This is a genomic window from Hyalangium versicolor (assembly GCF_020103695.1).
Classification (GTDB): Bacteria; Myxococcota; Myxococcia; order Myxococcales; family Myxococcaceae; genus Hyalangium; species Hyalangium versicolor.
Window position 1 is genome coordinate 115,343 of sequence record NZ_JAHXBF010000012.1, and the last position, 57,671, is coordinate 173,013.

The 57,671-nt window shown below is 66.0% G+C and carries 44 protein-coding genes and 1 CRISPR repeat array (2 of these 45 running past the window's edge); of the genes, 20 read left to right on the top strand and 24 right to left on the bottom strand.

Annotated elements, in window-relative coordinates; all coding sequences use genetic code 11:
• Positions 1–7,502: direct repeats of the CRISPR family, unit length 36 nt; unit sequence GTGCTCAACGCCTTCCGGCATCACGGCGAGCGGGAC (it extends 12,097 nt beyond the left edge of the window).
• A gap of 241 nt (positions 7,503–7,743) precedes the next feature.
• Together cas2 and KY501_RS24875 are read right to left on the bottom strand one after the other, a co-directional pair.
• Positions 7,744–8,037: a CRISPR-associated endonuclease Cas2 gene (cas2, locus tag KY501_RS24870; RefSeq protein WP_224365802.1), complete on the bottom strand. Its 294-nt coding sequence runs from the start codon at positions 8,035–8,037 to the stop codon at positions 7,744–7,746.
• 3 nt (positions 8,038–8,040) lie between these two features.
• Positions 8,041–9,690 carry a type I-MYXAN CRISPR-associated endonuclease Cas4/Cas1 gene (locus tag KY501_RS24875; RefSeq protein ID WP_224365804.1) on the bottom strand — a complete coding sequence of 550 codons (1,650 nt, stop codon included), beginning with the start codon at positions 9,688–9,690 and terminating at the stop codon, positions 8,041–8,043.
• 142 nt (positions 9,691–9,832) lie between these two features.
• Between KY501_RS24875 and cas3 the strand changes: the two genes are divergently transcribed.
• Genes cas3 through cas5 form a run of 4 tightly spaced genes read left to right on the top strand, consistent with a single transcriptional unit; the run spans position 9,833 to position 15,423 of the window.
• Positions 9,833–12,154, top strand: coding sequence for a CRISPR-associated helicase Cas3' (gene cas3, locus KY501_RS24880; protein ID WP_224365806.1), 2,322 nt, complete (start codon positions 9,833–9,835; stop codon positions 12,152–12,154).
• A gap of 2 nt (positions 12,155–12,156) precedes the next feature.
• Complete coding sequence (gene cmx8 / locus KY501_RS24885) at positions 12,157–13,812, top strand: type I-MYXAN CRISPR-associated protein Cmx8 (protein ID WP_224365808.1); 1,656 nt, start codon at positions 12,157–12,159, stop codon at positions 13,810–13,812.
• Between the two features lie 20 nt (positions 13,813–13,832).
• Positions 13,833–14,732, top strand: coding sequence for a type I-B CRISPR-associated protein Cas7/Cst2/DevR (locus KY501_RS24890; RefSeq protein ID WP_224365810.1), 900 nt, complete (start codon positions 13,833–13,835; stop codon positions 14,730–14,732).
• A 1-nt stretch (position 14,733) separates the two neighbouring features.
• Entirely contained in the window at positions 14,734–15,423 is a 690-nt protein-coding gene (cas5, locus tag KY501_RS24895) for a type I-MYXAN CRISPR-associated protein Cas5/Cmx5/DevS (protein ID WP_224365812.1), read from the top strand.
• Between the two features lie 27 nt (positions 15,424–15,450).
• Here the strand turns inward: cas5 and cas6 are convergent, their stop codons facing one another.
• The 7 genes from cas6 to rplU form a co-directional block, all read right to left on the bottom strand.
• A complete protein-coding gene (cas6, locus tag KY501_RS24900) occupies positions 15,451–16,065 on the bottom strand; it encodes a type I-MYXAN CRISPR-associated protein Cas6/Cmx6 (protein ID WP_224365814.1) in 615 nt (204 codons plus the stop codon).
• Positions 16,066–16,138: 73 nt separating this feature from the next.
• Positions 16,139–17,551 (bottom strand): hypothetical protein, encoded by a 1,413-nt coding sequence (locus tag KY501_RS24905; protein ID WP_224365816.1) that lies wholly within the window; start codon positions 17,549–17,551, stop codon positions 16,139–16,141.
• Positions 17,552–17,557: 6 nt separating this feature from the next.
• Positions 17,558–18,295, bottom strand: a complete 738-nt coding sequence (gene lolA / locus KY501_RS24910) for an outer membrane lipoprotein periplasmic chaperone LolA (protein WP_224365818.1) — start codon at positions 18,293–18,295, stop codon at positions 17,558–17,560.
• Between the two features lie 78 nt (positions 18,296–18,373).
• Positions 18,374–19,054, bottom strand: coding sequence for a TrmH family RNA methyltransferase (locus KY501_RS24915; protein WP_224365820.1), 681 nt, complete (start codon positions 19,052–19,054; stop codon positions 18,374–18,376).
• Between the two features lie 4 nt (positions 19,055–19,058).
• Positions 19,059–20,417, bottom strand: coding sequence for a GTPase ObgE (gene obgE, locus KY501_RS24920; protein WP_224365822.1), 1,359 nt, complete (start codon positions 20,415–20,417; stop codon positions 19,059–19,061).
• Between the two features lie 150 nt (positions 20,418–20,567).
• A complete protein-coding gene (rpmA, locus tag KY501_RS24925) occupies positions 20,568–20,834 on the bottom strand; it encodes a 50S ribosomal protein L27 (RefSeq protein ID WP_224365823.1) in 267 nt (88 codons plus the stop codon).
• A 59-nt stretch (positions 20,835–20,893) separates the two neighbouring features.
• The gene (rplU, locus tag KY501_RS24930; protein ID WP_224365825.1) at positions 20,894–21,202 is read right to left on the bottom strand and encodes a 50S ribosomal protein L21; all 309 of its coding nucleotides are present in this window, start codon (positions 21,200–21,202) and stop codon (positions 20,894–20,896) included.
• Between the two features lie 257 nt (positions 21,203–21,459).
• On the opposite strand from rplU, the gene KY501_RS24935 reads away from it, so the two are divergent.
• Positions 21,460–21,873 carry a hypothetical protein gene (locus KY501_RS24935; RefSeq protein ID WP_224365827.1) on the top strand — a complete coding sequence of 138 codons (414 nt, stop codon included), beginning with the start codon at positions 21,460–21,462 and terminating at the stop codon, positions 21,871–21,873.
• 75 nt (positions 21,874–21,948) lie between these two features.
• On the opposite strand, the gene KY501_RS24940 is transcribed toward KY501_RS24935, so the two are convergent.
• Positions 21,949–23,883 carry a protein kinase domain-containing protein gene (locus KY501_RS24940; RefSeq protein ID WP_224365829.1) on the bottom strand — a complete coding sequence of 645 codons (1,935 nt, stop codon included), beginning with the start codon at positions 23,881–23,883 and terminating at the stop codon, positions 21,949–21,951.
• A gap of 222 nt (positions 23,884–24,105) precedes the next feature.
• Between KY501_RS24940 and KY501_RS24945 the strand changes: the two genes are divergently transcribed.
• A complete protein-coding gene (locus tag KY501_RS24945) occupies positions 24,106–25,062 on the top strand; it encodes an isopenicillin N synthase family dioxygenase (protein WP_224365831.1) in 957 nt (318 codons plus the stop codon).
• A gap of 166 nt (positions 25,063–25,228) precedes the next feature.
• Here the strand turns inward: KY501_RS24945 and KY501_RS24950 are convergent, their stop codons facing one another.
• Positions 25,229–28,087, bottom strand: coding sequence for an Ig-like domain-containing protein (locus KY501_RS24950; protein ID WP_224365833.1), 2,859 nt, complete (start codon positions 28,085–28,087; stop codon positions 25,229–25,231).
• Positions 28,088–28,283: 196 nt separating this feature from the next.
• On the opposite strand from KY501_RS24950, the gene KY501_RS24955 reads away from it, so the two are divergent.
• Positions 28,284–29,690 (top strand): chitosanase, encoded by a 1,407-nt coding sequence (locus KY501_RS24955; RefSeq protein ID WP_224365834.1) that lies wholly within the window; start codon positions 28,284–28,286, stop codon positions 29,688–29,690.
• A gap of 17 nt (positions 29,691–29,707) precedes the next feature.
• On the opposite strand, the gene KY501_RS24960 is transcribed toward KY501_RS24955, so the two are convergent.
• The 6 genes from KY501_RS24960 to KY501_RS24985 are packed head-to-tail and all read right to left on the bottom strand — an operon-like array spanning position 29,708 to position 35,342.
• Positions 29,708–30,208, bottom strand: coding sequence for a hypothetical protein (locus tag KY501_RS24960; protein ID WP_224365835.1), 501 nt, complete (start codon positions 30,206–30,208; stop codon positions 29,708–29,710).
• 7 nt (positions 30,209–30,215) lie between these two features.
• Entirely contained in the window at positions 30,216–31,661 is a 1,446-nt protein-coding gene (gene gatB, locus KY501_RS24965; RefSeq protein ID WP_224365836.1) for an Asp-tRNA(Asn)/Glu-tRNA(Gln) amidotransferase subunit GatB, read from the bottom strand.
• Between the two features lie 21 nt (positions 31,662–31,682).
• Positions 31,683–33,143: an Asp-tRNA(Asn)/Glu-tRNA(Gln) amidotransferase subunit GatA gene (gene gatA / locus KY501_RS24970; protein WP_224365838.1), complete on the bottom strand. Its 1,461-nt coding sequence runs from the start codon at positions 33,141–33,143 to the stop codon at positions 31,683–31,685.
• 4 nt (positions 33,144–33,147) lie between these two features.
• Positions 33,148–33,435 carry an Asp-tRNA(Asn)/Glu-tRNA(Gln) amidotransferase subunit GatC gene (gatC, locus tag KY501_RS24975; RefSeq protein WP_224365840.1) on the bottom strand — a complete coding sequence of 96 codons (288 nt, stop codon included), beginning with the start codon at positions 33,433–33,435 and terminating at the stop codon, positions 33,148–33,150.
• Between the two features lie 15 nt (positions 33,436–33,450).
• Positions 33,451–33,777: a TFIIB-type zinc ribbon-containing protein gene (locus KY501_RS24980; protein ID WP_224365842.1), complete on the bottom strand. Its 327-nt coding sequence runs from the start codon at positions 33,775–33,777 to the stop codon at positions 33,451–33,453.
• Positions 33,778–33,788: 11 nt separating this feature from the next.
• A complete protein-coding gene (locus KY501_RS24985) occupies positions 33,789–35,342 on the bottom strand; it encodes a zinc-ribbon domain-containing protein (RefSeq protein ID WP_224365844.1) in 1,554 nt (517 codons plus the stop codon).
• 175 nt (positions 35,343–35,517) lie between these two features.
• Here KY501_RS24985 and KY501_RS24990 point away from each other — a divergent pair, with 175 nt between their 5' ends.
• From KY501_RS24990 to KY501_RS25000, 3 genes are read left to right on the top strand one after another with little or no spacing between them, the layout of a single operon-like run.
• Positions 35,518–38,664, top strand: a complete 3,147-nt coding sequence (locus KY501_RS24990) for an FtsK/SpoIIIE family DNA translocase (protein WP_224365846.1) — start codon at positions 35,518–35,520, stop codon at positions 38,662–38,664.
• A gap of 15 nt (positions 38,665–38,679) precedes the next feature.
• Positions 38,680–38,961 carry an antibiotic biosynthesis monooxygenase family protein gene (locus KY501_RS24995; RefSeq protein WP_224365848.1) on the top strand — a complete coding sequence of 94 codons (282 nt, stop codon included), beginning with the start codon at positions 38,680–38,682 and terminating at the stop codon, positions 38,959–38,961.
• Between the two features lie 48 nt (positions 38,962–39,009).
• Positions 39,010–40,263: a THUMP domain-containing class I SAM-dependent RNA methyltransferase gene (locus tag KY501_RS25000; RefSeq protein ID WP_224365850.1), complete on the top strand. Its 1,254-nt coding sequence runs from the start codon at positions 39,010–39,012 to the stop codon at positions 40,261–40,263.
• On the opposite strand, the gene plsY is transcribed toward KY501_RS25000, so the two are convergent.
• Together plsY and KY501_RS25010 are read right to left on the bottom strand one after the other, a co-directional pair.
• Entirely contained in the window at positions 40,180–40,758 is a 579-nt protein-coding gene (plsY, locus tag KY501_RS25005; protein WP_224365852.1) for a glycerol-3-phosphate 1-O-acyltransferase PlsY, read from the bottom strand. The genes KY501_RS25000 and plsY overlap by 84 nt on opposite strands.
• Positions 40,759–40,765: 7 nt before the next feature.
• Positions 40,766–41,197: a DUF2752 domain-containing protein gene (locus KY501_RS25010; RefSeq protein WP_224365854.1), complete on the bottom strand. Its 432-nt coding sequence runs from the start codon at positions 41,195–41,197 to the stop codon at positions 40,766–40,768.
• 137 nt (positions 41,198–41,334) lie between these two features.
• Between KY501_RS25010 and KY501_RS25015 the strand changes: the two genes are divergently transcribed.
• Both KY501_RS25015 and KY501_RS25020 read left to right on the top strand, forming a co-directional pair.
• Positions 41,335–41,856: a DUF4920 domain-containing protein gene (locus KY501_RS25015; RefSeq protein WP_309242991.1), complete on the top strand. Its 522-nt coding sequence runs from the start codon at positions 41,335–41,337 to the stop codon at positions 41,854–41,856.
• A 3-nt stretch (positions 41,857–41,859) separates the two neighbouring features.
• On the top strand, positions 41,860–42,489 hold the full coding sequence (locus KY501_RS25020; RefSeq protein ID WP_224365858.1) for a hypothetical protein: 630 nt from the start codon (positions 41,860–41,862) through the stop codon (positions 42,487–42,489).
• Positions 42,490–42,543: 54 nt separating this feature from the next.
• Here KY501_RS25020 and KY501_RS25025 read toward each other — a convergent pair whose 3' ends face one another.
• From KY501_RS25025 to KY501_RS25040, 4 genes are all read right to left on the bottom strand, one after another.
• Positions 42,544–43,452: a hypothetical protein gene (locus tag KY501_RS25025; RefSeq protein ID WP_224365860.1), complete on the bottom strand. Its 909-nt coding sequence runs from the start codon at positions 43,450–43,452 to the stop codon at positions 42,544–42,546.
• A gap of 105 nt (positions 43,453–43,557) precedes the next feature.
• Entirely contained in the window at positions 43,558–45,129 is a 1,572-nt protein-coding gene (locus tag KY501_RS25030) for a radical SAM protein (RefSeq protein WP_224365862.1), read from the bottom strand.
• A gap of 106 nt (positions 45,130–45,235) precedes the next feature.
• Entirely contained in the window at positions 45,236–45,976 is a 741-nt protein-coding gene (locus KY501_RS25035; RefSeq protein WP_224365864.1) for a hypothetical protein, read from the bottom strand.
• A 28-nt stretch (positions 45,977–46,004) separates the two neighbouring features.
• Positions 46,005–49,205, bottom strand: coding sequence for a TonB-dependent receptor (locus KY501_RS25040; protein WP_224365866.1), 3,201 nt, complete (start codon positions 49,203–49,205; stop codon positions 46,005–46,007).
• A 235-nt stretch (positions 49,206–49,440) separates the two neighbouring features.
• On the opposite strand from KY501_RS25040, the gene KY501_RS25045 reads away from it, so the two are divergent.
• The 6 genes from KY501_RS25045 to KY501_RS25070 all read left to right on the top strand — a co-directional run bounded on the left by KY501_RS25045 (position 49,441) and on the right by KY501_RS25070 (position 54,438).
• Positions 49,441–50,169, top strand: a complete 729-nt coding sequence (locus tag KY501_RS25045; protein WP_224365868.1) for an energy transducer TonB — start codon at positions 49,441–49,443, stop codon at positions 50,167–50,169.
• Between the two features lie 74 nt (positions 50,170–50,243).
• Positions 50,244–50,933: a MotA/TolQ/ExbB proton channel family protein gene (locus KY501_RS25050; protein WP_224365870.1), complete on the top strand. Its 690-nt coding sequence runs from the start codon at positions 50,244–50,246 to the stop codon at positions 50,931–50,933.
• A 131-nt stretch (positions 50,934–51,064) separates the two neighbouring features.
• Entirely contained in the window at positions 51,065–51,478 is a 414-nt protein-coding gene (locus KY501_RS25055; RefSeq protein ID WP_224365872.1) for an ExbD/TolR family protein, read from the top strand.
• A 2-nt stretch (positions 51,479–51,480) separates the two neighbouring features.
• Complete coding sequence (locus KY501_RS25060; RefSeq protein WP_224365874.1) at positions 51,481–51,990, top strand: biopolymer transporter ExbD; 510 nt, start codon at positions 51,481–51,483, stop codon at positions 51,988–51,990.
• Positions 51,991–52,038: 48 nt separating this feature from the next.
• Entirely contained in the window at positions 52,039–52,662 is a 624-nt protein-coding gene (locus tag KY501_RS25065) for a DUF2378 family protein (RefSeq protein ID WP_224365876.1), read from the top strand.
• Positions 52,663–52,815: 153 nt separating this feature from the next.
• A complete protein-coding gene (locus tag KY501_RS25070; RefSeq protein ID WP_224365878.1) occupies positions 52,816–54,438 on the top strand; it encodes a YifB family Mg chelatase-like AAA ATPase in 1,623 nt (540 codons plus the stop codon).
• Positions 54,439–54,456: 18 nt separating this feature from the next.
• On the opposite strand, the gene KY501_RS25075 is transcribed toward KY501_RS25070, so the two are convergent.
• Positions 54,457–55,749, bottom strand: a complete 1,293-nt coding sequence (locus KY501_RS25075) for an NAD(P)/FAD-dependent oxidoreductase (protein WP_373691640.1) — start codon at positions 55,747–55,749, stop codon at positions 54,457–54,459.
• Positions 55,750–55,964: 215 nt separating this feature from the next.
• Here KY501_RS25075 and KY501_RS25080 point away from each other — a divergent pair, with 215 nt between their 5' ends.
• Positions 55,965–56,762, top strand: coding sequence for a lysophospholipid acyltransferase family protein (locus KY501_RS25080; RefSeq protein WP_224365880.1), 798 nt, complete (start codon positions 55,965–55,967; stop codon positions 56,760–56,762).
• A 201-nt stretch (positions 56,763–56,963) separates the two neighbouring features.
• Positions 56,964–57,671, top strand: partial view of a hypothetical protein gene (locus tag KY501_RS25085; protein WP_224365882.1) — the 5' portion only. It continues 222 nt past the right edge of the window; the window shows 708 of its 930 coding nt (coding positions 1–708); its start codon is at positions 56,964–56,966; the stop codon falls past the right edge of the window.

Below are 57,671 nucleotides of genomic sequence, written 5' to 3' on the forward strand. Positions count from 1 at the left end.
ACCAAACTCCGCTCCCGTGTCGTCATCCCCGGTATCGTGTGCTCAACGCCTTCCGGCATCACGGCGAGCGGGACCTTCCGCATAGATGCGGGCGACTTCGTCACACTCAGGTGCTCAACGCCTTCCGGCATCACGGCGAGCGGGACTGCTTGAACTGGGCTGCCTCCGCGCGCGCCGTATCGTGCTCAACGCCTTCCGGCATCACGGCGAGCGGGACTGGCGAGGAGTCCTGGTTAGACGATCACGATGGCCTGTGCTCAACGCCTTCCGGCATCACGGCGAGCGGGACCGACATCTGGAACGTCCACGATGTTCGATGCTCCAGCGGTGCTCAACGCCTTCCGGCATCACGGCGAGCGGGACTAATGGACCCCCGGTCAATTGGGTCTTGATATTGTGCTCAACGCCTTCCGGCATCACGGCGAGCGGGACGGCATCCGCAGCGGCATGGGCTACGTGGGCTGCGCCGTGCTCAACGCCTTCCGGCATCACGGCGAGCGGGACCGCGGGCCGCGCGCATAACTCCCGCGAGCAACCGACCAAGTGCTCAACGCCTTCCGGCATCACGGCGAGCGGGACCGCAGCACCTTGTCGAGTTCCGCCGACGCCTTTCGTGCTCAACGCCTTCCGGCATCACGGCGAGCGGGACCGAATCGACCGTCGGTGATCACGGCGAGAGGGTGCCCGCGTGCTCAACGCCTTCCGGCATCACGGCGAGCGGGACATCATGTTCACGGGCGTTATCGCGGGCGCGATGCAGTGCTCAACGCCTTCCGGCATCACGGCGAGCGGGACTTCTGTCGCATGGCCGCTGTCATGTTGAACCAGACAGGTGCTCAACGCCTTCCGGCATCACGGCGAGCGGGACCTGCCGACTGGTGCAAGGTCGGCATGCAGGGATAGTGCTCAACGCCTTCCGGCATCACGGCGAGCGGGACGAACCGATCTCAAGACGTGCGAGATCTGTTTGCGAGTGCTCAACGCCTTCCGGCATCACGGCGAGCGGGACCTTCACCACCACGTCGATCACCGATGACGATCGGTGCTCAACGCCTTCCGGCATCACGGCGAGCGGGACCAGCGGAGCCAGCTCTTCTGCGAGGAGCCGCGCGAGTGCTCAACGCCTTCCGGCATCACGGCGAGCGGGACCGCACTGCTCCCCCTCGCTGTCTCCATGCGAGGGCGGTGCTCAACGCCTTCCGGCATCACGGCGAGCGGGACGACCGGAGTCCGTCCGGGTGGAGGAGCGCGAGTTTTCGGTGCTCAACGCCTTCCGGCATCACGGCGAGCGGGACATCGGCCGGTGACCTGATCTTCCCACTGTCCTCAGGTGCTCAACGCCTTCCGGCATCACGGCGAGCGGGACGGGGACTCCTGGAATACCTCCCGTGCCCACCAGGTGCTCAACGCCTTCCGGCATCACGGCGAGCGGGACCAGCAACGCCCGCCACAGGGCGCGCTCGTATTGGGGTGCTCAACGCCTTCCGGCATCACGGCGAGCGGGACATGCGGGCCGACATGGGGTACCAGGCGGCCTCAACGTGCTCAACGCCTTCCGGCATCACGGCGAGCGGGACGACCACCACCCCCGTACTCCTCCCAGGGAGGGTCCATGTGCTCAACGCCTTCCGGCATCACGGCGAGCGGGACTCGTTCAGCAGGTGGGCAAGGTCGGATTCAACGGGTGCTCAACGCCTTCCGGCATCACGGCGAGCGGGACCCTACGAACCCGAACGCGAGCACCTTGTCACCCTTGAAGTGCTCAACGCCTTCCGGCATCACGGCGAGCGGGACTAGAGAGGGCTGGGGGGGCTACATGCGACGCGAGGAGTGCTCAACGCCTTCCGGCATCACGGCGAGCGGGACCCCAGCTTCGCGGTTTTGGCATCAGCCAGTCCAAGGTGCTCAACGCCTTCCGGCATCACGGCGAGCGGGACCATGCACGTCGCCTCGCTCACTTCCTCTGCTGTCGTGTGCTCAACGCCTTCCGGCATCACGGCGAGCGGGACGCAAGCCCATGTTCGACGAGAAGGATTTCAATCTGTGCTCAACGCCTTCCGGCATCACGGCGAGCGGGACGGTACAGGGCGGCGAAGGCAATAAGGTAGCGTGAGGAGTGCTCAACGCCTTCCGGCATCACGGCGAGCGGGACCGCGGTGAGCGACGACAACGCCAGCCGGGTGGGCCCGTGCTCAACGCCTTCCGGCATCACGGCGAGCGGGACACTCCAGTAGGCACCTACCCGGACGGCACCGGTTACTAGTGCTCAACGCCTTCCGGCATCACGGCGAGCGGGACCAGACAGGGAATCACTGATGTTGATGTCATCAGGTGCTCAACGCCTTCCGGCATCACGGCGAGCGGGACGGGAGAGGTGAAGGGCCCCTTCGGTGCCGTGGATCTGTGCTCAACGCCTTCCGGCATCACGGCGAGCGGGACGCTGCCAGCCAGTGCGTGGGACGCACACGCTCGAGGTGCTCAACGCCTTCCGGCATCACGGCGAGCGGGACCTTGGTTGTGTTGGTGCATTGGTTTGACATGGCAACGGTGCTCAACGCCTTCCGGCATCACGGCGAGCGGGACTCGCCTGGCGAGGGTCGAAGTCAGCCACCTTCACCGTGCTCAACGCCTTCCGGCATCACGGCGAGCGGGACCCAGGGCTCCTACGAGAAACCTGTATGCGCGCTCATTGTGCTCAACGCCTTCCGGCATCACGGCGAGCGGGACAGTCGAGCACGAACTGCTCACGGACCTTCGCGTGTGCTCAACGCCTTCCGGCATCACGGCGAGCGGGACTTCCTCGCCCATGAACGCTTCCTTCGCGACCTCGAAGTGCTCAACGCCTTCCGGCATCACGGCGAGCGGGACTGCTACCCGATCTTTCGATACAATATGGAATACCCGTGCTCAACGCCTTCCGGCATCACGGCGAGCGGGACCTCGCCTGAGAGGATGGAGATCGTCGCGGCGGCCTCGTGCTCAACGCCTTCCGGCATCACGGCGAGCGGGACAACTCGGGGTGGGGGAGATCCCGCCTCGAGACATGGGTGCTCAACGCCTTCCGGCATCACGGCGAGCGGGACAACTACCACAGCATCATCGCGAACCTGCACCGTGTGCTCAACGCCTTCCGGCATCACGGCGAGCGGGACGGGGTGGGGTCTGAAAGGGCGATCTCGGCGCATTGTGCTCAACGCCTTCCGGCATCACGGCGAGCGGGACCAGGTCGATCCCGGTGTAGCGCCGACCGAGCTGGTGCTCAACGCCTTCCGGCATCACGGCGAGCGGGACCGGCGATCTCCACGCTCTGGAAAAAGGGCCTGGGAAGGTGCTCAACGCCTTCCGGCATCACGGCGAGCGGGACCTGTCTCCCCGCTCCTCCATGTGATCACGACACCGTGCTCAACGCCTTCCGGCATCACGGCGAGCGGGACATGCGAAGGGCTGATGGGCCACTGCACCACCACACCGTGCTCAACGCCTTCCGGCATCACGGCGAGCGGGACTGGTGAGTTCCTTCAGCCCGTCCACGTCCGCCTGTGCTCAACGCCTTCCGGCATCACGGCGAGCGGGACGCGACAGGTCGGTGAAGCTCAGCGACAAGTTCGCGTGCTCAACGCCTTCCGGCATCACGGCGAGCGGGACTACGGTGACACCGGATTGCAAGCTCAGATGTCCTTCATGTGCTCAACGCCTTCCGGCATCACGGCGAGCGGGACACCAACAGGTTCAATCGCGAGGCAACGGTCTCGAAGTGCTCAACGCCTTCCGGCATCACGGCGAGCGGGACCTCTCCACGGACAAGTAGACCGAGAAGCAGTCAAGTGCTCAACGCCTTCCGGCATCACGGCGAGCGGGACTGCCGAGAAGCCGGACCAGCATCCCGTTGCTGTGTGCTCAACGCCTTCCGGCATCACGGCGAGCGGGACCGTCCTCGTACCACTTCGTGGGGAAGCGGTACCGTGCTCAACGCCTTCCGGCATCACGGCGAGCGGGACCCCACCACGTGGCCGGCGCTGTCCAGGCGGAGTGCAGTGCTCAACGCCTTCCGGCATCACGGCGAGCGGGACAGCGAGCCACCGTTGACGTCCGTCAGTGTGAACGTGTGCTCAACGCCTTCCGGCATCACGGCGAGCGGGACCCACCTGGGTGACGTTCTACAGCGCCCAGGAGTTCGTGCTCAACGCCTTCCGGCATCACGGCGAGCGGGACATCAGCACGAACGCAACTTCGCCAAGCTGATCGCGTGCTCAACGCCTTCCGGCATCACGGCGAGCGGGACCCTCATGGCCCGGTTGAGCAGACGCCGAGCTGGCTGTGCTCAACGCCTTCCGGCATCACGGCGAGCGGGACGAAACGTCATCCGAGACAGCGTCACACAGGGGTAGTGCTCAACGCCTTCCGGCATCACGGCGAGCGGGACTCGACCAGTCGGCGTGTACCGACTGCGTCGCTCTCGTGCTCAACGCCTTCCGGCATCACGGCGAGCGGGACGAATGGTGAGCTCGGAGCCACCGTGGGCCTCTGCTCGTGCTCAACGCCTTCCGGCATCACGGCGAGCGGGACTAGAACATGACGTGTGCTCGATGTACCCATCCAGACTTGGTGCTCAACGCCTTCCGGCATCACGGCGAGCGGGACGGCGAGTTAGAGCCGTACGTCTCTTCCAGGTCCTTGTGCTCAACGCCTTCCGGCATCACGGCGAGCGGGACACTCTCCTTCGTCTGTGGATCACCGACGCACAAGAGTGCTCAACGCCTTCCGGCATCACGGCGAGCGGGACCAGGAGCGTTGGTGATCTTCGCGAGGACAGAGCCCGGTGCTCAACGCCTTCCGGCATCACGGCGAGCGGGACTAGGACACCCGCCGTCACCATCAACCGACCCCTTGAGTGCTCAACGCCTTCCGGCATCACGGCGAGCGGGACGAAAAGTGCCGATTGAGTATTTCTCGCAACAGGCTCCGTGCTCAACGCCTTCCGGCATCACGGCGAGCGGGACCTTCCCCACTCGGGATACTCCGAGTACCAAACCGGTGCTCAACGCCTTCCGGCATCACGGCGAGCGGGACGAAGGAGGCGGCGGAGACGTTCGCGCCACGCACCTGTGCTCAACGCCTTCCGGCATCACGGCGAGCGGGACAGGACAGCCTTTCAGGGCTTGAGCGGTGGATGGAGAAGTGCTCAACGCCTTCCGGCATCACGGCGAGCGGGACTGCTCTGCGTACACAGAGCGCCTGCGTTTTGCATCGTGCTCAACGCCTTCCGGCATCACGGCGAGCGGGACTATGCCTTGCCGTGCTGGGATGTGATCCAGAACTGTGCTCAACGCCTTCCGGCATCACGGCGAGCGGGACTACAAACTCACCTTGTGGGTGTTCCTCGACTGAAGGTGCTCAACGCCTTCCGGCATCACGGCGAGCGGGACACCTCACCATCACCGCCACCGCGCACGGGAAGACTGGGTGCTCAACGCCTTCCGGCATCACGGCGAGCGGGACTCAACGGGAGAGGAGCCTACCTACTGGCTGGAGGGTGCTCAACGCCTTCCGGCATCACGGCGAGCGGGACCAGGGGGCGAGGAGTCATAGCTTCACCTTGGGCTTGTGCTCAACGCCTTCCGGCATCACGGCGAGCGGGACCGTAGGTGGCTGCGGTTTCAATCTTCGAGTCTTTGTGCTCAACGCCTTCCGGCATCACGGCGAGCGGGACGCCGTCCGCCGCATTGCGCGCATTCTCCACTTCCTGTGCTCAACGCCTTCCGGCATCACGGCGAGCGGGACCCTTGCAGGACTCAACGCCCACAGCGGACGCGGGAGGTGCTCAACGCCTTCCGGCATCACGGCGAGCGGGACATGGCGGACACGTCTCGTTTCAGCGGGCGGATAGGTGCTCAACGCCTTCCGGCATCACGGCGAGCGGGACCAGCTTGCCTCCGTCTCGGATGGCAACCTGAAGAAGTGCTCAACGCCTTCCGGCATCACGGCGAGCGGGACCGGTGTCTCCTTGTGCGTCAGCGAGATTGCGTCGTGCTCAACGCCTTCCGGCATCACGGCGAGCGGGACTCCGAATGCCGTCGGACAAGACCGGCAAGCTCAAGAATCGTGCTCAACGCCTTCCGGCATCACGGCGAGCGGGACTGCACCATCTGCTGCTGCTGCGGCTGGGCGTACTGGTGCTCAACGCCTTCCGGCATCACGGCGAGCGGGACCGACGTTCGACGCAGTGCAGGCGTTCGGGAACGAGTGCTCAACGCCTTCCGGCATCACGGCGAGCGGGACGACCATTCAGCGTGGTTGGCAAGGAATGCGACAGGTGCTCAACGCCTTCCGGCATCACGGCGAGCGGGACTCCCACTGCTTCCGGTTCTTCTCCGGGGCAATGCTGAGTGCTCAACGCCTTCCGGCATCACGGCGAGCGGGACCTCCTCCTCGCTCTCGGGAGCCTCGCCCTCATCCGGCTGTGCTCAACGCCTTCCGGCATCACGGCGAGCGGGACCATGCCCGCTGCCGGAGGTTCCACGTCACCCGCGAGTGCTCAACGCCTTCCGGCATCACGGCGAGCGGGACAGTGGGCGCAGGAGAATCCGATCGAGCGCGGCCAGTAGTGCTCAACGCCTTCCGGCATCACGGCGAGCGGGACCCTGCCGCGCCTTGGGAAAGTTGCGCAGCAGCAGCCGGTGCTCAACGCCTTCCGGCATCACGGCGAGCGGGACGGCGCCTCCCTCTCGCTGGAGTACGTGACGGGCGTGTGCTCAACGCCTTCCGGCATCACGGCGAGCGGGACTTTGGGGTCCGGGGAGCCTGCCGAACCATGTAATGTGCTCAACGCCTTCCGGCATCACGGCGAGCGGGACAGGCCCAGATCATGCTTCAGTCTCTCCAGGAGTGGTGCTCAACGCCTTCCGGCATCACGGCGAGCGGGACTCTGGAGCGCGGTCTTGCGCACGATGGGCGCGTAGTGCTCAACGCCTTCCGGCATCACGGCGAGCGGGACCTCGACGCGGCCCCTGATCGCAAGCCCCAGTACGGGTGCTCAACGCCTTCCGGCATCACGGCGAGCGGGACGCGTCCCTCCCTCGGCGCGCGTCCTTGGGACCGGCGTGTGCTCAACGCCTTCCGGCATCACGGCGAGCGGGACATCAGAGATGGACGACTGGGGATCGAACCCCTTGGTGTGTGCTCAACGCCTTCCGGCATCACGGCGAGCGGGACGTGCTGGTGCCTGCGCAAAGAGTTCGCCGATCACGTGCTCAACGCCTTCCGGCATCACGGCGAGCGGGACAAGTCCCCAGGCAGCTCGATCTGGAAGCTGGGGGATCCGTGCTCAACGCCTTCCGGCATCACGGCGAGCGGGACCCCATCTGTTTCACGAAGACGGGGATCCCGGCGTACCGGGGTGCTCAACGCCTTCCGGCATCACGGCGAGCGGGACAGCGTGGAAAGTTCAGTCCGCGCCTTGCCTGGGGGTGCTCAACGCCTTCCGGCATCACGGCGAGCGGGACAGCCCGTGTCAAATCCCTCGTTATTCTGCGGACTTAGACCTCCACCTTTCATGAACCACATCGCGCCATCAGAGTTCATCCCAGTTGCACGGGCTGGCACCTCCCAACCCATCATCATCATTGAGGAACCTCCTTTCAAGCATCTATTCACGTGCCAAAGAACCCCAACCCCTCGACCTTCCATGCTTTTTTCCTTGATGGCGCCTGTCCCTGCTTCGCCATGCCTGGGTGCATGAATGCTTCATAGTACACGAAACGGCGCGGGATCCTCGGGCCACCCTTCCTTCGGGTTGATGGCCCTCACCCGCTCCACACAGCTGCCGCACAAGCCGAGGACCAGCAGCGTGTCTTCTTCGGCCATCACCTGGGCCAGTTCCCAGCGCAACTTCTCCCGATCCCGATCGTTCAACGAGCACCGAAACACCGACAACTGAAGCCGCTCCCCATACCCCCTCATGAGCTCGTACACCTTGCGCCACCGCTTCGGGTTGCGGATATCGTAGGTGAAGAGGTACCAACGTCTGGGCTCCGCCATGGCTCACCTCAACCTGAATGTCGCGAAGAGCCCCGGGCGGCCTGTCCACTCCTTCTCCAGCAACCGCACTTCCAGTTCCACCAGCCGTGAGTAGCTCAGAGAGTAGCCCAGGACGTTGTGCTTCCACGTCTCGCGCTTGCGCCGCTCATACAACTCGATGGCCTTGGCCCTCCCCACACGGCTCAACCAGACGTGCTCGGGTGTGACCTCGAAGTCCTCTTCCGGGTTCCAAGCCCGCCGGTTGATCGAGGCAATCAGCGGCATATCGACCAGCGGCACACGAAACTGCTCCATCAGATCCAACCCCAACGGGCCCGCCGCACTGCGGGGCTGGTGGTAGAACCCGAACGCAGGATCCAGCCCCACGGAGATGACGGCTGCCTCCACCTCGCGGTGTACCAGTCCGTACAGAAAACCGAGTACCGCGTTGAACCTGTCCTTGGGAGGGCGGCGGTTGCGTCCTTCGAAGCGCAGCCGAGCATCGACCTCGTCGCTGAGCAGTGAGGGCAACGCCCCGAAGTAGCGAGCAGCTCCAGCCCCCTCCAGCCCCCTCAGTGAATCCAACGAGCCGGCCTCGAGGCACTGGGGGAGCAATGCGCGAAGATCTCTCACGGCCGTAGCCACATCGGCGCGAGCCTCGGGTTCGCCGCGCGAGGCCCGCAGCAGGAAGCGAAGTTGTCCTTCCAACTTCGCGAGCACCAACCGCCTGGCGAGTCCCAGGCAGACCTGCTCTTGCCGCAGGGCCTCATATTGCCGCAATCTCCTCTGCACATTCCCGGCGCCTCCTCCCAGACCTCCCAGGTAACGCCCCCCAGCGGTGAACCAGTGCACTCCAATGGCCTGGTGCACACACAGAGCGAGCGCCTGTGCGCTCACCTGCACGGCACCATGAGAGATGAGTGCGGCCACCGTGCGGACCGGCACTCGCACCTCCTCCCCTTCCCCTTGGGGAGGAACAATGACGAGTTGCTCCGCCTCGCGCCCTACCCGTGTCCCGGGCACCGTGACATGCAGCACCTGCCGGACATCGTCCTCGGGAAAGAGCCGTGGGAGGGCCTCGCCCTCGGCGTGGACGCGCTCCTCCTCTGGGAGACACACCGGAGCCAGGGAGCACTTTGCGCACTTGCGCTCTTCCTTCGTCACGGGAGGGCGCTCGGTTCGAGCGCGAAGGTCCCGAGCACGCGCCACCGCTTCTCTCACCAATTGACGCAGCGCCTCGTCCAGGGGGAAACGCACCGTGGTGTCCTGTTGGTGGTAGCGCACGCGGCACTCGATGGGAATGCCAGGGAAGCGCTCCTCGGCGAGTACCGCGTAGGCGCCCACCTGAAGCCGGTCGCTCGGCCACGCCTCGGGCCCGTTCTCTCCCGGGGCGGGCCTGCCGCGCTTGTGCTCATGAACCACCAGCACGCCGTCACGCCGGCGCAAGGCGTCCACCTTGCCATGAAGCCCTGCAGCCTCGCTGGACAACTCCAGTTCCACCCGCTCGCCGTCCTCTGCCAGTTCGACGTGTAGCCGCCGTCCCGCGTACACCGATGCATCCGCGACGCGAATCTCCTCCACCTCCTCCAAGTAGAAGAGCCGCTCGCAGTACGCCAGAGCGTGGAGCGCGTGTACGCGGATGGACTGTGTTCCCGTCCCTGCCTGAATGGACATTGCTTACCCCTGTGGTTGCATCGGTAGTGTCCTACCTTATCCGTAGGGAGGCAACGGGACAACCCAGTGAACGCTTGCCGCTGCGCCTGTCGTCCTCATCGTGTCTTGCAGCTCATGGAGAAAACCCAAAGAATGGGCGCACATGAGCCTAGATCTGCCCCCTCACCTGCTGGCCAAATCACCCAAGGCTCACCTCACCCTCACGCTGGAGCAGCATTCGCTGGATACAGCGGAAGCCGCACACCATCTATTCAGGTTGGACAGGCGCTGGGGACAGGCCTGGTGCCGAATGTTTCAGTTGGACGCCAGGCAGCACTCTGCCTTTCTCCTGCATCTTCAGATAGCAGGACTTCTCCATGATCTTGGCAAGGCCAACACCGGCTTCTTGGAGGCGGTACAGCAGGGAGCCAAACAGAAGGGCCAGATCGTACGGCACGAGCATCTGAGCGCCCTGCTGCTGCATGTGCCGCAGGTGCGCGGATGGCTATCGGAGCGACTTGATCCAGACGTACTCACCGCCGCCGTGCTCTCTCATCACTTCAAGGCGTCCTCCCAGGAGGGGAACTACAGGTGGTGCGAGGCCCGCCGCTCGGGCCGCGTCGGTTTGTTCTTCCACCACCCCGAGGTCCGGCGGGTGTTCGAGCGCATTGCCCACCTAGCTGGACTGTCCACCCCGCCCGAAGTCAAGGCCTTGACCTGGCCCGACCCAACTTGGAATCAGTGTTATACCCAGGGCCGCCAAACAGCCGTCACCCTCTGGCAGGACCTACGAGGGAACATCCTGCGCAAGCGCCTGCTGTTGGCGGTGAAGGCAGGGCTGATTGCCGCAGATACCGTTGCCTCGGCGCTCGTGCGAGAGGGCCTCCATCTCCGAGACTGGATCGACGGCGTCGCGCATCGCGAACCGCTCGGGCCGGACGAGATCTCCTCCAAGATCCTGGAGCCTCGCATTGCGCAGTTGAGCCGGAAACGTCCGTTTCAGTTCCATGCCTTTCAGGAAGCCGCGGCCTCTCTCGGCCCCCGAGCGCTGCTGCTGGCTGCGTGCGGGGCAGGAAAGACGATGGCGGCATGGCGATGGGCACAAGCCCAGGTGCGCCGAGATCCCGTTGGCCGGATCTTGTTCTTGTACCCTACGCGCGGCACCGCCACCGAAGGCTTCCGCGATTACGTAGGCTGGGCGCCAGAGGCAGAGGCGGCGCTGGTGCACTCCAGCGCTCGGTTTGAGTTGGAAGCAATCGCGGAAAACCCTCCGGAGGCATTGGAGGGCAAGTCTCTAGCAGTGGATGAAGCCCAGGAACGACTCTTCGCACTCCGGCATTGGCCCAAGCGCTTCTTCAGTGCCACGGTGGATCAGTTCCTGGGATTCCTGGAACATCAGTACGCCAGCACCTGTCTGCTCCCTGTGCTCGCCGACAGCGCCGTCATCATCGATGAAGTCCACAGCTTCGACCCGAGCCTCTTCGCCAACCTAATAGCCTTCCTCAGGGAATTCAGGACACCGGTGCTGTGCATGACAGCAACCCTGCCCCCTAGCCGACGCCAGCAGTTGGAGCACCTGGGCCTTGAGAGCTACCCACGAGCCGAGCACCGGGCGCAATTTCGAGACCTGGAAGACAAGGAGTGCCAGCATCGTTACCGGGTACACCGGCTTGATGGCGTGACGCAGGCCTTGCAGCGCGCACACCAAGCGTATGCCGCCGGACAGCGGGTGCTCTGGGTGGTGAATCAAGTCAAGCGCTGCCAAGAGGTCGCCTTTGAGCTTGAGTCCTCCCTTGGAAGGGAGGTGTTGTGCTACCATAGTCGCTTCAAGCTGGAACACAGGCAGGAGCGCCACCGCGAGACGGTGGAGGCCTTCCGGCCGAACCAACCTGCGTGCGTTGCTGTCACCACACAAGTCGCTGAAATGAGCCTGGATCTTGACGCGGATGTCCTCATCACCGAAGTGGCCCCCATCCCCTCGTTGATTCAGCGACTCGGCAGAGCCAATCGACACCCTCGACCCGAGGGTGCTTTCATCGCGCAAGTGTATGTCTATGCTCCCAAATCAGTGCAGCCCTACAGCCGAGAGCAGTTCCAAGACACGGAAAAGTTCTTGGTCGAGCTCGGCTCAACAAATGTCAGCCAGCGGCGCCTGACGGAGTTGCTGGAGCAGTGCGCCTCGCCCGAGGCCCGAGCGGATGGACACGCCCGATTTCTGGAAGGCGGCTATTTTGCCCTGCCGGGAACGTTGCGAGATGGGGATGAGCACTCCGTACCGTGCGTCCTCGACAAGGACTTGCCCTACATCCGAGCCGCATGCGAACGTCAACAGCCCATCGACGGGTGGGTAGTGCCAGTGCCCCGGCGAGCCATCCAACCTGTGGAGGAATGTCCGCCATGGCTCCCCAGATATCTACGCGTGGCTTCGAATTCCCAGTATGATACGCGCCGTGGTTTCCTGGAGGAGACATCCAAGGAGTCTTGAACATGGCGGCACGAGCCAGGAGCGCAGTAGCAAAAGCCAAGGCCCCTGTTTCCATCGCCCAGCCTGAATGCTTGCATCTCACCTACCGCCTGGCGGAGCTCCCCTCGACACAGCATCGCGCAGGACTCGCAGGGCTGGTGCTGCTTGTGCGGTGGCTGGAGCGCAATGCCTTTTCAGGGATCTGCACTCTGACGGCACTGGAGGAGCACGGCGTCATCCTTGACGTAGACCTGCCTGGACTGCGGCGACTCCTGGACGAACTGTACGGAGCAACCAAGGAGGACCAGCCCGACAGCAAGATCCGCAAGGACAAGAAGGGAAAGCCTATTCTCCCCCTCCGCGAGGAGACGCGCGAGGTGAAAGACGCAGCAGGCAAAGTCAAGAAGAAAACCTTCTATATCTACCCTGCGGTGGTGCCCAAGGCAGCCTACCTAGCGGATCGCGATACAGCCTCTGGAGGCCGGGGTTTATGGGTAAAGCTGTGGCGGGACATGGTGTGGAACACGCTCCGAGGCGTACCCGCTACGCGGAAGCCCTTCGAGGCCCGAGCTGACCAGCGGAACACGCAAGATGCGGACGACCTCTGGAAGCAACTGGCGCACGCGCCGGACGCGGCGGTGGATCTCCCCAGCACCTACTTCCTAGGAGCCATGGAGAGCACTGCCGACAACGTCTCATTCAAAGACCGTGCTCGCTTCCAATTCCTGCTTCATTTCTGGCCCTACGCCGCGCAAGTGTATGTACCCCAGGAGGTGGAGGTGGACGAGACAGGGAAGGCCCGGGCTAAGCTCAGCAACGGCTTCGCGCTGGCCATTCCTGACGTGTCAAAGTTGGCCTCTTTCTGCGACGGCCTGCATCAAGTGCTCGCCGACCGCAAGCCAGAGGCTCAAGGCTACCGCCCCCGCGAAGCGGTCATCGATGTTCCGGCGGAGAGTGCATTGGATCTCGCCTACCGCCTGGCACAGCGCATCGGCCGGAAGGAAGGTGGCCACGTCACGAGCAGCTTGGTGCTCGGCTACGAAGTCTTCCATCTGGCACGTGAGGGCAACAACATCCGCATCCTAAGCACCTCCCGGCTTGTGCCAGACCAACCGATGCTAGACGAGTATACCACCTGGCGCCGGCAACTGTGGGACCCTCATTTCCGCAGACGGATTCTGATCAACCTCGTTTCACAGCAACCGCAGTATACCGGGTTCGACCGACTGCTGCGCGCCACGCCCTATGCGCAGACCATTGGCTCGGCTACTTTCCGGCATGATGCCCGGCTTACCCTCCATGAGAACAGCGAGGACTCAATGCAATCCGACAGCCAGGTGGAAATCCCTAGCGAAGAGCAGTTGGTCTACCAATTGGTGCGCCACTACGTGCTCCAGCGACTCAAGAGCAAGCACGACCTGGAGTGGGAGAAGGTGAAGGGGGATGAAAAGAAAGAAGCCGACTACAATCAAAAGCGCTCCAAGATTGCCAAGGATGCCTTCTTGGCCGTGCGCAGCCGTACTCGAGCTGAGGACTTCATCAGCTACTTCGCCGGCACCCTATGCTCGGCGACGTATCACATGAACAAAGAACGCTTTGCCGTGCTCGCCCGAGCGCTCCACGACCGCACCCAGGAGATTCGGACCTTCACGCTCCTCGCATTGTGCGCGAACGGCTGACCCAGCCCCAAGAGAATGCCATGCCCACTGCCAAGAATCTGTTCGCTTCTGTCTTGACGTATGCTGCGCCCAGTTCGAACTACCGAGGGGAGAGCGAGGAGAATCGCACCGTTCTGCAAAAGATCTCCAAAATCGGTGCCGAGCACACGGTGATCAGTCCCGAATCGATGCGCAACGCGCTCCGGGAGATGCTCTCCGGCTGGGGGCTTCCCATGAATCGGCGACGGTTGCACGATGCAGAGCAACTCGCGGTGGAATTCAAGGAGTTCCCCAACGCGAACAAGTACGCGGACGACTTCCTCTTTGGTTTCATGGTCGCGGACAAGGGTGCGATCAAACAGCACCCGAAACAGCCCTCCAAGCGAGACAGCGTGCTTCGCATGAACATGGCCGTTGCGCTGTCTCCCTATCGCTTCGACGCAACGTTCCACCAGTCCCCTCTAAATGGGGGGGAGAGCCCTTGGAAGAACGCCTCGTCTTCTGCGCTGCTCCACCGAGAGGTGGCCTACACTGCGTATCAGTACCCGTTCGCCCTAGCGCTGGGGGATTGCCTCGAGACCACCAGCGGCAAGCAGTGGGTCCTTTCGCTCCTCCGTGCGATAGGCCAACTCTCCCAGGTGGCGGGAGGCCACGCGCGCAGTTTCTACGAGATGGCGCCTCGGAGCGTCGTAGCACGACTGACTCCAGGGCTCGTTGCCGGGTTCGACACCTACGGCTTCACAGAGTCGGGTGACTTTCCTGAGCTTGCTCGACTGTCCGCCCATGATCTGCCTGCTTCAGAATTCTGGGTGGGAGGAGAAATCGTTCGCAAGATGCTTCCTGAACAACGCAAGCATCTCGAGGCGGCAAAAGCCCACCTATTCGAGAATCCCCAGACCCTGCTCGAAGGCATGGGTGCCGCCGGTTTCTCCGAGGCGTGAGATGAAACGCCTCTGGCTCCGGGCGCGTGCGCCCTTTGCGGCATTCCGGCCACTGCAAGCAGGCGTCTACCGGACGACGGCGCGGACGTTTCCACCCTCGGCGGCATATGGCTTGCTCTTAAACCTGGCGGGCATCGAGTCTCGAAGTTCAGGTTCCCAAGTCACCACCTCCACCCGGGAGGGACTACCCAAGCTGCGGTTGGCTATTGGCAACGTCCACGAGCCTTCGGTTGGCACTCTCTACCAACAGTTGCATGGGTATCTTGTGGGCAACTCTGGCAAGGAGTTCAAGAGAAGGTCCCACGGCTCCAAGTATTGGATAGCGCCTGTCCGAAGGGAAGTGCTCATCGGGCTCGACTGTGTCATGGGGTTCGAGACGGACGAACTACACCTCGTGGAGCGCGTGGAGATGGGGCTTCAAGGGCGACTGCCCGAGCGCCGCTATGGATTGCCATTCGCGGGAGACAACAATTTCTTATTTGATCGACTGGATCTGCTCGTGCAGCCTCCTCCAACCTTCTGGTTGCAGCACTTGGCGCTAGACTCTGGCCCTCGCGTGGGCTCAGCCAGACTCACTGTGAGCATCAATCGCCTGGATAGCAGCCGGACACAAACAGCCCTCATGGCGCCCGTCGACATGCCTACCATTGAGCCTCCCGAATCCGCCTGGGTGTGGACGCCTTCGCAATAAGCTGTCGTCTTCTCAGGGGAAGCGCCTCTAACGGGAGGCACGCTTGGGGAGGAAAAGGCCACACCCCATGTGCCGTCGGCCCCCCAATCCCTTTTCTTGGAGCACCATGGATGACTCGGGCTTCAGGTCTTCTAGTTCAAGCCCGAAGCCCACCACCTTGGTACCGGCAATGGTGACGATGCGCCGCCTTACCACCTGAAGAGAACAAGACGTGCCCGTGAGTTCCTCGATGAACCGTTGGGCCGTGGCACGGAAGGTTCCTTCTTCCACCGAGTGCTTGAACGTGACGATCCTCGCGCTAAGCCGTGCCACAGGCTCAAGGGCCCGGATCGTGGGCGGCCCCAACGTCACATGCCTTCCCGCCAGATCGAGCGGACTGCCTACCAGTCCCAGGAACAAGGGGATCGCCTCGGCTGGGCAGCGCAGCCGCATCGTCCCGCGTCCGAGGTAGAGCGACTCCCCCACGGTATTCTCTCCGCGGAGATTGAAGATACCGATGTCCTGACGCTCATGCAGCGTGTGAATGCGCGCCGCCAATGCGGAAAAAAGCAGGTAACCGTGGTCGATTGGAATGACTCCTGACCGCGCTGGAAAGAGAAGATCGACAACAGGCATCCCCACCCCCTTGAGGTTGGAACCCATGTTAGTCAAACCTCTCTTGATGGCTGCCCAAAATCGACATGGGATTGCCCGCGTCGCCCTTCGGCACAAGGCACTACTTCGGATCCTCGGGTTCCAGCGGCCTCTCCTCAGGGGGAGGCGGCTGTGAGGCCGAAGGCTTGCGCGCCGCCGCACTCATGCCCTCTCCAAGTGGTGTCTCCTGGCATTCGCAAACTGGATGCCTCGAGGTCGGCTCCTGGATGAAGGCACACGTCAGCGGGCACTCTGGCAGGCTTCCGTCCTCGAAGAGCGACAGTGCGTAGCTCCGCACCGTCGAGAGCTGCGCGTAGCACTCCGGCATGGACTGGGCCAACGAAGGCCACGGAATGCGGTGCTGCGTCGTCGCGCCTCGGCTCGTCGCCATGAAGGTGAATCCCACGCTGCATCCCGTCTGCAGGGGCTTCCCGTCCTCTCCCAGGGGCTCGACATGAACCCGTCCACCTTCGGGAAGATCCCGGTACACCGTCGTGGACAGTGAGATCGACCCGTCCAGCTCCCGGCGCGTGTGCAACGCGTAGCAGGACTCGTCATCGAAACTCTCGGTGCCAGCTCGAGCGCAGCGTTGGCGGTCCCCCGAGGCGAGGACCCGGGGCCGACGGAGCAGAAGCACTCCCGCCTGCGCATCGATGGTCGCACGGAAGTGGCCCCACACATCCGGCCCCAGGCGTCCGAGCGAGCTGGGCGAGTTCCACACTCCCGTTTCGAAGATGATGGGGCGCACGCCCACCCCTTCCGCCACCTCCACCGAGTCCACCGGAAGAGCTCTCACGGGCAGCCCGGCCACCGTCTCCAGCGGACGCAGCCCCTGAGCCTGCGCGGGCCCCAGCGCAATCCGGGAGAACGGATCGCGCGTCGAGAGGACGAAGGGGCCCGTGAGCCGCGCTCCTCCCTGCGTCACCCGAGCCGCCAGCAATGGCCAATCTCCCGTAGGCTCGCGACTCAGTTCCAGCAGGTGCGTCTCTTGCGAGGGGTCTGCATTCGCCGCGGAGAGCTCGGCCATGTACGCCTCTCGGGAGCGCGACGCGGTGAAGGTTACCTCCCGACGCAGCGGTTCCACCGTGAGCGCGTATGGAGCAAGCACATCCGCCCCCAACGTGACGGAGCAGAACTTATCGCCCGTGAGCCCCGCCGAGAGCCTGAACAGGGAAACATCCCCCACCCGAAGCCCCGGCAGCGGCACCATGGCCCATTCCTTCATGCCACCGGGCTCGAGAGCACGAACCTTCCCCTCAGGCTGCGGAGGCTTTCCCTCGAAGCAACCCGCCGCGACCAGGGAGAGCTGCCGGTCCACATCCAACAGGACCGGCACCTGCTTTCCTCCCAGACTGCCCTCGAGCGACAGGCGCAGGGCCGGCGAGGAGATAAGCGGAAAGGTCCGGCCCGCGAAGCCACCCTGCTCGGGCACAGGAGCAGTGCTCCGGTGGCAGCCGGCCCACAACCACAGAGCCACGAGGAGCGCGCGGCGCACGGCGAGCTACTTGCCCTGCTTGGTGAAGTCTTCGACGCGCGTGCCCTCGGGCGGGTTGATCTTGAAGCTGTCCGCCGCGATCCCCACGTTCGTCTTCAGATCCACGAAGGCGATGGTGTTCTCGCTCCCATCCGGGTCCACCACCGTGCTCTTGAGCACCTGGGCCGTCTTCGAATCCACCTCCAGGCGCACCTGCTTGAAACGAGGATCCGGGCTCACCGGGTCCAGCATCAGGAGCGTGCCCTTGCAATCCGCGCACGTGCCCTTCGTGATGTTGAACTCATCCGCCAACCGCCCCTGCCCGAACAGGAACGTCACCGATGCCGACAGCTTGCTGGTGTCCACGCTGCCGACCGTAAGGCTCTGCCCCTCCGGGTCGTATGCGTACACCTTGTTGCCCGCCAGCACGAACGTGCGCGCCGAGGGCTTCTCGTACTCCCACCGCATCAGCCCCGGCTTCTTGTACGTCACCGTGCCCGTCGAGGTCTGCGTCCGGCGGAAGGTCTTGTACTTGTAGTCCTGCTTGAAGGCCGCCTTGAAGTCGTCCGTCTTCTCGTAGAAGGCCTGCATCCGCTCCACGAGCGGCTTGAGGTCCGGAGCAATGCTGCCCTTCGACGCGGTGGCGGCCTTGGGGGTTGCAGGCGCGGGTTTGGATTCGGCGGCCACCGCGGGCTTCGGCGCCGGCTGCGTCTGAGGCGCGGTCTGCGCGGTCAGCAGGGACACGAGCAAGGTCTCGATGAGCATGGTGGTGCGATCTCCGAGCGGGCCCCGAAGGCCCGTGATGGCTTCTATCGCTTCAGACGAGCCCCCAGGCTCGCTGATTCACGGCTGCTTTCCCTTGAAAATCCGCTTCCTTTGCTTGACAGCCAGCACATAGAAGCGCTCCCGGAGCACCTGCGCCTCCTCGGCTGTCAGGTCTCCTACCTTCCCCAGGTGCTCCTCCCGCCACGCGATCGCCCGGCTGATGCACGCCGAGGCCGCCGCCGAGATGTTGATGCTCTGGCTGAAGCCCCGCATCGGAATCCAGAACGCCCCGTCCACGCCCGAGAGCACTTCCTCGCTCACTCCGAAGCGCTCGTTGCCGAAGATGATCGCCACCTTCGAGTCGAACCGCAGTGAGTAGAGGCTCGAGGCCCCCTCCTGGATCGCCGACGCGTACAGCGAGAAACCGCGCCCCTTGAGGTGCTCACGGCACTCGGCGAAGGACTTGTACAGCTTCACGTCCAGCCACTTGTCGCAGCCCTGCGCCACTCGCGAGTTCGGCAGGAACGGCGCCTCCGGGTTGATGACAACGTGCACCTCCTGCACGCCCATGGCCTCGCAGGTGCGTAGCACCGCCGCCATGTTGAAGCTGTCCTCCAGGCGGTCCAACACCACCGTGAAGGTCCGCGTCCGCTGCTCCACCACGCGATCGATCTTCTCCTTGCGCACATCGAGAAGAAACGACTCCGGCTCGACGGGCTTCTTCTCGAAGGGCTCGTAGCGGGGGCCGCCTCCACTCATGGCGTCACGACCTCCGCCCCTTCGCGCGAACCGCCTTCTTCGCCGCAGGCTTTGCTCCGGCGCGCGCGGGGGCCTTCATGCCCACTCCCGCCTTCTTCGTCGCGGCCTTCTTCGTCGCGGCTTTCTTCGTCGCGGCTTTCTTCGTCGCGGCTTTCTTCGTCGCGGCCTTCTTCAGCGGCGCCTTCCGGGTAGCAGTTGCTTTCTTGGCAGGAGTCTTCCGCACCGGAGCCTTGACCTCAGTCGCTGCCTTCTTCGCGGGAGCCTTCCGCGCCGGAGCTTTGACCTCCGCCACTGCCTTCTTCGCAGGGACCGTCTTCTTCACCGGCTTCGCGGGCGGCTCCACGTGCAGCTTGTCCGCCCGGCCGGTGAAGAGCACCTCGGCCGTCACGTCCAGCAGCGCCTGCATGCCTTCACCCGTGGCGCAGGACACGGGAAACACCGCCAGGCCCCGCTTGCGCATCTCGGCGGTAAACGCCTCCAGACGCCCGGGCGCATCCGTCAGATCCAGCTTGTTGGGCGCCACCACTTGAGGCTTCTTCGCCAACGTCTCGCTGTACTTCTCCAACTCGCGGTTGAGGATGTCGAAGTCCTTCACCGGATCGCGGCCCTCGCCCTCCGCCCCCATGTCGATGAGGTGGATCAACACCTTGCACCGCTCCACGTGGCGCAGGAACTGGTGCCCCAATCCCACGCCCTCGCTGGCTCCCTCGATCAGCCCAGGGATGTCCGCCATCACGAAGGACAGGTTGTCCTTGTACTGGACCATGCCCAGGTTCGGCACCAGCGTGGTGAACGGGTAGTCTGCGATCTTCGGCCGCGCCCGGCTCACTCGCGAGATCAGCGTGCTCTTGCCCGCATTCGGGAAGCCCAGCAACCCCACGTCCGCCAGGAGCTTCAGCTCCAGGATCAGCGTGCGCTCCTCGCCCTTCGTCCCATCCTGCGCGAAGCGAGGCGTCTGCCGCGTGGAGGTGGCGAAGTTCATGTTTCCCAGGCCCCCACGCCCGCCCTGCGCCGCCACGAAGCGCTGGCCCGGATCGCTCAGGTCCACCAGCAACTCGCCCGAGTTCGCGTCGCGGATCAACGTACCCGCCGGAACCTTGAGGATCAGATCATCCGAGGCGCGGCCGTTACAGTCGCTCCCCATCCCGTTCTCGCCGTTCTTCGCGCGGTGGTGCTGCTGATAGCGGAAGTCCAACAGCGTGGTCAGCTGCGGATCCCCCACGAAGATGACCGAGCCGCCGTTCCCCCCGTCCCCGCCGCTGGGGCCACCGCGCTCAATGAACTTCTCCCGCCGGAAGGCGACGGCGCCGTGCCCACCGTCACCGGCCTTCACGAAGATGCGAACCTCGTCGACGAATTTCATGGTGATGCCTCTCCCCGCTCCCGGGGAAACCTGCTTCGGAAACGCAGAACGGGCCGCCCTCGTGCCCAGCCGCCTTCTGGCGCCTGGACCGGGAGCGACCCGCTCGAATGCAGCCAGGCCCGCACCAAGGCAGGCCCGTGGGTGAACCGACTAGGCGCTCGCCTGAGCCGGGTAGACCGAGACCTTCTTCCGGTCACGCCCGTGGCGCTCGTACTTCACCACCCCATCCACCGTGGAATAGAGCGTGTAGTCACGCCCCAGCTTCACGTTGGTGCCGGGGTGGATGACCGTACCGAGCTGCCGCACGAGGATGCTCCCCGCCGATACCTCTTCGCCGCCGAACACCTTGACGCCGCGGCGCTGCGCGTTCGAGTCGCGACCGTTGCGAGACGAACCCTGTCCCTTTTTGTGAGCCATGACACCTGTCCTGCGAGAACCGGGCGCCTCGCGGCGCTCGGGAAGAGTGGGAACCGGAACTAGCCGGCGATGGAGGTAACCTTGACCTCGGTGTACGGCTGACGGTGGCCCCGGCGGCGCGTCCAGCCCTCCTTCTCCTTGCGGAAGTGGAGGACGCGGCGGTGCTTGTCCTGCGCGAGGATCTTCCCCACCACCTTGGCGCCTTCGACGGTCGGCCGCCCCACCTTCGGGGAGTCCGTGCCGCCCAGCAAGAGGATGTCGTTGAACGTCACCTCGGTGCCAACATCGCCCGCAACCTTCTCGATGCGGAGGACATCGCCCTCGGCCACGCGGTACTGCTTACCGCCCGTGCGAATGACTGCGTACATCGTAGAACCCTCTGTCGAGTCGGGTTGGGTCAACCCGTGAAAACCACCGCGCATTTCGGACGGCTGGCCGCCCGATCACGCAAAGGAGGGCCGATCTACGAGAGATGATCGGGCGAGTCAAGGGTATGAAGGGCCCCAGCCCACACCTCTTCGCCCGGCCCGCCCTCCTGCCTGCCCGGCTGCCCCCCTAGCCAGGAAGCAAGAACCGATTAGGATGCGCCCCGCAGTATGCAGTTTCGACCCAAAGGAGCATGCAGATGAAGCGGTTGGTTTGTGCGTTGGCGGTGGTCTCTCTGTCGATGGTGGGGTGCAGTGGGTCTTTGTGCGACGATTTTGCGGACAGCTTCAGTACCTTGAACGACAAGATCAAGGGCTGCCCCGACCTCAGCGATTCCACTGTCGATGAGCCGACGGATTCCGAGATCAAGCAGTGCGAGGACAGCCTCGACAAGTGCTCCGACAGCGACAAGAAGGCGATCGAGTCCTTCGTGGATTGCGTTGACAAGCTGGACAAGTGCAGCCCGAGCACCGAGGACGCCTTCGCCACCTCGTTCCTGGCATGTGCCCTCCCGCTCGCGAATGTGAGCGATCAGTGTGGTGCGACCGGCGCGAGCATGCCTGCCAAGGCCGAATCCATCCTCAAGGCCTACAAGGCTCACAAGGCCCAGTAAGCCGCGACTCGGGTGGTGAAGGGGCCTGAGACCCGCTTGGGTGCTCAGGCCCTCTTCGTCTCCGGAGGCAAGTGCTCAGGGGGGGGCGCGCTGAGCCAGTGCCCTTCGCAGAGCGCGGTAGCGCTGAAGAAGCGCGAGATCGAGCGGATCCACGGCCAACCCCCGCTCGTAGGCCTCCACGGCCCTCGCCAGCTGGCCGTTCTTCTCGAAGGCATTGCCCGTGAGGATGTGGACGCGCGCCGTGCCCGCCGCGTTCGGGCGCCGCACCAGGAAGTCCCGGCGCAGGCTCTCCATCTGCGTCACGGTGAGCCCCGCGGACAGGCAGCTCTCGACTCCTCGGAAGTTGCCCAGCAACGCGTCGTACATGGCCCTGCGGGGGACGTTCGCCAGCGTCTCGCCCGCATCCCGGACTCGGGTGAGCACTGACTCCAGCAGCGAGCGCTGGGCATTCGAGAGCGGCCGGCCCCGCAGCCCCTCCAGTTCCGCGAGCGCCACACGCACCCGCGCCCGGACAGCCTCGAAACTCGAGTCCTGCGGGAGCGTGAGCAGGGAGTAGTGGTCTTTCTGGAGGTTCGCCCTATAGCCCTCCAACAGACTGGAAGCCTCGGCGTCCCCCGCCTGTCCGGTGACAGCGAGCGGAGTATTCCCCGTGCCGCCCTTGAGCAGTTGGGCCACGGCGGCCTTGAAATCCGGAGGAGCTTCGAGGAACTGCACCCCAAAGCCCGGTGCCATCCCCCAGAGCCGGGCCTGCTCGGGCGTCACCAGGCGCACCACCTCGCAGGTGGACGTCAGAGGCCCGCGCGCCAGCTCCAGGGTGACCTGCACCCGGGAGAAGAGCTGCGGCAGCTCCCCCTGCGTGCGCAGAAACAGTCCACCTCGAGCAATGTCCGAGCACACCATCCGCTCCGGCGGAGCCCCCGGACGGAGCACCACGCGGGCCGGCAGCTCCACGGGCCGGGCATGGCGCCGAGAAGGCGTATCCCGCCCGGCGCCGGGCACGGGAGGAGGCGCATGCACAGGCGCGGAAACAGGCGGCGCAGGCGCGGCGACAGGGAACGAAGGTGCAGCCACGGGTGGCGCGGGTGGAGGCGCCACGGGCGGAGGCGCCACGACCGGCGCGGGAGGCGGAGGCGGCTCGGGGAACGGGCCACCGCTGAGCTCAGCGGCCAACGCTCCTTCCAGGGCGGCCTTCAGGGCCAGGGCATTCTCGTACCGGTCCGTCAGGGCCTTGGCGAGCGAGCGCAGGATCACCGCCTCGACGGGCGGAGACACGCCCGCGAAGATGGACCGAGGCGGAGGCGGAGGAAGCGTCTGGTGCGCCACGAGCTGGGCGGCAGTGCCCTCCTCGGTGAAGGGGAGCTGCCCCGTGGCGAGCTGGTAGGCGATCACTCCCAACGAGTAGACATCCGCCCGCCCATCCAGGCGCTGGCTGCGAGACTGCTCGGGAGACATGTACTCCGGCGTCCCCACGATGATGCCCGCCTGCGTCTGCGGGCCCGCCCCGTCGATGAGCTTGGCGATGCCGAAGTCCAGCACCTTCACGAATGGCGGCGCGCCCTTGGCCCGCTGGACCAGGAAGATGTTGTCCGGCTTCAGATCGCGGTGGACGATGCCGCGCTGGTGGGCCGCGTACAGCGCCTCGCAGGCCTGCGCCAGGATGGGGATCCACACCTCGGCCCGCACCGGCACGCCCACCATCGAGGACAGCGGCACCCCCTCCAGGTACTCCATGATCAGGTAGGGACGCGGCGGCGCGGCGTTCAGATCGAAGATGCTAACGATGTTCTCGTGGCCGATCAGATTCACCGCCCGCGCCTCGGCGTGGAAGCGCTGGACGAGCTCCGGGTAGGCCGCCAGATGCTCGTGCAGCACCTTCACGGCCATGCGGCTGCCAATGGAGACGTGCTCCCCGAGGTACACCGTCCCCATGCCGCCCCGCCCCAGCCTCCGCACGAGCCGGAAGCTGCCGAGCTGCGTCCCCAGCAACGGATCGTCTTCCTCCGTGATCATCTCTGGGGAGTTCCGCTCATCCTGCATCGCGGGTGCGCCATCCTCACTGGCCTTCGGGGTCCATCTCGGGTTTTAGAGCGACCGCGTCTCCAGCGCCACTCCGCCCTGTGAGGCTGTGTTCAAATGACAGCCCTGCTTCCCTGCCAGGGTAGCGGACGAGAGCGCTCGATGCACGGACGGTTTGGGTTGATGGACCCGAGGGCCTGGGTAGAGTCCGCCACCATGTCCACCTCGGCTCGTCGCATCCCGCTCGTCAACCTCTCCCACTACCGCTCAGGTTCTCCTCGGGAGCGCGCCCGCTTCGTCCAGGTGCTCGGCGACGCCCTCAAGGAGTTCGGCTTCGTCTCCGTCGAGGGGCATGGTGTGGATGACGCGCTGATCCGGCGTACCTACTCGGACGTCGAGTATTTCTTCAAACTCTCAGAAGACGCGAAGCGCAAGTATACCGTCCCGGGAGGCGCGGGACAGCGCGGCTACACGGGCTACGGGCAGGAGCACGCCAAGAACCGCACCGTGGGCGACCTCAAGGAGTTCTGGCACGTGGGCCGGGAGCTGTCCCCGAACCACCCCCACTTCTCGCCCCACTATGGCCCCAACGTGTGGCCCGCGGAGGTGGAGTCCTTCCGGCGGAACACGCTCGATCTGTTTGGCGCGCTCGACTCGGCGGCAGCGGTCATGCTCCAGGCGCTCGCGGAGTACTTCGGCGTGGCGCGAGACACCTTCAGCGCCATGGCCCAGGACGGCAACTCCATCCTGCGGCTCATCCACTACCCGCCCCTGCGCGACCGCTTCATCCCCGGTGGGGTGCGCGCCGCCGAGCACGAGGACATCAACCTCATCACCCTGCTCTGCGAGGGCACCGCCTCGGGGCTCGAGCTGCTCACGCGTGACGGAGAGTGGATCCCGGTGGACACGCTGCGTGGACAGATCGTCGTGGACTCGGGCGACATGCTCAGCCGCGTGACGAACGGGGTGATTCCCGCGACGACGCACCGCGTGGTGAACCCGAAGAACGCCGAGGACGACACCACGCGCTACTCGATGCCCTTCTTCGTACACCCCTACCCTCAGTGCATGCTCGAGACCCTGCCCATCACCGCCACGGGCACCAGCCTGCCCCCCATCACCGCGGACGCATTCCTCCAGCAGCGCCTGCGGGAGATCGGACTCATCAAGTAGGCAGCGCCTCGCGGCACCAGGAAGTCGCGTGCTCCCCTCCGGCAGACTCGACCGACCTGCCACATCTCCTCACACGCGCCTGGACTCCTCGAGCGCTGACGTCAAAAGCGGAGGCGCCGGGAGAACACTTCTCCCGGCGCCCGTTCCGCTGGACCTGACGCTCCGCTCAGTTCTGGATGGTGATGCTCACGCCCTGGGACACGGTGAGGTTCCCCGCCGCGTCGTAGGCCTTGGCCGTCACGGTGTACGTGCCGTTGGGCAACCTCAGCGAGTTGAAGTTCACCTGGTAGGGCGCCTTCGAGTCGTAGCCGGCATACAGCGTGCCCACGTAGAAGTTGACCTGATCCACCGCATGATCGTCCGTGGCATTCGCCGTCAGGGCCACCGTGCCACTCACCACTGAGCCACCCGCAGGCCCGGTGAGGCTGACAGTGGGCGGAGTGAAATCATTGTCGACCCACACCGCCAGTTGGACCTCGCTGGCGTTCCCCAGCGAATCGAAGGCCTTGGCCTTCAGGGTGTGGCTGCCATTGGCCACAGCCAGCGTGTTCCAGGACAGGCTGTAGGGAGCGCTGGTATCCGAGGCCAGCAGCACGCTCCCATCGTAGAACTCCACGCGCGAGACACCGTGCAGATCGCTGGCCGAGGCCTCCACGTTCACCGTGCCCTGCAGCGTGGTGCTCACCGGAGAGGTCAGCGCCACCGCCGGCGCGGTGTTGTCCACCGTCACGGAGATGCCCGCCGAGTCCGTCGTCTGGTCCGCGCTGTCCACCGCTCGGGCAGTGAGCACGTACGTCCCATCCGCCACGCTCGTCGTGTTCCAGTTCAGCTCGAACGGCGCCAGGGGAGCGAGACCAAGCTCGCTGCCGCCCGCGTAGAACAGGACTCGCGCGACGCCATTGTCATCGCTGGCATTGGTCGTCAGCTTCACCGTGCCCCCCACGATGGCGCCATTCCCGGGAGCCGTGAGCGACACCTGGGGCGGAGCATCTGGCTGACTCACCGCGAAGATCAGATCATCGTTATCGCTGTAGGACAACTCGGAGCAACTGGCGGACACGCCCTTGTAGCGGAAGACGCCACGGATGGCCTGCAGCCCACCCGCGGGCAGCGTGAAGCTGGTGGAGAGCATCTGACTGCCCGCCAGTGCCGGCTGGAGCGAGCCCAGGTACGTCCACACGGGATTGTTGGCATCCGGCGCATGGAAGAGATCCAACCAATCGTAGGACGGGGTCGACCACGCCCACACGGTGGCCGAGATGTTCACCTGCTTGCCCTCCACCAACGGGCTGCCGTCCACGGTGGAGATGCGCAGCCGATCCAACGACTCATCATAGTGGTAGATGCCGGAGTTCCCATCCGGGCAGCTCGAGGCGATGGTGTTCGGAGCGTTGACCTCGGGCCCGAGAAAGCCACGGCCATCGAGGAGCGGGCCGGAGTCGCAGAAGGAGCTCACGCTGGTGCAGATGGGCACCCGGCGCGTCGAGTCGTAGCTGGCCATACCCGGGTTCAGCACGACGACGCCCACAGGGTCGCTGCTGCCCACGTTGAACAACGTGTCATACGCCTTGGCCACCAGTGTGGTCGAGCCGTTCGCCGCCGTGGTGGTGGTGTCCCACGAGAACTCATACGGCGGCACGAAGTCGGTGAAACGAAGACGACCATTGACCCAGAACTCCACGCGATCGAGGGCCAGGTTGTCCGAGGCATTGGCGCTGACGAGCACGGTGCCCTGCAGGGTGGAGCCTCCCGAGGGAGCCGTGAGCTGCACCTGGGGCACGGTGATATCACCGCCCGCCTGGATGAAGCCCGAGTAGAGCAGGCGGTTGGGCGAGCCCGCCCCCGGAGACACGATGCGGCCCACCGAGGCGAAGCCCGTCAATACCGACGCCACCGTCTCGGTCGAGGCTGAGGGGTTGGCCTGCAGGTAGAGCGCCGCCGCCCCGGCCACGTACGGGCTGGCCATGGAGGTACCGCTGAGCATCTCCGACGCGGTGTCGCTGGTGTTCCAGGCGGAGGTGATATCGGCGCCCGGCGCGAGGATGTCCACGCAGCTTCCGAAGTTGGCGAGCAAGGCCCGCTCGTCGTTGGCATCGGTGGCGCTCACGGTGATGGCCTCGGCGGTGCGCGCCGGAGAAACACTGCAGGCGTTGATGAAGTCGTTGCCGGCGGCCAGCGTATAGGTGACGCCCGAGGCAATGGAATTACGGACCGCCTGATCGAGTGCGCCCGAGGCCTCCTCGACCAGACTCATGTTGGCCACCGCGGGCGAGACGTGATGGGCCGTCACCCAATCCACGCCAGCGATGACGCTCGAGGTGGTGCCCTCACCCGTGCAGTCGAGCACGCGCACCGGGTGGAGCGTCACCCCTTTGGCGACGCCCCAAGTCGTGCCTCCCAGGATACCTGCCACGTGTGTGCCATGGCCGTTGCAGTCCTCCGCCGTGCCTCCCGCGCTCACCGCGTCGTAGCCAGCGCCGATGCGCCCCTGGAACTGCGTGTGACTCCGGCGGATGCCCGTGTCGATGACGTACGCATGCACCCCCGCCCCCGTCATCCAGTAGCTGTAACTGCCGCTGAGCGGCAGGTCCCTCTGATCGATGCGATCCAGCCCCCACGTGACGTTGAGCTGCTCGGTCGCGGTGCGCGCTACCGCGTCCTGCTCGACCAGTTCCACACGCGGATCCCGGCGCAGCCCCTCCACCTTCGCCTCATCCATCTCCGCGACAAAACCGCTCAGCGCATGGGAGTAGGTCTGCTCCACCTTCGCGCCGTGCTCCTGAGCGAGGCTCGTGGCGAGCTGTTGGATCTCCTGCGCCTGAAGACGCTGGGAGGCCGCGGGTTGCCGCAACACGACGATGTAGCGGCGGGGAACGAGCTTCTTGATCGGACGGGCCTGCACCAGATCCTTCTGCATGGAGGCCGACGACAGCTCCGAGGGCTGCGGCTCGGACTCCGCGCCACAACCCGCCAGGGCGAGGCCCATCAGCGCACCCGCCAGGAATTTCAAACTGGAATTTCTCATGTGTCCCTCTCTTTCAGCTCCCTGAAAAACTGCTCTAACGGTGAATACCTTTCCGTCAGACATGGACAGTTTTAACTGGGTGGTCTGACAAAAACGGGATATCTGATTTATCCGAGATCGCTTGGGGTTTTCCGGTATCTCATCTGCGTTGCATCAGCAGCACAGGTTGGAAACCGGCACGAAAAGGAGCAGCACCATGAGCAAGCGTCACTACGGGGTATCCCGCAGATGGAGCCACCGGCTGGCATTGGCTGGGCTGGCCGCCACGGTCATCGCCTGCGGAAGCGCGGAGGAGAGCCAGGAGGAACTACCAGAGCCGAACGTCGCGGCGCTCGCAGCCTGTTCCTACACCATCACGACGAACACCTACGTGGGCTCGGATTACTGGGGCACGATCACGTTCCGCAACACGGGCACGGCCGCGATGACTCGCCCGACCATCGCCTTCGGCGTCCCGAGCGGCGTCACGTGCGACCATGACGAGGCCGGCTGGACGCATACCCAGAGCGGCACCGTCTGCACCTACTCACGGACCTCGAACCTCACCGTCGGCGTGAACAGCTCCTATACGTTCGAGTACTCGACGACTTCGTCCTCCTCGTTCACCGCCACCAACATCCAGATTTCGGATTCGAGCTGCGGCTCCAGTGGTGGCACGGACGGTGGATCCGATGGCGGCACGGATGGCGGCACGGACGGCGGTTCCGGAGGTTCTGATGGTGGCACGGACGGCGGGACCGATGGAGGCACCTTCGGGATGACGGCCAACCAGAAGAAGGTGGCCGAGGCCCTCACCAGCATCTGGGAGAACGACACGCCAACCCTCGACTACGCGTACTCGGAGGACATCGACGATGGCCGGGGCTACACGAACGGGCGCGCGGGCTTCTGCACCGGCACGGGCGACGCCATCATGGTCATCCAGTGCTACGTGGCGAAGCGGAGCGCCGCCAATGGCAACCTGATGGCCAAGTACATGTCGGGGCTCACCACCATCAACAACCGCTTCCTCTCGACCGGTGAGGATCAGGCCTCGACGGCCGAGCTCGACGCGGTCGGCAACTGGCCCTCCGACTGGGCCACCAGCTACAACAACTCCACCACCCGCGCGGACTTCAAAGGCTGCCAGGATCAGATCAGCGATCAGCTCTATTACACGCCGGCCATGAACACGGCCGCGAAGTGGGGGCTCGTCAAGGCGCTCACGAAGGCCGAGCTCTACGACGCCTTCATCAACCACGGCGAGGACGGAGCCAAGGCCATCATCAAGGCCACCAACACCGCGCTCGGAAACAGCGGCCAGGTGGCTCCTGTCATCGGCTACAACGGCATCACCGAGAGCGCCTGGCTGCAGAAGTTCCTCGAGAAGCGCCGGGACACGCTCTCCTCCGACTCGACCTGGGTCGATGCCGTCGATCGCGTCGCCGCCTACGAGAAGCAGCGCAGACTGGGCAACTGGGACCTCTCCACCGCCGTCCGGAACGACGTGCGCGCCCGGGACTGCTGGGGCACGAGCTATCCGAGCAGCGGGTACACGGTGAGGTCCATCAACCCCGATGGCACCTGGAGCACGCCGTCCTCGTACACGTACTCGTGTAACTGAACCGGCGCTCGAGCCGCTCAGTCGGCGCAGAACGGAGGATGCACAGCAACGAGGACCGTCTCACCCAAGGCGGCCTCGTTGAGCGCGTGTCCGATCCGCTCGAGGCTGGAGTCCACATCCGCCCAATCCGACAGAAACACGATGACGGCTTCGTACTTCGGGTCCGCCGTGCGATCGCAGTTCCCGCGCAGCGGGCTCACGAAGCTTTGGTGGAAGGACGGCGTGCCGTGGAGGGCCTTGGAAACGACCTCCATATCGAAGTCACTCGCCTGGATGAGGTCGTCCGGAGCTCTGTCCTCGAAGAGCCGCTGACCCGTGGTCCCTCGCACCAAGAAGAGTCCGTTGAAGTCGCTGGGGGGGTTCGGGCACTCCGCCACGGCGAAGCCAGTCTGATCGTCGAACGCCAGCGTCACATCGGAACGAGAGCCCGCAGGCGGCTCGAGGCAGGGCTCAACCGAATCTCCGCAAGCCACGAGCGCGGACACCGCCAGGATTCCGACAGCCAGAGCCCTTCTCATGCGGTGCTCACTCCCCGAGCTTCTTCTTCAGCAGCTCGTTGACGAGGGCGGGGTTGCCCTTGCCCTTCATGGCCTTCATCACCTGGCCCACGAAGAAGCCGTAGATCTGCTTCTTGCCCGCCCGGTACTTCTCCACCTCGCCCGCGTTCTTCGCGAGGATGTCGTCGACCACCGCCTCCACCGCGCCCGAGTCGCTCACCTGCGCCAGGCCCTTCTCCGCGATGATGGCGTCCGGCGCCTTGCCCGTACGGAACATCTCTCCCAGCACGTCCTTGGCCGCGTTGTTCGACAGCGTCCCCTTCTCCACCGCCGTGAGCAGCTCGCCCAGCTGCGCCGGGGTGAACTTCAACGTGGAGATGCCCGCCGTGCCACCACCCTCGTTCAGCAGGCGCGCCAGCTCGCCCTGGAACCAGTTGGAGAGCTTCTTGTAGTCCTTATAGTGCTGTGCACACGCCTCGAAGAACTCCGCCAGCGGGCGCTCGGCGCACAGCAGCTTCGCGTCATAGGCAGGCAGCCCGTACTGGCTCATGAAGCGCTGCAGCTTCGGGCGCGGCAGCTCCGGCAGCCCCTGCGCCATCTGATCGATCAGCCCGTCCGCCACGTGCAGCGGCGGCAGGTCCGGCTCCGGGAAGTAGCGGTAGTCGTGCGCGTCCTCCTTCGAGCGCATGGAGCGGCTCTCGCCCCGCTGCGTGTCCCAGAGCCGCGTCTCCTGATCGATCTTCCCGCCCGACTCGATCACTTCCACGTGCCGGCCGATCTCGTACTCGATGGCCTGCTTGATGAACCGGAACGAGTTGATGTTCTTCAGCTCCACCCGCTGCCCGTACTGCGTGGCGCCCTTGCGCATCACCGACACGTTGGCGTCGCAGCGGAACGAGCCCTCCTCCATGTTCCCGTCGTTCACCCCGAGGTACACCAGCACCTCTCGCAGCGCCTTGAGGTACTCCACCGCCTCGTCCGCACTGCGCAGGTCCGGCTCGCTGACGATCTCCAACAACGGCACGCCCGCACGGTTCAGGTCCACCAGGCTCTCGCCCACCGCCGCGTCATGCACGTTCTTGCCCGCGTCCTCCTCCATATGGATGCGGCGAACGCGGATGACCTTCTCGCCCTCGGGCATGTCGATGGCGAGCTTGCCCCACTCGCAGATGGGCTGGTCGTACTGGGTGATCTGATAGCCCTTGGGCAGATCCGGATAGAAGTAGTTCTTCCGGCTCCAGATGCTCGTCTTCTTGATGGTGCAGCCCAGCGCCAGGCCCGTGCGGACGGCGAACTCCACCACCCGCTGGTTGAGCACCGGCAACACACCGGGCATGCCCAGACACACCGGGCAGGTATTGCGGTTGGGCTCGGCGCCGAACTCCGTGGAGCAGCCACAGAAGATCTTCGACTTCGTCAGCAACTGCGCGTGAACTTCGAGACCGATGACAGGCTGGAAATCGCTCAGGGGCATGGCGGTACCTGGGGCGCTCCGCTAGAGCGGGGCAAAGCGGCGGTGGAAGTCGTGCTCACGCTCGAAGGCTCGGCCAATGCGCAGCAGTCGCGCCTCGTCGAACGGCTTGCCGAGAATCTGAAGCCCAATGGGCAGGTTCGACTTCGTGAAGCCGCACGGCAGCGACAGCCCGGGCAGCCCCGCCAGGTTGCACGGCAGGGTGAACACGTCCATGAGGTACATGGACAGCGGATCGTCCACCTTGTCACCCAGCTTGAACGGAGGCACTGGCGAGATCGGCGAGAGGATGGCGTCCACCTGCTCGTAGGCCTTCGTGAAGTCCTGCCGGATCAGCGTGCGCACCTTCTGGGCACGCAGGTAGTAGGCATCGTAGTAGCCAGCGGACAGCGCGTACGTGCCCAGCATGATGCGGCGCTTCACCTCGGAGCCGAAGCCCCGATCCCGCGTCTGGCCGTACATCTCCCGCAGGCCCTTCGCGTCCTTGGCGCGCAGGCCGTAGCGCACGCCATCGTAACGAGCGAGGTTGCTGGAGGCCTCCGCCGGCGCCAGGAGGTAGTAGGTGGCCAGTGCGTACTTCGTATGCGGCAGCGACACGTCCACGAGCGTCGCGCCCAGACGCTCGTAGGCCTTCATGGCCTCGCGCACCGTGGCCTGTACCTCCGGATCCATGCCGTCGATGAAGTACTCGCGTGGCACGCCCAGCTTCAGGCCTCGAACGCCACCCTCGAGATCCTCCCGGTAGTCCGGTGCCTCCACGGCCGCGGAGGTGGAATCGAGCGGATCATGCCGGGCGATGAGTTGCAGCAGCGCCGCCGCATCCGCCACCGTGCGCGCCATGGGCCCCACCTGGTCCAGCGACGAGGCGAAGGCGATGACGCCATAGCGCGACACGCGCCCGTAGGTGGGCTTGAGCCCCACCAGGTTGGTGAACGCCGCCGGCTGACGGATGGATCCGCCCGTGTCCGTACCCAGCGCACCGAATGCCTCACGGGCCGCCACGGCTGCCGCGGAGCCTCCCGAGGAACCTCCCGGCGTACGGTCCAGCGCCCACGGGTTGTGCGTAGGCCCGAACGCACTGCCCTCATTGGACGAGCCCATGGCGAACTCGTCCATGTTCAGCTTGCCGAGGAGCGGAAGTCCCGCCTGCTTCAGCAGCCCCACCACCGTCCCATCGAACGGCGGGACGAAGCCCTGCAGGATGCGAGAGCCGCAGGTCGTCTCCACCCCCTCGGTGAGGAAGATGTCCTTGAGCCCGATGGGCACTCCGTCCAGCGGGCTCGCGGGGTTGCCCGCCTTGCGGCGCGCATCGCTGGCCTCGGCCGCCGCCAGCGCGCCCTTCTCGTCCACTCGCAGGAAGGCCTTCACCTTCCCATCCACCTGGGCGATCCGCGCCAGGCACGCCCGCGTCGCCTCCACGGAGGAGACCTCGCGCGCGGCCAGCTTCGCCGCCAGCTCCAGCATCGACAGGTCGGTCAGCTCCATGGCCTCACTCGATGATCTTGGGAACAGCGAAAGCAGTGCCCATCTTGGAAGGAGCGTTGGCCAGCCCCTTCTCCGGCGGCAGCGAGGGCCGCGTCGCATCCTCGCGCAGCAGCGAGGACGCGAGCGTGGCGTGCGAGGTAGGCTCCACTCCGCTCACGTCGAGCTCCTGGAGCTGCGTCACCGCATCCAGCACCGCGGAGAGCTGCGTCGCATAGCGCTGCTCCTCCTCGGGCGTCAGCGAGAGCCTCGCCAGGTTGGCCACGTGACGCACCTGCTCGGTCGTGAGCTTCATCCGGAGCCCCTCCGACTACTTGCGCTTGAACAGGTTGAGGACGGCGCCCATCACCTTGCCGCCACCCTCGCTCCCCTGCGCGAGGATCTGCTCCAGCTCGCCCGCGTCCAGCCACACGCCATGGCAGTTGAAGCAGGTGTCGATCTCCACCTTGCCCTTGGTCAGCGTCTGCAGGTCCATGCCGCACTTGGGGCACTTCATGTGGTGGAGCTGCATGAGCTCCTCGCGCCGCTTGGCGGCCATCTCCTCGGCCTGCTGGAGGGCGAGCTTGCGCTTCTTCTCGATCTCCTCGCGGGCGAAGTACTCCTCCTCGGTGGACGACGGCTTGTCGAATTCGGGCATGTGGGTCTCCTTCACTCCTTCAACCGCTCGATGGCGCTACGCGCGACCGAAGCCTCGGGTCCGTTCGGCAGGATCTCAAGGTACCGCTCGTAGTAGCGGATTGCCTCTGCCTTCTTTCCCTGGGAGCGGTAGGTCTCCGCAAGTCCCATGATGGCTTCCCCGTATTTTGGATTGATTTTGAGTGCCTGCTTGAACTCGGGCTCGGCCTGCCGAGGGTCATTCATGTCCAGAAGTGCCAATCCCCGGCCCGTGTAGGGCTCGGGCCGCTCCGGCTCGAGTTCCGCCGCCTGCGCGTAGGCGTCCAGGGCGCTCTCGGAGCGGTCCCTCTCCCGGAGCCGGTCTCCCTGCGCCATGTAGTAGTCGAAGTCCCGGACCGGGGCCGGCCGTTTCACACCTGGTGTACCTGCGTCCAGGGGGGCTCCCGCGTCGGCAGGGCTCCCGGCATCCAGGGTCGCCCCTGCGTCCGCACCTGCCCCTGCGTCCAGGGTTGCGCCCGCGTCTGCCCCAGGCCCCGCATCCCCTTCGAGCCCTGCGTCTCCGGCATCCGGTGCGCCCACGGCGAGTGCTCCCCCGTCCTCCGGGGTGCCTGCCGAGCTCCCAGCATCAGCTCGAAGCTGCGCCTCGGCGGCGGCTTGCTGTGCGGCGAGGAGCTGCGCCTGCTTCTCCTTCTCCTGCCGCTCTTTTTCGAGGCGCTCTTTCTCCAACCGCTCCGCTTCGAGCCGCACCGCGGCTGCTCGCTGTGCCTCTTCCTCCGGCCGAGGCATCACGACCAGGAAGTAGTACCCCGCCCCTCCCAGCCCGAGCAGCACCAGGAGCGTGATGAGGATCGCAGGCAGCCGGCTCCCCTGGGGCTTCGGCGGAGGCGGCTCCGAGGGAGGCGAGGGCCGCTGCGGGGACGGAGGCTGCGCCCCAGGAGTCCCTCCTGGAGGAGCCGCTCCGGGCACCAGTCCGAGCTGGGCCTGGAGCACCGCGGCCTTCTGGGCCTCGTCCACCAGTTGGAAGAAGGTCGCCAGCTCCGCGATGTCCCCCAACCGCTTCCAGGTGTCCCCTGTGACGGAGATCTCGTCATCGCGCACGATCTTGCGCTCGACGATCCACTTCTGGAGCGTCGTGAGGTCCTTGAGCGTGAAGACGTTGCCGGTGACCTGGCGGACACGCCACTCCCGAGAACCCGAAGAAGCGGTGGCGGGAGGCAAGGCAGGAGCGGGCGATTCGGGTGGAGGCGCGGCAGTGGCTGCTGGCCGAGCAGCGGGAGCCGGTGGCGGAGCGGCTGGGGCCGGCGGCGGAGCGGCCGTGGCCACCGGTGGAGGCATGTCGATGGGCGGCGACAGCGGGCGCAGCCCCGGCGGAGGCAACGAAGGCGGAGGAGCCCCGGTCTCCGATGAGACCATCAAGGGCGTCTGCGGCACCTTGCTCTGCTTCACCGGCACCGTGACGACCAGGGCCTTCTTCTTCACTACGAAGACGTGGTGGCAGTTGGTGCACTGGACGGTGACGCCGGTCTCCGAGATCCGGGAGTCGTCAAGCTCGTATTGCGTCTTACAGCGCTCGCAGCGAACGTCCATGTACCCCGCCTGACCACTTCGGTCCGATCACCATACTGTCTCCAAGAGCGGTAAGACCTCAAATTCACGCTCCCGGTTCCTCGGACGGCAGGCTGGAAAATTGACCTCCCCCCCTCCCTCCCTACACTCGCTCGCGCAGTCGCTACAGCCTGCTACGGGATCAAGAGGAACGGTCATGACGGCCAGGAAGGCCAGGGCGGAGAAGACGGTCCTGTCTCGGCAGGACATCGCCGCGCGCCGCAAGGCGCTGGCGGAGAAGAAGATGCAGACCGGAGGTTCGGGGCGAAAGGCGCTGGTGGGCGTCTTTGTCCTGGCTGCGTCTCTCATTTCCCTACTGTCGGTGGCAACTTTCGATGCGCGGGACCGCGTAGGTCCCGGGTTCCGCAACAGCGTGGGGCCCATGGGCCACCTCATCGCCGAGTCCCTGCGCGGGCTGATCGGTGTGTGTGCCTACCTGGTTCCCATCGGTGGGCTCTACGCGGCGATGATCATCTTCGTGGGCAACCGCGAGCGCCGCCGCCTGCCGCAGATGCTCGCCCTGGGGTTGCTCACGCTGAGCGCCGCCGTGCTGGCGCAGCTCATCTTCGGAGGAGATCCGGGTTGGGCCCATCCGCCCGGTGGCTCCGTGGGCGCGGGGCTCGCGAACGTGCTCCAGGGCCTGTTCTCCACCGTGGGGACCGTCATCCTCGTGACGGCAGTGTCCGTCGCCGCGCTCATCGTCGGCACGCAGTACACGTTCCTCAAGCTGTGTGCCCTGGCATGGGCGGGCCTGAGTGTGCTCGGACGCCAGTTGCAGGAGTCCGGCGCAGCATTCATGGAGGCGCAGAAAGAGGCGTACCGCCAGCGCCAGGAGCGACTCGCTCAGGAGAAGGAGGAGGAGGCCGCATTCCTCGCCCAGCTCGAGGCGGATGAGGAGGAGCTCGAGGAAGCCGAGCGTGATGCCGCGGAAGCTGAGGCCGCCGAGGCCGAGGCCATGGCCGAGGAGGCCGTGCGTCTGGCTCGGGAGCAGGAGAAGGAGCAGCTCCAGGCCGCGAAGCTGGCGGCGAAGCAGGCCAAGGAGACCGCCCGCGAGACCCGCCTCAAGGACAAGGAGAAGCCTGCCGCCCTGCCCGCTACCACGGAGTCCTCCCCCGCCCTGCCTGCCTCGACCCTGGCCGAGAAGCGCCCGGCTCCGGGAGCCGATCCTGCCTGGGCTTCCTTCCTCGCGCCCACGCCCGCCGCAGCCAACGTCACCACAGCCAACGCGGAGACGGCCGAGCCCCCTCGCAAGCGCGAGCGGAAGATGCCGAACATCGTCACGGCACCGGCCGCCCCCAACTCCGTGCCGCCCATGCCGGCCTCGGCGCTGGCAGCCCAGATGGCCTCGGAGCCTGCGCCCACCGCTGCGGCTTCGAGCCTGCCTCCTACCCCGGCTGCGGCAGTGGCGGCTCCCGCTGCTCCCTCCGCCAACCCGGCCGCCGCCATCGTTCCCGCGCCGCCCTCCGCGCTGGCGCGCATGCCGCTCATCGTGGAGCCCAAGGCGCCGCCCAAGCCCAGCGCTCCGAAGAGGAGCACCGAGCAGTTCGAGTTCGTCGGAGGCCGCAAGAGCTTCTCGCTGCCGCCGCTGGACGTGCTCGAGTGCGACAAGAAGGAGCGCTCGGAGCTGGACAAGGACGCGTTCCTCGTCACCGCCGAGAAGCTGCGCGCCAAGCTGGCCGACTTCGGCATCGTCGGCGAGGTGGTGGAGATCCGCCCCGGCCCCGTCGTCACCATGTACGAGTTCCTCCCGGGCCCCGGCATCAAGGTGAGCAAGATCGCCGCGCTCCAGGATGACCTCGCGATGGCCATGGAGGCCATGCGCGTGCGCATCGTCGCCCCCATCCCCGGCAAGGGCGTGGTGGGCATCGAGGTGCCCAACAAGGACCGCGAGACGGTTTTCCTCAAGGAGATCGCCGAGCAGGACGCCTTCCAGAAGGGCGCCAGCCGCCTCACCATGTGCGTGGGCAAGGACATCGAGGGCATGCCCTACGTGTTCGACCTGGCCAAGGCGCCGCACCTGCTCATCGCCGGCACCACCGGCTCGGGTAAGTCGGTGGCGGTCAACTCGATGATCATGAGCATCCTCCTGAAGTCCACGCCGGAGGAGGTCCGCTTCATCATGGTGGACCCGAAGATGCTCGAGCTGTCCGTCTACGAGGGCATCCCCCACCTGCTGCTGCCCGTGGTGACCGACCCCAAGAAGGCCGCACTCGCGCTGCGCTGGGCCGTCGAGGAGATGGAGCGCCGCTACCAGATGCTCTCCGAGGCCGGTGTGCGCAACATCGCCGGGTTCAACAAGCTGGTGGAGAGCAGCGCCTCCGAGGAGAAGCCCACCGTCGAGAAGGCTCCGGCGGAGAAGAAGTCCAAGAAGAAGGTGCTCGTGGTGGATGTGGCCCAGGGCGATGCCGAGCCTGCCGCTGCCTCCGCATCCAACGACGGGCCTGGGGTCGCCGCGCCCAAGGACGATATGGAGGACATGCGCGAGGCCGTGGTGTCCGAGCCCGAGCCTGACGAGGCTCAGGTCGAGGCCGCCGACTCCGATGCCGACGCGTCCGAGGCGCTGGAGGCCCAGGAGGACGATGAGGCCCCTGTCGCCGAGGTCCTCGAGCCCGAGAAGAAGGAGCTCAAGAAGCTGCCCTACATCGTGGTCATCATCGACGAGCTCGCGGACCTGATGATGGTCGCCAGCCGCGAGGTGGAGACCTACGTCGCGCGCCTGGCTCAGATGGCTCGCGCCGCCGGCATCCACCTGATGGTCGCCACGCAGCGCCCCTCGACGGACGTCGTCACGGGCATCATCAAGGCCAACTTCCCCACGCGCATCAGCTTCATGCTGCGCTCGAAGCCGGACTCGATGACGATCCTCGGGACGGTGGGTGCCGAGGCCCTGCTCGGCATGGGCGACATGCTCATCATGCCGCCCACGAGCGCCCACCTGCAGCGTGTGCACGGCGCTTTCGTCTCCGAGGCGGAGATCAAGCGCGCCGTGGACCACCTGAAGGCCCAGGGCAAGCCCGTCTTCGACGAGTCCATCCTCAAGCCGCGCGACGAGGAAGTGGAAGGAGGCGGCGAGGAGGACGAGCTGTCCGACGAGCTGTACGATCAGGCGCTCGCCACCGTGAGCGAGATGCGCGCGGTGTCCATCTCCATGCTCCAGCGCAAGATGCGCATCGGTTACAACCGCGCAGCGCGCATGATCGAGCGCATGGAGCGCGACGGAGTGGTGGGGCCCGCGGATGGCGCCAAGCCTCGCGAGGTGCTCATCCGCGCGGTGGGCGACATGCCAGGCGCGGGCGCGATGTAACGGCTCGAGGAGTCCATGATCGTCGCCATTTCGCGCTTCCGGCCTCCCGCCGAGCAGGCCGAGCAACTGATCGCCCGCTTCCAGGAGCGCTCGCGGCTCGTGGACAGGCACGAGGGCTTCCTCGGCCTGGAGGTGCTGCGCTCCTTCGAACGCCAGCCGGAGTTCCTGCTGGTGACGCGGTGGCGGGACCGGGACGCGCTGCGCGCCTACCTCCAGTCTCCGGACTTCCAGGTGGCCAAGGCCGCCAGTGTCGCGGATGACTCCACCTTCGCGATGTATGAGGTGGTGGGCCAATAAGTCTCTTCGTCGTTCCCAAGCGCCTCGGCGTCCGTTAAGGGCGACTCCATGGCTGAACGCATCCCGCTCTTCGCAACCACTGCCCGCGGCACCGAGGATCTCCTGGCCGAGGAGCTCAAGGAGCTGGGGGCCAAACGCATCCGCCAGGATCGAGGAGGGGTGCGCTTCCTGGCCACGCTCGATGAGGCCCTGCGTGTGTGCCTCTGGTCCCGCATCGCCATGCGCGTGCTCTATCCGCTCGGCGAGTTCGAGGCCCAGGGCGCGGAGGGGCTCTACGAGGCGGCCGCCAGCGTGCCGTGGGAGGAACACCTCACGCCGGAGAGCACGTTCGCGGTGGAGGCGACACTGCGAGACACGGAGCACAGCCACTCGGGCTTCGTGGCGCTCAAGGTGAAGGATGCCCTCGTGGACCGGATGCGCGGCACCCTGGGCGCACGGCCAGACGTCAACACCCGCAGCCCCGACGTGAGCGTGGTGGCCCACCTGGCGCGCGAGAAGCTATCCCTCTCGCTGGACCTGTGTGGCGAGCCCCTGCACCGCCGCGGCTACCGCGTGCGCCCGACTCCCGCGCCGCTGAAGGAGACCCTGGCCGCCGCCCTGCTCCGAGCTGCTCACTACACGGGCGAAGAGGCGCTCGTGGATCCGATGTGCGGTTCTGGAACACTGCTCATCGAAGGAGGCCTCATCGCGCGGCGAAGGGCCCCGGGCATCGGTCGTTCCTTCGCAGTGGAGCGCTGGCCGCACCTGGGGGCTCGGGCGAAGGAGCTGCTCGAGGATCTGCGCGCGGATGCCCGCCGGAATGAGCGCAAGGTGCTCGTGCCGCTGCGCGGCTTCGACAAGGATCCGGAAGCGATGGAGGCCGCTCGCCGCAATGTGAAGGCAGCCAGGCTCGCCGAGGAGATCCAGATCGCCGAGGGCGATGCCACCAAGCCCTTCCCCATCCCCGAGGGCGGCGGACTGCTCATCACCAATCCGCCATATGGCGAGCGCATCGGCTCGGGCGGACAGAAGGGCATGAAGGCCTTCTATTTCAAGCTCGGGGAGAACCTGCAGGAGCTGGACGGGTGGCGCGTGTACGTGCTCGCCGGCAACCCGGGCTTCGAGAGTGCCTTCCACGCGCGTCCCTCCAGCCGCCGGGACGTGTGGAACGGCCCCATCGCCTGCACCTTGCTGGGCTACCGCTTCGGAGCGCCTCCGCTCACCTCGAAGGAGCCCGGCTCAGAGGCGGCGCTCGGTATGGCGAAGCAACCGCGAGATGTTGCTCCGGTGCGTCCAGAGGATGAAGGCGAAGAAGAGCCCTGAGAGGATCGCGTACTCCAGCGCGCGGGCCGTGAAGAACGCGGTGGCCACCGACGCCACGCCCGCCGTCAGCGAGCCCAACGAGCTCACGCGTGTCGTCGCCAGAACCAGCCCATAGACGACGGCTCCGGCGAGCGCCGCCAGCGGCACGAGGACGACGAGCACACCGAGCGCGGTGGCCACACCCTTGCCCCCCCGGAACTTGAGCCACACCGGGAAGCAGTGACCGAGGAACGCGGCGAGCCCCACCGCCACATGCACCCGAGGGCTGTCCGGCATCATCCTCAGCGCGAGCACCACAGGCAGCGTGCCCTTGAGGGCATCCAGCGCGAGCACGAGCACTCCCAGCTTCTTGCCCGCCACGCGCGCCACATTGGTGGCGCCGATGTTCCCGCTGCCCTCGGCGCGGACATCCACCCCGCGAGCCCAGCGCGTCACCAGCACCCCGAAGGGAATGGAGCCTGCCAGGTAGCCAAGCAGGAGGAGGGCGGCGAGCACGCAGGGCTCACATGAGCAGGTGGGGGAAACGCGTCCTCACCACGACATAGGCGTAGTTGACGGCGACGAGCACGGCCAGAGCGATGCGGACCCGGCTCCACTCATCGGGAGAGAGCTCGACCCGGGGAATGGGCATTGCGAAGACCAGATGCAGCACCGACAGCACCACCATGAGGGCGAAGAGCAGCGCCGCCACGGTGCCCAGCGGGTTGGCGTCCAAGGCCCCGAGGATGTTGAAGTGCGCCACCCTGTCGGCCACCCGGGTCAGCCCACAGCCGAGGCAAGGCCAGCCCGTGGTCTGCCGAAGCATGCAGCCCCAGAAGGGGATGAGCTTCGCCACGGGGATGTACCGGGCGATGAGCAGCCCGATGAGCCCGATGAGCCCCAGGTAGTCCACGAGGCCAGGTTTCCGGTTGGCAGGAGGTAGATGGAACTTCACGGGAAACAGTCTAGCGCGAGCGTATGGAAGTGTGGACTGGGAGATGTGGCCGCCTTGCCGGGGCAAAGACTTTTGGGCTATGCGCCAGGGCTATGAAGACGATCCGCACTGCCCTTCTGACCCTGGTTGCTATCCCCATGCTGGCGCTCGCTGGCGAGCCTGCTCCCGCCAAGACGCAGCCTGCGAAGACCGTGGAGAAGACCTCCGAGGCGGACTGCCACCACCCGGCCCAGCCCGAGGCCGCCGCTGCCTCGCCCCAGGGCGGCTGGACGCTGACCCGCGGAGAGGCGCTCAAGGGCGCTCCGGCGGTGAAGCTCGCGGACCTGCTGGCCAAGCCGCAGGAGCATGACGGCAAGACGGTGCTGCTCGAGGGCCAGGTGCGCAAGGCGTGCGAGCGGAAGGGCTGCTGGATGGAGCTGGCCACCGCCAAGGACGCGAAGGGCCCCGGGGTGCGGGTGACGTTCAAGGACTACGGCTTCTTCGTGCCGCTGGACTCAGCGGGCTCGACGGCTCGGGTGGAGGGCGTGGTGCAGGTGGCCGAGCTGAGCGACGAGCGCGCGAAGCACTACGAGAGCGAGGGCGCGATCATTGCTCGCGGCAAGGACGGCAAGCCGCGCGAGGTGCAGCTGGTGGCTTCGGGCGTGGAGCTGCGCCGCTAGGCAATGCCACGCAGCTTCAGCATGAGGGGCGTGCAGGGAGCGGCCGATCGGGCCGTGCAGCACGCCCGCACCTGGATGATGGAGACGGCTCCGGGCTCGCATGTCCATGACGTGCAGCTGGATCCGCGTTTCCAGCATCGGGGCGTGGACCTGCTGTGGGAGCTGCCCACGGGCGAGGTCCGCGGCATCGAAGTGAAGGGCGACCGTCAGCGGAGCCGGCGCTACTGGTTCGAGCTGGTGTCCAACGTGGAGAAGGACACCCCGGGCTGCTTCCTCTACAGCGGCGCGGATCTGATGATGTACGTGTTCCTGGCCCAGGCGGAGCTGCACGTGCTTCCGCTGAAGCAGGTGCGCGAGTGGTTCCTGCCGCGCGCGAAGGCGTACTCGCTCAAGCACACGTCCACGAAGACGGGAGCGATCCGCTACACCACTGTGGGAGCGGTCGTGCCCTGCCGCGAGGTGCTCGACGCGGTGCCGAGCGTCCTCTGCATCCCGCTCAAGCGCGGCGCAGGTAAGGGCGCCGAGGCCGAGGAAGCTCCATCGGAGCGGGAGACGCCAGCAGGAGAGGCCTCTTCAGCGCCAGAAGCCTCCGAGAGCGCGCCTCTCGCTCCCACGGGAACCGACGTCGAGTAGGTGTTCCCGTGGGCCCAGCTCAGAGGGTGAGGCCCCGGCTGAAGAGCCGGTTCGTCAGCGGCGGTGACGGTGGCCGGGGTGCATCCGGTCGTGCATCTCGCTGAGCCGCGCGGCATCCGGCGCCAGCGCCTGCAGGCCTCCACGGTCTCCCGTGGCCTTGTAGACGTGCTCCAGCCGAGCGCAGAGATCGATCGCCAGGTGGATGTCTCCATCCTTCTCCGCCTGCAGCATCATCGGCCGAGCACGCGCCACCGCCTGCGGCCACGCGCCCAGGTGGATCAACCCATCCACCGCGAGCAGGCGGGCCAGCGGCGTCCGAGCCGTGTCCGCCGTCACGTTCTCCAGGTCCACGATGCCCGCGTCCCGCTCGCCCTTGGAAGCGCGGACGATGGCCGTGGCAATCCCCTTGCGATCCGGCAGGAGGAACTCCTCGAACTCGGCGAACGAGTCCGCGTGACCCGCGTGGCCCGCCTTGACGAGCGCCTCGGCCATGGAGTCGAACATCTCGGCCACCTTCTCGTCGAAGCCGCCCAGCGCGCGCTCGACGAAGGCCAGCAGGGGCTGCCCCTTGTCATCCAGCGGCATGCGCTGGCGGATGGCCTTCATGCGCTCGAAGGCGGCGCCCACCGGAGCGTCCTGCTTGCCCTGCAGGAGCGTCGTCAGCGAGCCCATCAGCTCGGCCAGTCCGTGGGAGAACTCGTGCGGCGCCAACCGGTTGGGCACCCACCGGCGCCACAGCTCCTCCGCGGCGGCCCACGGGAAGGGCTTGAAGGGCCCGGTGCCCTTCCACTTCTTGCCCCACTCCAGGCCAATGTCCTGCGGCCAGGAGGACTCGGCGAGCTTCTGGAAGTCCGCCTCGGCCACCGGGGCTCCATAGTGCCCCAGCGTCCCAGTGATGGCCTCCGTCGAGTACGCCTCGAGTCCCTTGCTCTGCCACGCCTTGTCCACGCGCTCCGTGCTCACCGGTTCTCCTCGTCGCGCCAGTCCACGGCGCCAGCGGTCTTCTAGCAGAGCCTGACGGAGCCCGGCGCAAGACGTTCACCGCCCTGGCGTCATGTGTGCACACGTTTACGAGGGGCGAGCCCCCACCACGGGAGCAGCCATGTCGGCGCCGGGAGGAGCCACCGCAGGCACGGTGGGCCAAACAGTGGGGTTGCGCCGGCCGTCCTCGACGCGCCGGGCCAGATACGGCACGCAGCCCCGCGCCTCGAAGGCCCGCTTGAAGGCGGCAAAGCCCGCCCCGGCCTTCCATGCATCCATGCTGGCCAGGCCCGCCTCCGGACCGCACTGGGCGAGCATGTACTCCACCCACGCCCAGCGAGCGGACGTGGGCCGTACCTCGGCCCGCCCCTTGAGCCCGCGCCGCAGCCGCTCCAGCTTCGCCTCCACCTCGCGGATACCCGCGAAGGGTGCGCCATCCAGCGGCGTGTTGCGTTTGGCCACGAACGGGGCCACGCCCAGCGCCACGGGGATGATGCGGGACAGCTCGGTGGTGAAGCGGATGAGCTCGTCGATGTCCGCGTCCTCCTCGTGCGGCAGGCCGACGACGTTGTAGACCTTGAGCTGCTTCATCCCCGCCGTCCGAGCGAAGTTCGCCGCGCGGACGATCTGCTCCTCCGAGTGCTTGCGGTCCACGAGGTCCCTCATCCGCTGCGAGGCCCCATCCGCGGCCACGGTGAGGTTCGTCGCGCCGCCACGCCGCAAGGTGTCCACCAGCTCCTGCGTGAGCCGGTCCGCGCGCAGAGAGGACACACCCACCTCGCGCCCGGCATCCACCAGGGTGCGCAGCAACTCGACGATGCGGGGGTGGTCCGTGACCGCAGCCCCCACCAGGCCCACGCGCCGAGCGTTCTCCGGGATGAGCGACAACACGCGCTCGGGAGGCACCGTCCGCATGCCCCCGTTGGTGGTGCGCCGCATGACACAGTAGTGACAGCCGCGAGAGCACCCGCGCTCGGGCTCGATGAGGAACATCGAGCGCAGCTCCGTGTTCGGAGTGATGATCTGCGAGCGGGCAGGCAGACGCGTGTCCTGGGCCTTGGAGACGAAGTAGCGAGCCCCTCCCCTCCCGGGAACCCGGAAGCCGGGCGTGCGAGCCAGGAAGCTCAGCAGCTCCTCCCGCTCCATGGAGACGGCTGCCTCCAGCAGAGTGTGGATGAGATCCTCCGCCTCACCCTGGACGAGCACGTCCACGAAGGGCTCCAGCGGATCCGGGTTGGAGAAGGTCAGCGGCCCGCCGGCGACGATGAGCGGGTGCCGCTCGGTCCGCTCCTCCCTGAGCAGCGGCAGCCCCGACAGCTCCAGCAAGGAGAAGAAGCCGGTCATCTCCAGCTCGTAGGCCACGGAGAAGGCCAGCATGGGGAAGCCGGAGACAGGGGCCTCGGACTCGTAGGAGAACAGCTGCGTGCGGGTCCGGCGGTAGGCCTCCACATCATCGGGGAGGAACACGCGCTCGGCGGAGGTGCCCGGGTGCTGGTGGATCTCCCGGTAGATCGTCTGGTAGCCGAGCGAGCTCATCCCCACGTGGTAGGGGCTCGGGTAGCAGAGGGCCACCCGGTAGGGCGCCTCCTTGTAGAGCGTGCCCTGTTCGTCCGCGATCCGTGCGCGCACACCTTCGATGAGTGAGTAACGGCCCTCCATGCTCCTCCAGCGCTGCTCCAATCCTCTCTAAACACCGCGGCCCCGTGCAGCCACTCCCAAGGGGGAGGGCAGCCGGGGCCGTGGAAACTACACAGCGGGCTTCAGCCTACTTGAAGGACGGGATGGGATCCGTCGGCACGCAGGCCGCCTCTTCCCCGTAGTACTCCGCCACGTCCGCCGACAGAGCGTTCGCGTCGCAGTTGACCTTGAAGTCGGGGTTCAGACCCGAGCCCTCGCCACAGGCATCCGCGGCCGTGGGGTCGCAACCCACGAACGGCCAGAGCGCCCGGAACGAGTACTTGGCAGTGCAGCCATCCAGCGTGATGGTCACATCGCCGCCCATCTGCGTGCCGGGAGCACTGGGCGCCGAGTAGACCTGCACGTTCTCGAACTTGTACTCAGCCAGCGACGTGGACTCCGCATCGACGGGAATCTCAGCGCTGGCGACCGTCATGTTCGTCGAGGGGCACAGCGAGTCCTCCTCGTTCGGCGGATCCCGAGGCAGCGTTCCCACGGCGTTCGTGGGGTCCACCGCCTGGGGCTGCTGCGGATCCCACTGCGGCCCGTAGAAGGTCAAGGTGAAGGGACGGATGGCGAGCTTCGAGGTATCCGTGCTCTTGGGGTCCGTGTACTTGAAGACGCCAAAAGTCTCGCCCTTGATGTTCCCCATCCGCTCCACGCAGTCCGCCGTGTTCGGAGAGATGGTGCCTTCCTTCAGCTGGTACCGGGCGAACCAGTCCTCCGCATCCTGCACGACGCAGCCCGCTTTCGGCTGATCGAAGTTGCAGGAAGACAGGAGCGCGCTGGCACCGAGTGCAACCACTGTGGAAACGAGTCTCTTCGTCATTAGCGTGTGTTCCAGTTCGGTCTAGGACTTAGAAGGAGTAACGCAGGCCCAGACGCACCTGGCGCGGCGACTGGTACTGGGTCGGCTGCTTGAAGTTGGGGTTCGTGTCCGTCGAGTTGTTCACGAGGAAGCCCCCCGTCGCCCGGTTGCGCGCGACCGGCAGGTTCGCACCTTCCGGCACCTGCAGATCCGAGGGCTTGCCGCCCTTGAGCGGGAACACGTTCTGGGAGGTGTACGTCTCGTCCACGCTGGTGACCGTCTGGAAGTTGAACAGGTTGAACACGTCCAGGGTGAAGGACACCACGTTGTCCTTGGTGACGCGGTAGTTCACGCCGATGTTGCTGTCGATGTTGTTCACCCAGGGGGTGCGGCCACCCGAGCCACGCGGAAGGACGAACACCTCGTTGGCCAGGTAGGTCGGGTGAGCGCCCAGGTAGTTGATGGGGCGGCCCGAGTTACCGCGGTAGGACAGGCCGAGGCTGCCCGACAGCGCGTTCGAGAAAGCGAACTCCTTGGCGCCGAAGAGCTTCACGGAGTGCGTCTGGTCACCCGGCAGCAGGCCCGTGCGGTTCTCGAGCAGCTCGATCAGGTCGAAGTCCGAGGTGATGTTCGGGTCGAGCTGCGCCGTCTCCGGGCGGAACAGACCGGGGTAGTTACCGTACAGGCGCGACCAGGTGTAGCTTGCCTGGGCAAGCCAGCCATCGGCGAAGGTGCGGTTCAGGTACAGGGTGACGGCGTTGTAGTCGCGCTGGGCCTCGGGGAAGTCCTTCGCGAAGCCGCGGCCCGGGTTGCCGATGAAGTAGGTGTTGCCATCGTCACGGCTCATGTCCTCGATGACGTTGGTCATCGTGCGGTAGGTGTAGCTCGCACCGAACCGCATGTTGGCCAGCAGCTCGTACTCGCCGCCGACGACGAGCTCATCCGAGCCCTGCGGGGCGATGTCCGGGTCCACCGGCACCGAGTCCGTCTTGCCGCCGCTGTACAGGCGGTTGGCGCTCAGCTCCTCGGAGGGCAGCTGGGCGACGTAGCGCGGATCCTCGCAGCCGGACTCCGAAGGGGCCAGGCGGGGATTGCAGCCATTGGTGCCATCGCCCGCGACGCGGTACCCGTAGAAGCGGCGCTCGCCCGGGAAGGAGCGATCGGCCATGTCCAGGGGGACCTGCTCGTAGTAGCGGGCCGCGTTGGCGAACAGCTTCATGTGGCCGTTGCCGAGCGGGTCGACGATGGCACCGATACGCGGCGACCACTGGTTGCCCAGCACCAGGGCCAGGTCACCGCTGGCGCCGTACAGGCGCTGCACGTCATAGCGCAGACCGAGGTTCAGGGTCACCCGGTTGGCGATGGACCAGCTGTCCTGCAGGAAGCCGCCGATCGTGCTGCCCTTGGTCTTCGCGGACTGGACGAGCTCCGGGGTGATGCTGTCCGGGCTGCTCTGATAGCCGTAACGGCGCGCATCGATGAAGCCGTAGGTACCGTCCGGCAGCGGCGAGCCGTTGTAGACGAGCCCGCTGATGTCCGTCTGCTGGAGGAAGTTGCCGCCGGTGTAGGCCTTGGCCTGGTCGTACTGGAGGAACTCCACGTCCACGCCGCCCTTGAACACGTGCTGGCCCGCCAGGTTGAGCAGGTAGGTCAGCTTCGCGTTGGCCTGGTAGCGATTCAGCGTCGAGTCACTGATGTAGCCGGGGCCACCCAGGTCATACGTGGTGACGCGGCAGCGCAGCAGCGTATCGGGGTCGGCGGCGGGGCCGCAGTTATTCTCGGCGTCCGGCACGTTCTCGTAGTTGGTCATTGAGGCCGGCAGGATGTAGCGAACGCGATACGTGCCGGCCAGACCCGTCGTCGAGCCGAGCTCGCTGCCGTCCGCCGGCAGCGAGGAGGCCACCTGGTGGAAGTAGCCGACGTTGACGTCCGCCAGCAGCTTCTTGTCCATGAAGGAGCCGGAGTACTTTCCGCCGATGCTCGTCGTGTTCGATTTCTCCGTCAGGCTTGTATAGAAGGCCGGGGAGGACGGCATGCGCGCCAGGATGCCACCGGTCTGCGGGTCAATCGTGAGCCGGCCCAGGCCACCCGTGGTGGACGGCGTGCCCAGCACGGACACCGACAGGTTGTGGTCATCGTTGACGAGGTAGGTCAGCTTGCCCATGTACTGCAGGCTCTGAGCGTCGGCGAAGTAGGTCTGCTCCGAGTCCTTGATAGGGACGGTCTCGAGGAAGCCGCGGTCGTTGGTCACGCGCTTGTGGTTCTCCACCACGAAGGCGTTGAACGCGCGGGTGTGCTCATAGCGGGTGAAGGAGGGCGCGACACCAGCGAAGAACCACAGCCGGTCCTTGAGGATCGGACCGCCGAGGGTGGCGCCGAAATCGCCCAGGTTCTTCAAGGCGTTCTTGCCGCTGACCACCGAGCCCTGGCTGATCACCTGGGCGCGGTTACCCTCGAAGGCGCCCGGGGTGAAGTTGCCGAACACGGTGCCGTGGAACTCGTTGGAGCCCGAGCGCGTCACCGCGGTGATGACGCCGCCGGTGGCACGGCCGTACTCCGGCAGGTAGCCACCGGTGATGACGTTCACGTCCTGCACGAACTCGACGCTCAGCGGGCTGGCGTTCACGCCGTAGGCCGGGTCACCCGTGGAGATGCCGTCCACCACGTAGCCGTTCTCCGGTGAGGTTGCGCCGTTGATGGACACACCATAGGTGTCGTTCTGGGCGCCCGGAGCCAGCTCCGCCAGGCTCTCGAAGGAGCGAGCCGCGCCACCCTTGCCACCCGGGCGGTTCACGGCGATACGGCGGATGAAGTCCTGATCCACGTTCACGCCCGTGGCGGTGGAGCCCACGTCGATCGTCGGCGGGGTGCCGGCCACCTCGATCACTTCCGTGAAGGCCTCGGGCAGCAGCTCGACGTTGACGCGGATGGTGCGGTTGAGGCGCAGCTGGATGTCCGAGCGGGCAAAGGGCTTGAAGCCCTCGGACTCGAAGCGCAGGGTGAACACACCCGGCGGCAGCTGGGGAATACGGTACTGGCCACTCTTGTCCGTTACGACCGTTTGCTCACCCAGCAGGTTGGGCGAGGTAGCGGTGACGACCACGTTCTCAATCGGCGCCTTGTTCGCGGATGGGTCGGCATTGACGACCGTACCGATGATGACGCTGGACTGAGCCATGGCCGCTGACCCGAACAGCAGGCCTGCAACCAACACAACTCCGGTGTCCCGGAGCACACGGGTTAACCTCATGCCGAACCCCTCCAAGGTGGGCGGATGCAACCAAAAATGGCCCCGGAAAATATCTGAGGTCAGTAAGTTGTCAATAGATGGTTGCTTTTTGGTGACCAGTGGGGCATTGCGCCGTTTCGTCCGTCATCCCCCGGACGACCCCAGCTTGAACGCACATCGCTTTTCTGTATTGTGGCTCGCCTTCTGATCGGCGGGGCTGAATGGGTCGCCCACTGGTGTTGAGGAGTTATCGCGCATGTTTGACTCTGTCCTTGACCGCGGAGCGGTGCCCAAGGCCCGGTTCGGTACTGGCGCCGTGGTCTCCGTGATCCTGCACGTCGGACTCCTTGGGTTGGCGCTGTGGATCTCCATGCGCCCACCCCCTATGGAGGAAAAGGAGGTGGAGGTCACCTTCAAGGCCGCCATGGCGCCGCCTCCCCCTCCCCCGCCGCCTCCTCCGCCTCCGGCCAAGCCCAAGACCGAGAAGCCCAAGCCGAAGAAGCCGGACGCGATGATCCCGCCGAAGGAGATCCCGCAGACCAAGCCTCCTGAGAAGGAGCCCGAGCCGGAGCCCGAGCCTTCCGAGCAGGAAGTCGAGAGCGACGAGGGTGGCGTCGAGGGCGGCGTGGTCGGCGGTGTGGTGGGCGGAGTGCTCGGTGGAGTGCTCGGTGGCCAGGTGGGCAGCACCGGTACGGACGTGCTCCCGTTCGGCGCGGGAATGACGCGCCCGGAGAAAACGTCTGGTCCCATTCCCCAGTACACGCGCGAGGCGCTCGAGGCGCACGTCCAGGGCCTGATGATCGTCAAGTGCGTCATCACCACCGAGGGCAAGGTGGAGAAGTGCCGCATCATCAAGCCGCTGCCCCACATGGAACAGGCCGTGCTGGACGCGCTGTACGCGGCACGCTACAAGCCGGTCACCTTCCAGGGCCGGGCGGTCCAGGTGGACTACACGTTCAACATCAAGCTGACCCTTCCGCGCTGATCGACGGTCGCTTCCTCGCCTTACCTTGAATAGCTGTTACCCCCCCGCGCTCGTGGAGGAGCGCTCATACCGCCATGCACTTCTCGCTGATTGAAATCTGGAACGCCACGGGCACCTTCGCCCGCATCATCATCTTCACCCTAGCGGCGATGTCGGTCGCCTCCCTGGTCGTCATGGCGGAGCGCATGGTGGTCTTCCGCAAGACGCGGGCGGACTCGCGCACCTTCGCGTCGAAGATGGGCGCCATCCTCGCCAAGGGCGATCTGAGCACGGCGGCCAACACGAACCTGGGCAAGGACGTGGGTCACCTGGGCCGGGTCATCAACTCGGGCCTGACGGCATACCGGATCAGCCCCAACAACAAGGAAGTGGCCGTGGAGTCGGTGGCCCGCGCGCTCGAGCGCCAGGCGCAGCGCGAGGTGCAGAGCATGAAGCGTGGCCTGGGCGTGCTGGCCACGGTGGGCTCGACGGCGCCGTTCGTCGGTCTGCTCGGCACGACGATGGGTATCATCAACGCCTTCCAGCTCATGGCCGAGTCCGGCTCGGGCGGTCTGGGCACCATCTCCGCCGGTATCGCCGAGGCGCTCATCACCACGGCGTTCGGTCTGCTCGTGGCGATCCCCGCCGTGATGGCGTACAACTTCCTCCAGGGCTGGGTGGACGCGCGCTCGGTGGACATCTCCGAGTCCTCCAACGAGTTCCTGGACGTGGTGGCCCGTCAGCTGACCGGCGGCGCTTCGCACTCCCAGCAGCAGTCGGCCTGAAGCCAGCCGGGCGGCCCTCGTGGCCGCCTCCCGGCCCGCCTGAGCATCCGAGGAGCCTTTCCGCGAAGGTTCCCGTGCGTGGCGGGCCGGTCTCCTCCTAGCCCCCGCTCAAAAAAGCCCCAGGTGCATCCATGGGAATGGCAGCAGGCCCCAGCAAGGGGATCAAGAACGAGATCAACATCACTCCGCTGGTGGACGTGGTGCTGGTGCTCCTCATCATCTTCATGGTGATCACGCCCATGCTTCAGCGTGGCAAGTCGGTCACGCTGCCCAAGGCGACGAACATCAGCAAGGAAAAGACCGAGACGGATCCGATGATCCTCTCCGTCACTCCGGACAAGAAGATGTTCCTGGAGAATGACGAGTACGACGCCGCCGGTCTGGAGAACAAGCTCCGCGAGGAGCTGGAGACCAACCCGGGCAAGCGCATCCTCCTCAAGGGTGACAGCTCCCTGCAGGTAGGGGACGTGCGCAGGGCGATGGAGATTGCCCGCAAGGCGAAGGCCAAGAGCATCGCCCTGGGCGTCGAGGAGCTGAAGGAATAGCCATGTCCGGAATCAAGAAACGCCAGTGGGTCAAGCCGCAGACCCCTCCCAACTCGGACATCAACGTCACGCCGCTGGTGGACGTGGTGCTCGTGCTCCTCATCATCTTCATGGTGATCACGCCTCTGCTCGAGAAGGACATCGAGGTGAAGGTGCCTGACACCGAGGTGCAGCAGAACAACGAGCCGCCTCCGGACGATCAGCTCGTGGTGCAGCTGGACGAGCAGGGCGGCATCAAGATCAACACCGAGGTGATGCCCTCCCAGGAGGAGTACGTCGCCCGGCTGACGAAGATGCTCGCCGCCAAGCAGAAGGACGACCGCATCGTCTTCTTCATGGCGAACGACAAGACGAACTACGGCAAGCTCATTGGCGCGCTGGACGGCGCCAAGGCGGCCGGGGCCAAGGTGCTAGGCATGGCGACCGAGGACCTGCCGCAGGGTGCCGTGGTGCCGGGGCAAGAGGGCGCTCCTCCCGCGCCTGACGCTCCTCCGGCTCCGCCCACTCCATAGCGGGCGCCGTTCCCATCCAGGGGCTCGTCGGATACATTGCGCCACCTCATGGCCGACGAGCTCCTGGTTTTCGAACAGACGATCGAAGCGCTGTTCGTGCGCGCGCTCGGTGGACGCCTGACGCCTGAGTGCCGGGCGCGGCTGCGTGAGGCCGGGCTGGATGTCGATCAGAAGATCAAGCCGGCGTACTCCTTCCAGTCCTGGATGAAGTTCATCCGCATCGCGGCGGAGGAGCTGTTCCCAGGCGAGCCCCTGCCCCGCTCCACCTTCAAGCTCGGCGAGCTCTATGTCGATGGCTTCCGGCAGACGATGCTGGGGCGAGCGGTGATGGGGCTGCTGCGCGTGCTGGGCCCGCGCCGGACCATCTCCCGGGCGACGCAGAACTTCCGGGCGGGCAACAACTACACGGAGACACGCATCACGGAGCTGGGCCCCACCCAGTTCGACGTGTGGATGAACGAGGTGGGCGACGTCCCCGAGTTCACCGCCGGCATCATCCAGGCGGGTGTGGCCATGTCCGGCGCCAGGGAGCTGCGAGTCGAGTCGCACGGCTACGACGGCCATGCCTGCACCTACCGCATCACCTGGAAGGAAGCCTCTACCTCCGCAGGCGCGGAAGGTGGCGTGGACTCCAAGCCGTCGCGGCGCTCCGGGCCCAGCAAATCCCTGTAGACGCGGCGCCGCGCGAGGCGCTCTCCGTCCACCTCAGTCTCGCTTCGTGGACGCACCATCCCGTTCCTAGGACGGTCGAGCGGTGCGCTCCCCTCTGAGACTACCTGGTACAGCTGTTGCTACTGCTCTGGGCACACAACCCGGAGGGTGGGAATGCTGGCGAGGGTGCGCTCGGGCGCATTGATGGGGATCGACGCGGTGGTGGTGGAGTGCGAGGTGGATATGGCGCTCGGCCTGCCCTACTTCAACGTCGTAGGGCTGCCGGATGGAGCGGTGCGCGAGTCGAAGGTGCGCGTCATCTCGGCGCTGAAGAACACAGGTTTCGAGCTGCCGCAGAAGCGCATCACGGTGAATCTGGCGCCCGCGGACATTCGCAAGGAGGGCGCGGCCTTCGAGCTGCCCATCGCGCTGGGCGTGCTGGCGGCGGCCCGGTTGATGGAGGAGGAGCCCCTGGGGCACTACCTCTTCGGCGGAGAGCTGTCGCTGGATGGGTGGATCAAGCCCGTCAAGGGCGTGCTTCCACTGGCGGTGGCGGCGAAGAAAGGGGGCTTCCAGGGGGTGATGGTCCCCACGGCGAACGCGGCCGAGGCCGCGCTGGTGGATGGCATCCAGGTGTTCCCCGTGAACCACCTGCGCGATGCTGTCGAGCACCTCACGGGCGTCCGGATCCTGTCCCCGTACGTGCGTTCGGGCAGCGCGACTGCGGCGGCGAAAGGCCCTCCCCCGCTGGACATGGCGGATGTCCGGGGACAGCCCGAGATCAAGATGGCGCTGGAGCTGGCGGCTGCCGGTGGCCACAACGTTCTCATGTGTGGGCCTCCGGGCTCGGGCAAGACGATGCTCGCCCGGCGGCTGCCCGGCATCCTGCCCGCGATGACGTTCTCCGAGGCGCTGGAGGTGACGAAGATCTACTCCGTGCTCGGATTGCTGGGAGATGACCAGGCGCTGATGCGAGAGCGCCCCTTCCGGTCACCGCACCACACCATCTCGGATGCGGGCCTCGTGGGGGGTGGGCCCATGGCGCGACCTGGGGAGCTCTCCATGGCGCACCATGGCGTGTTGTTCCTCGATGAGCTGCCGGAGTTCCGCAAGAACGTCATGGAGGTGCTGCGCCAGCCGCTGGAGGAAGGCCTCATCCACCTGGCTCGGGCGAGCCAGAACGTCACCTATCCGAGCCAGGTGATGCTGGTGGCGGCGATGAACCCGTGCCCCTGCGGTTACTTCAACGTGCCGGGCCGTGCGTGCCAATGCCTCGAGCACCGGATCTTCGAGTATCACGCGCGGGTGAGCGGTCCCATGCTGGACCGGATCGACATCACGCTGCAGACCCGGCCCGTGGAGTACCGGCACATCGCCCAGCGCGAGAACGTCGAGCCTCCGAGTTCGTACTACCGCGAGCGGGTGGAGGCCGCACGCGAGCGCCAACGGGCCCGGTTCCGAGACGAGCCAGGAGTGCACTGCAATGCCCAGATGCCGCCGCGGCTCATCCGCGAGCACTGCGCGCTGGGCTCCGCAGCCATGGGCAAGTTGGAGAGAGCCGTGGTCCAGCATGGGCTGTCCGCCCGAGCGCACGATCGCATCCTCAAGCTCGCGCTGACGCGCGCGGACCTGGAGGGGCACGCACGCATCAAGGATGCGGACCTCGCGATCGCCATCGACTGCCGCATCATGGACCGCCGGGGCTGGCTCCATGCCAACACCCATGGCGCAAAGCCGGATTACTTCACCCGGCTGGCGCATCCCAACGGTCACTCCGATCACCCCGAAGAGCCGTGAGTGGCTCCACATCCCATGTCAGGGACTCTCCGAGCGGACGGCGGGCTGCGGCTCGGTGGCCTTGTGCGGCTCTTCGAGGATTGCCCCCGCGGCGGGCAGCGCGCTCTTCCCCGAAGAGCGTCCCCGCAACGGGACTCCCCCCGTGATGATTCGAGCGGACCGCCGGAAGGCCACATACGAGTAGGCCCAGTTCACGAGCACGGCCACCTTGCTGCGGAAGCCGATGAGAAAAAGAATGTGGATGAACAGCCAGGCGAGCCAGGCGATGTAGCCCGACATGCGGAAGCGTTCGAGCGCGATGCCCACCGCCGAGCCTCGGCCAATCACGGAGAACATGCCTCGGTCCCAGTAGCTGAAGGGTTCCACCGGCTGGCCCTTGAGCTGGCGGAGGATGTTCTTCGCTGCGTGCTTGCCTTCCTGCATCGCCGCAGGCGCCACGCCCGGCACGGCCTGACCTTTCTCCTTGAAGAGCGCCAGATCTCCGATGACGAAGACATCCTTGCGGCCTGGAAGGTTGAGCTCGGGGGTCACCTCCACCCGGCCGGCCCGGTCCAACTGCACGCCCAGCGACTTCGCCACCGGAGAGGCCGCCACTCCAGCCGCCCAGATCTTCGTGTACGCGGGGATGTGCTCGTCCCCGATGTAGACCCCGGTCTCGTCGATCCGCGTGACACGGACTCCTGTTCGGACTTCCACTCCCAGTCGCTCCAACGAGCGACGCGCGTTGAGGGACAGATTCTCCGGGTAGGTGGGCAGCACATGGGCAGCCCCCTCCACCAACAGGATGCGCGCCTGACTGGGATCGATGTTCTGGAAATCCCGCACCAGGGCGTGGTGACTGATCTCCGAGAGCGCCCCGGCCATCTCCACCCCGGTGGCGCCTCCTCCGACGATGACGAAGGTCAGCAGTTCCCGGCGACGGACCGGCTCCGGCTCGCGCTCGGCCAGCTCGAAGGCGAGCAACACCTGCCGCCGGATCTCCACCGCATCCTCGATCGTCTTCAACCCCGGCGCGTAACGGCCCCACTCGTCACGCCCGAAGTAGGAGTGCGTGGCGCCGGTTGCGACGATGAGGAAGTCGTACGTCAGCTCTCCGTCCGCGAGGAGTACCCGCTTGCCCTGCACGTCGATCCCCGTCGCCTCCGCGAGCAACACGGAGATGCCGTACCGGCCGAGGATGCCTCGCAGCGGCGAGGCGATGTCGCTCGGACTGAGCGTCGCGGTGGCCACCTGGTACAGCAGCGGTTGGAAGAGATGATGGTTGTGGCGATCCACGAGCGTCACGCGCACCGGCGCGCGCTTCAACCGCATCGCGGCATAGAGGCCACCGAAGCCTCCGCCAAGGATGACCACGTGGGGACGGGTGTCGGAGCTTGCAGTCACAGGGGAGAACTTCCTGCCTCCCCAGGCAAAGTCAACGAAGTCCGTGCCCATCGCACAACTGTGGACGGTACAACCGCCCACAGCCCTTCCCTGGCGTGATAAGGGCTCCCCCAAAAAGGCGCCCAGCCCAGATTCTTCCGCCGATGAAGATCCTTTATCCCCTCCTCAATGTGCTCCAGTTGCTCTTTCTGGCGGCCTGGGGCGCCTTCTGGATCACCCTGGCGGGGGTGATGATGCTGGTGACGCTCAACGGCAGTGTGCCGCTGATGATGGCCCGCCGCTTCTGGGCTCCCATGCACTGGCGCATCAATGGCTCGCGGATGTTCGTCGAGCCCCTGCCGGACCTCGACTGGAGCAAGCCCTACATCTTCCTGATGAACCACCAGTCGGCGATGGACATCCCCTGCGCGTTCGCGGCGCTGCCGGTGAACATCCGGTTCATCGCCAAGCACGTCCTCAAGCACGTGCCCTTCCTCGGCTGGTACATGGCGATGACGGGGATGATCTTCGTCAATCGCTCCAACCACCGGGAGGCGCTCCAGAGCCTGAAGCGCGCGGGCGAGCACATCCGCTCGGGCAAGTCGGTCCTCGCCTTCCCCGAGGGCACCCGCTCGCGCGACGGGCTCATCCATCCCTTCAAGAAGGGCACGTTCATGATCGCCATCGAGGCCCAGGTCCCCATCATCCCCGTCGCCATCGAGGGCTCGTTGCAGACCCTTCCCCAGGGCGGGATCTGGCTGCGCCGGCACGACATCCGCGTGAAGGTGGGTCAACCCATCGAGACGAAGGGGCTCACGAACGAGGACCGGGACGCGCTGATCCGTCGGGTACGCGACACCGTCATCCAGCTCCACCAGGAAATCGGCGGCCAGGGGGGTGTCCCCGAATCCATCGCCGAGCGCGGCCGAGAGGGACGCTCGCCCTCCCCTTCCGTCGACTGAACGACGGAAGGACTGCACGAATGTCCAGCGACCAACCCCTCGTGCGTTACCTTGCCCTCCCCCTGCCTCGTGGAGCGACATAGGCGCACAGGGTCTGAATGAAACACCGGCCCCCCCGTCCTATTCATGAGTCGAGAGGGTGCGGCCCAAGCCTGCACCCGTATCTTTCAGGGGTTGGCGATGTCCAACGGAGGCAATGTCATGGCTCCTCGATGGTTGGCCTGTGTGGTTGCCGTACTGGCGGCCCAGGCTGTGTATGCGCAGACCGCACCGGTCGCGGCTCAGGAGAATGAGGACGACTACGAGGTGGACTCCTCCCCCGTGGCGCCTTCCGCTCCACCGGAGCTTCCCGCGGAGAATCCCACCGCTCGTCCCTTCTCGGGTGCGGTGTGGACCTCGGGTCACTGGTACTGGGATGGAGACGAGTGGCGCTTCAAGCAGGGCGCCTGGATCTCTCCCATGGCCGGCTACCAGTTCATCAACGGCTACTGGCGGCAGGACTATGACGGGTGGCGCTGGGTGTCGAGTGGTTGGGCCCGCACCAACTCGAACGAGGTGGAGATCCCCGTCGATGTCGTCAATGAGGAGGTAGCCACGACGCAGGCCCCCCCCACCGCGCAGACAGAGTTCCAGCCTCCCGCTCCGTCGACGAACGTCACGTGGGCCCCGGGTTACTGGTACTGGTCCGGCTCGAACTGGGTCTGGATCGAGGGAAGCTGGGTGACGCCCCCGCGGCCAGGCCTCGTGTTCGTCTCCCCCAGGTGGTTCCACCGCGGTGGGGCCTGGGTCTTCGCCGGTGGCGGATGGGCGATCCCTGGCTCGCTGCGCATCGTCATCCCCGTCTACCGCCACGCGGGAATCTCCGTGAGCTGGGGCCACCCCAACTACTTCATGCATTCCTGGCGCCGC

Bases quoted from the DNA above. Each gene is read 5' to 3' on its own strand.
- cas2 (WP_224365802.1), bottom strand. From the start codon at position 8,037: ATGGCGGAGCCCAGACGTTGGTACCTCTTCACCTACGATATCCGCAAC.
- KY501_RS24875 (WP_224365804.1), bottom strand. From the start codon at position 9,690: ATGTCCATTCAGGCAGGGACGGGAACACAGTCCATCCGCGTACACGCG.
- cas3 (WP_224365806.1), top strand. From the start codon at position 9,833: ATGAGCCTAGATCTGCCCCCTCACCTGCTGGCCAAATCACCCAAGGCT.
- cmx8 (WP_224365808.1), top strand. From the start codon at position 12,157: ATGGCGGCACGAGCCAGGAGCGCAGTAGCAAAAGCCAAGGCCCCTGTT.
- KY501_RS24890 (WP_224365810.1), top strand. From the start codon at position 13,833: ATGCCCACTGCCAAGAATCTGTTCGCTTCTGTCTTGACGTATGCTGCG.
- cas5 (WP_224365812.1), top strand. From the start codon at position 14,734: ATGAAACGCCTCTGGCTCCGGGCGCGTGCGCCCTTTGCGGCATTCCGG.
- cas6 (WP_224365814.1), bottom strand. From the start codon at position 16,065: ATGGGTTCCAACCTCAAGGGGGTGGGGATGCCTGTTGTCGATCTTCTC.
- lolA (WP_224365818.1), bottom strand. From the start codon at position 18,295: ATGCTCATCGAGACCTTGCTCGTGTCCCTGCTGACCGCGCAGACCGCG.
- KY501_RS24915 (WP_224365820.1), bottom strand. From the start codon at position 19,054: ATGAGTGGAGGCGGCCCCCGCTACGAGCCCTTCGAGAAGAAGCCCGTC.
- obgE (WP_224365822.1), bottom strand. From the start codon at position 20,417: ATGAAATTCGTCGACGAGGTTCGCATCTTCGTGAAGGCCGGTGACGGT.
- rpmA (WP_224365823.1), bottom strand. From the start codon at position 20,834: ATGGCTCACAAAAAGGGACAGGGTTCGTCTCGCAACGGTCGCGACTCG.
- rplU (WP_224365825.1), bottom strand. From the start codon at position 21,202: ATGTACGCAGTCATTCGCACGGGCGGTAAGCAGTACCGCGTGGCCGAG.
- KY501_RS24935 (WP_224365827.1), top strand. From the start codon at position 21,460: ATGAAGCGGTTGGTTTGTGCGTTGGCGGTGGTCTCTCTGTCGATGGTG.
- KY501_RS24940 (WP_224365829.1), bottom strand. From the start codon at position 23,883: ATGATCACGGAGGAAGACGATCCGTTGCTGGGGACGCAGCTCGGCAGC.
- KY501_RS24945 (WP_224365831.1), top strand. From the start codon at position 24,106: ATGTCCACCTCGGCTCGTCGCATCCCGCTCGTCAACCTCTCCCACTAC.
- KY501_RS24950 (WP_224365833.1), bottom strand. From the start codon at position 28,087: ATGAGAAATTCCAGTTTGAAATTCCTGGCGGGTGCGCTGATGGGCCTC.
- KY501_RS24955 (WP_224365834.1), top strand. From the start codon at position 28,284: ATGAGCAAGCGTCACTACGGGGTATCCCGCAGATGGAGCCACCGGCTG.
- KY501_RS24960 (WP_224365835.1), bottom strand. From the start codon at position 30,208: ATGAGAAGGGCTCTGGCTGTCGGAATCCTGGCGGTGTCCGCGCTCGTG.
- gatB (WP_224365836.1), bottom strand. From the start codon at position 31,661: ATGCCCCTGAGCGATTTCCAGCCTGTCATCGGTCTCGAAGTTCACGCG.
- gatA (WP_224365838.1), bottom strand. From the start codon at position 33,143: ATGGAGCTGACCGACCTGTCGATGCTGGAGCTGGCGGCGAAGCTGGCC.
- gatC (WP_224365840.1), bottom strand. From the start codon at position 33,435: ATGAAGCTCACGACCGAGCAGGTGCGTCACGTGGCCAACCTGGCGAGG.
- KY501_RS24980 (WP_224365842.1), bottom strand. From the start codon at position 33,777: ATGCCCGAATTCGACAAGCCGTCGTCCACCGAGGAGGAGTACTTCGCC.
- KY501_RS24985 (WP_224365844.1), bottom strand. From the start codon at position 35,342: ATGGACGTTCGCTGCGAGCGCTGTAAGACGCAATACGAGCTTGACGAC.
- KY501_RS24990 (WP_224365846.1), top strand. From the start codon at position 35,518: ATGACGGCCAGGAAGGCCAGGGCGGAGAAGACGGTCCTGTCTCGGCAG.
- KY501_RS24995 (WP_224365848.1), top strand. From the start codon at position 38,680: ATGATCGTCGCCATTTCGCGCTTCCGGCCTCCCGCCGAGCAGGCCGAG.
- KY501_RS25000 (WP_224365850.1), top strand. From the start codon at position 39,010: ATGGCTGAACGCATCCCGCTCTTCGCAACCACTGCCCGCGGCACCGAG.
- KY501_RS25015 (WP_309242991.1), top strand. From the start codon at position 41,335: ATGCTGGCGCTCGCTGGCGAGCCTGCTCCCGCCAAGACGCAGCCTGCG.
- KY501_RS25020 (WP_224365858.1), top strand. From the start codon at position 41,860: ATGCCACGCAGCTTCAGCATGAGGGGCGTGCAGGGAGCGGCCGATCGG.
- KY501_RS25030 (WP_224365862.1), bottom strand. From the start codon at position 45,129: ATGGAGGGCCGTTACTCACTCATCGAAGGTGTGCGCGCACGGATCGCG.
- KY501_RS25035 (WP_224365864.1), bottom strand. From the start codon at position 45,976: ATGACGAAGAGACTCGTTTCCACAGTGGTTGCACTCGGTGCCAGCGCG.
- KY501_RS25040 (WP_224365866.1), bottom strand. From the start codon at position 49,205: ATGAGGTTAACCCGTGTGCTCCGGGACACCGGAGTTGTGTTGGTTGCA.
- KY501_RS25045 (WP_224365868.1), top strand. From the start codon at position 49,441: ATGTTTGACTCTGTCCTTGACCGCGGAGCGGTGCCCAAGGCCCGGTTC.
- KY501_RS25050 (WP_224365870.1), top strand. From the start codon at position 50,244: ATGCACTTCTCGCTGATTGAAATCTGGAACGCCACGGGCACCTTCGCC.
- KY501_RS25055 (WP_224365872.1), top strand. From the start codon at position 51,065: ATGGGAATGGCAGCAGGCCCCAGCAAGGGGATCAAGAACGAGATCAAC.
- KY501_RS25060 (WP_224365874.1), top strand. From the start codon at position 51,481: ATGTCCGGAATCAAGAAACGCCAGTGGGTCAAGCCGCAGACCCCTCCC.
- KY501_RS25065 (WP_224365876.1), top strand. From the start codon at position 52,039: ATGGCCGACGAGCTCCTGGTTTTCGAACAGACGATCGAAGCGCTGTTC.
- KY501_RS25070 (WP_224365878.1), top strand. From the start codon at position 52,816: ATGCTGGCGAGGGTGCGCTCGGGCGCATTGATGGGGATCGACGCGGTG.
- KY501_RS25075 (WP_373691640.1), bottom strand. From the start codon at position 55,749: ATGCGGTTGAAGCGCGCGCCGGTGCGCGTGACGCTCGTGGATCGCCAC.
- KY501_RS25080 (WP_224365880.1), top strand. From the start codon at position 55,965: ATGAAGATCCTTTATCCCCTCCTCAATGTGCTCCAGTTGCTCTTTCTG.